This window comes from Streptomyces sp. NBC_00104, from assembly GCF_045160825.1.
Taxonomy (GTDB): domain Bacteria; phylum Actinomycetota; class Actinomycetes; order Streptomycetales; family Streptomycetaceae; genus Streptomyces.
Window position 1 is genome coordinate 8,215,518 of the sequence record NZ_CP108215.1, and the last position, 57,671, is coordinate 8,273,188.

Annotated in this window: 44 protein-coding genes, 1 pseudogene and 1 riboswitch (2 of these 46 cut by a window edge); of the genes and pseudogenes, 30 read left to right on the forward strand and 15 right to left on the reverse strand. The window is 70.9% G+C overall.

Annotated elements, in window-relative coordinates:
• On the reverse strand, positions 1-346 hold the 5' portion of the coding sequence (lexA, locus tag OG272_RS36025) for a transcriptional repressor LexA (protein ID WP_020114122.1). It extends 431 nt beyond the left edge of the window; only the first 346 of its 777 coding nucleotides appear in the window; its start codon is at positions 344-346; the stop codon falls past the left edge of the window.
• A 561-nt stretch (positions 347-907) separates the two neighbouring features.
• Between lexA and nrdR the strand changes: the two genes are divergently transcribed.
• Together nrdR and OG272_RS36035 are read left to right on the forward strand one after the other, a co-directional pair.
• A complete protein-coding gene (gene nrdR / locus OG272_RS36030) occupies positions 908-1,471 on the forward strand; it encodes a transcriptional regulator NrdR (RefSeq protein ID WP_327727532.1) in 564 nt (187 codons plus the stop codon).
• 159 nt (positions 1,472-1,630) lie between these two features.
• Positions 1,631-4,525, forward strand: a complete 2,895-nt coding sequence (locus OG272_RS36035) for a vitamin B12-dependent ribonucleotide reductase (RefSeq protein WP_326576324.1) — start codon at positions 1,631-1,633, stop codon at positions 4,523-4,525.
• A 114-nt stretch (positions 4,526-4,639) separates the two neighbouring features.
• On the opposite strand, the gene OG272_RS36040 is transcribed toward OG272_RS36035, so the two are convergent.
• Entirely contained in the window at positions 4,640-5,242 is a 603-nt protein-coding gene (locus OG272_RS36040) for a TerD family protein (RefSeq protein WP_405895506.1), read from the reverse strand.
• Positions 5,243-5,327: 85 nt separating this feature from the next.
• Between OG272_RS36040 and OG272_RS36045 the strand changes: the two genes are divergently transcribed.
• The 4 genes from OG272_RS36045 (at position 5,328) to OG272_RS36060 (ending at position 9,518) form a co-directional block, all read left to right on the forward strand.
• Positions 5,328-5,933 carry a YdbC family protein gene (locus tag OG272_RS36045; RefSeq protein WP_326576320.1) on the forward strand — a complete coding sequence of 202 codons (606 nt, stop codon included), beginning with the start codon at positions 5,328-5,330 and terminating at the stop codon, positions 5,931-5,933.
• Between the two features lie 123 nt (positions 5,934-6,056).
• A complete protein-coding gene (locus OG272_RS36050) occupies positions 6,057-6,716 on the forward strand; it encodes a histidine phosphatase family protein (RefSeq protein ID WP_326576318.1) in 660 nt (219 codons plus the stop codon).
• Between the two features lie 12 nt (positions 6,717-6,728).
• On the forward strand, positions 6,729-7,631 hold the full coding sequence (locus OG272_RS36055; protein WP_328224165.1) for an ADP-ribosylglycohydrolase family protein: 903 nt from the start codon (positions 6,729-6,731) through the stop codon (positions 7,629-7,631).
• 402 nt (positions 7,632-8,033) lie between these two features.
• Positions 8,034-9,518: a DUF4173 domain-containing protein gene (locus OG272_RS36060; RefSeq protein WP_328224166.1), complete on the forward strand. Its 1,485-nt coding sequence runs from the start codon at positions 8,034-8,036 to the stop codon at positions 9,516-9,518.
• A gap of 74 nt (positions 9,519-9,592) precedes the next feature.
• Here OG272_RS36060 and OG272_RS36065 read toward each other — a convergent pair whose 3' ends face one another.
• Complete coding sequence (locus OG272_RS36065; RefSeq protein WP_328224167.1) at positions 9,593-11,143, reverse strand: MFS transporter; 1,551 nt, start codon at positions 11,141-11,143, stop codon at positions 9,593-9,595.
• Positions 11,144-11,314: 171 nt separating this feature from the next.
• Between OG272_RS36065 and OG272_RS36070 the strand changes: the two genes are divergently transcribed.
• The 3 genes from OG272_RS36070 to OG272_RS36080 all read left to right on the forward strand — a co-directional run bounded on the left by OG272_RS36070 (position 11,315) and on the right by OG272_RS36080 (position 13,396).
• Positions 11,315-11,938: a TetR/AcrR family transcriptional regulator gene (locus OG272_RS36070; RefSeq protein ID WP_326576312.1), complete on the forward strand. Its 624-nt coding sequence runs from the start codon at positions 11,315-11,317 to the stop codon at positions 11,936-11,938.
• A gap of 82 nt (positions 11,939-12,020) precedes the next feature.
• Positions 12,021-12,722, forward strand: coding sequence for a ribonuclease HII (locus OG272_RS36075; protein WP_326576310.1), 702 nt, complete (start codon positions 12,021-12,023; stop codon positions 12,720-12,722).
• A gap of 68 nt (positions 12,723-12,790) precedes the next feature.
• On the forward strand, positions 12,791-13,396 hold the full coding sequence (locus tag OG272_RS36080) for a hypothetical protein (protein WP_326576308.1): 606 nt from the start codon (positions 12,791-12,793) through the stop codon (positions 13,394-13,396).
• 406 nt (positions 13,397-13,802) lie between these two features.
• Here the strand turns inward: OG272_RS36080 and OG272_RS36085 are convergent, their stop codons facing one another.
• Entirely contained in the window at positions 13,803-14,429 is a 627-nt protein-coding gene (locus OG272_RS36085) for a hypothetical protein (RefSeq protein WP_326576306.1), read from the reverse strand.
• Positions 14,430-14,685: 256 nt separating this feature from the next.
• The gene (locus OG272_RS36090; protein WP_327727528.1) at positions 14,686-16,866 is read right to left on the reverse strand and encodes a RecQ family ATP-dependent DNA helicase; all 2,181 of its coding nucleotides are present in this window, start codon (positions 16,864-16,866) and stop codon (positions 14,686-14,688) included.
• Positions 16,867-16,998: 132 nt separating this feature from the next.
• On the opposite strand from OG272_RS36090, the gene OG272_RS36095 reads away from it, so the two are divergent.
• The 7 genes from OG272_RS36095 (at position 16,999) to OG272_RS36125 (ending at position 28,600) form a co-directional block, all read left to right on the forward strand.
• The gene (locus OG272_RS36095) at positions 16,999-18,540 is read left to right on the forward strand and encodes a DUF4192 domain-containing protein (protein WP_327727527.1); all 1,542 of its coding nucleotides are present in this window, start codon (positions 16,999-17,001) and stop codon (positions 18,538-18,540) included.
• Positions 18,541-18,893: 353 nt separating this feature from the next.
• Entirely contained in the window at positions 18,894-21,104 is a 2,211-nt protein-coding gene (locus tag OG272_RS36100; RefSeq protein WP_327727526.1) for a glycogen debranching N-terminal domain-containing protein, read from the forward strand.
• A gap of 153 nt (positions 21,105-21,257) precedes the next feature.
• A complete protein-coding gene (locus OG272_RS36105; RefSeq protein ID WP_326576298.1) occupies positions 21,258-22,016 on the forward strand; it encodes an NUDIX hydrolase in 759 nt (252 codons plus the stop codon).
• A 297-nt stretch (positions 22,017-22,313) separates the two neighbouring features.
• Positions 22,314-24,395 carry an ATP-binding cassette domain-containing protein gene (locus OG272_RS36110; protein ID WP_405895507.1) on the forward strand — a complete coding sequence of 694 codons (2,082 nt, stop codon included), beginning with the start codon at positions 22,314-22,316 and terminating at the stop codon, positions 24,393-24,395.
• Positions 24,396-24,580: 185 nt separating this feature from the next.
• The gene (locus OG272_RS36115) at positions 24,581-25,468 is read left to right on the forward strand and encodes an FCD domain-containing protein (protein WP_326576294.1); all 888 of its coding nucleotides are present in this window, start codon (positions 24,581-24,583) and stop codon (positions 25,466-25,468) included.
• Positions 25,469-26,097: 629 nt separating this feature from the next.
• Positions 26,098-27,639, forward strand: a complete 1,542-nt coding sequence (locus OG272_RS36120; RefSeq protein WP_327727524.1) for an RNA polymerase sigma factor — start codon at positions 26,098-26,100, stop codon at positions 27,637-27,639.
• A 145-nt stretch (positions 27,640-27,784) separates the two neighbouring features.
• Positions 27,785-28,600, forward strand: coding sequence for a serine protease (locus OG272_RS36125; protein WP_327727523.1), 816 nt, complete (start codon positions 27,785-27,787; stop codon positions 28,598-28,600).
• A 138-nt stretch (positions 28,601-28,738) separates the two neighbouring features.
• Here the strand turns inward: OG272_RS36125 and OG272_RS36130 are convergent, their stop codons facing one another.
• The gene (locus OG272_RS36130) at positions 28,739-28,969 is read right to left on the reverse strand and encodes a hypothetical protein (protein WP_013000244.1); all 231 of its coding nucleotides are present in this window, start codon (positions 28,967-28,969) and stop codon (positions 28,739-28,741) included.
• 467 nt (positions 28,970-29,436) lie between these two features.
• Here OG272_RS36130 and OG272_RS36135 point away from each other — a divergent pair, with 467 nt between their 5' ends.
• The 3 genes from OG272_RS36135 to OG272_RS36145 all read left to right on the forward strand — a co-directional run bounded on the left by OG272_RS36135 (position 29,437) and on the right by OG272_RS36145 (position 33,871).
• Complete coding sequence (locus OG272_RS36135) at positions 29,437-31,560, forward strand: DNA topoisomerase IV subunit B (protein ID WP_326576287.1); 2,124 nt, start codon at positions 29,437-29,439, stop codon at positions 31,558-31,560.
• A 182-nt stretch (positions 31,561-31,742) separates the two neighbouring features.
• A complete protein-coding gene (locus tag OG272_RS36140) occupies positions 31,743-32,282 on the forward strand; it encodes a DUF485 domain-containing protein (RefSeq protein WP_326576285.1) in 540 nt (179 codons plus the stop codon).
• Positions 32,279-33,871: a cation acetate symporter gene (locus OG272_RS36145; RefSeq protein WP_405895508.1), complete on the forward strand. Its 1,593-nt coding sequence runs from the start codon at positions 32,279-32,281 to the stop codon at positions 33,869-33,871. Before OG272_RS36140 ends, OG272_RS36145 begins: the two co-directional genes overlap by 4 nt.
• An 87-nt stretch (positions 33,872-33,958) precedes the next feature.
• Here OG272_RS36145 and OG272_RS36150 read toward each other — a convergent pair whose 3' ends face one another.
• The 4 genes and pseudogenes from OG272_RS36150 to OG272_RS36165 all read right to left on the reverse strand — a co-directional run.
• A complete protein-coding gene (locus tag OG272_RS36150; protein ID WP_326576281.1) occupies positions 33,959-34,639 on the reverse strand; it encodes a response regulator in 681 nt (226 codons plus the stop codon).
• The gene (locus tag OG272_RS36155; RefSeq protein ID WP_327727522.1) at positions 34,636-36,405 is read right to left on the reverse strand and encodes a sensor histidine kinase; all 1,770 of its coding nucleotides are present in this window, start codon (positions 36,403-36,405) and stop codon (positions 34,636-34,638) included. Before OG272_RS36155 ends, OG272_RS36150 begins: the two co-directional genes overlap by 4 nt.
• A gap of 227 nt (positions 36,406-36,632) precedes the next feature.
• Entirely contained in the window at positions 36,633-37,571 is a 939-nt protein-coding gene (locus OG272_RS36160) for a sucrase ferredoxin (protein ID WP_327727521.1), read from the reverse strand.
• Between the two features lie 143 nt (positions 37,572-37,714).
• Positions 37,715-38,175, reverse strand: a pseudogene (locus tag OG272_RS36165) (citrate/2-methylcitrate synthase); the annotation flags it as partial.
• Positions 38,176-38,530: 355 nt separating this feature from the next.
• On the opposite strand from OG272_RS36165, the gene OG272_RS36170 reads away from it, so the two are divergent.
• Positions 38,531-38,770 carry a hypothetical protein gene (locus tag OG272_RS36170; protein ID WP_326576276.1) on the forward strand — a complete coding sequence of 80 codons (240 nt, stop codon included), beginning with the start codon at positions 38,531-38,533 and terminating at the stop codon, positions 38,768-38,770.
• A 57-nt stretch (positions 38,771-38,827) separates the two neighbouring features.
• On the opposite strand, the gene OG272_RS36175 is transcribed toward OG272_RS36170, so the two are convergent.
• Positions 38,828-39,379, reverse strand: a complete 552-nt coding sequence (locus OG272_RS36175) for a DUF6082 family protein (protein WP_326576274.1) — start codon at positions 39,377-39,379, stop codon at positions 38,828-38,830.
• 468 nt (positions 39,380-39,847) lie between these two features.
• Here OG272_RS36175 and OG272_RS36180 point away from each other — a divergent pair, with 468 nt between their 5' ends.
• Positions 39,848-40,924 (forward strand): GTP-binding protein, encoded by a 1,077-nt coding sequence (locus OG272_RS36180; protein ID WP_327732104.1) that lies wholly within the window; start codon positions 39,848-39,850, stop codon positions 40,922-40,924.
• A gap of 25 nt (positions 40,925-40,949) precedes the next feature.
• On the opposite strand, the gene OG272_RS36185 is transcribed toward OG272_RS36180, so the two are convergent.
• A complete protein-coding gene (locus tag OG272_RS36185) occupies positions 40,950-43,406 on the reverse strand; it encodes a DNA topoisomerase IV subunit A (RefSeq protein WP_327727520.1) in 2,457 nt (818 codons plus the stop codon).
• Positions 43,407-43,727: 321 nt separating this feature from the next.
• Here OG272_RS36185 and OG272_RS36190 point away from each other — a divergent pair, with 321 nt between their 5' ends.
• From OG272_RS36190 to OG272_RS36205, 4 genes are all read left to right on the forward strand, one after another.
• Positions 43,728-45,122 (forward strand): pitrilysin family protein, encoded by a 1,395-nt coding sequence (locus OG272_RS36190; RefSeq protein ID WP_326576270.1) that lies wholly within the window; start codon positions 43,728-43,730, stop codon positions 45,120-45,122.
• Complete coding sequence (locus OG272_RS36195; RefSeq protein ID WP_327727519.1) at positions 45,119-46,507, forward strand: pitrilysin family protein; 1,389 nt, start codon at positions 45,119-45,121, stop codon at positions 46,505-46,507. Before OG272_RS36190 ends, OG272_RS36195 begins: the two co-directional genes overlap by 4 nt.
• A gap of 203 nt (positions 46,508-46,710) precedes the next feature.
• Positions 46,711-46,882, forward strand: a riboswitch (cyclic di-AMP (ydaO/yuaA leader).
• 13 nt (positions 46,883-46,895) lie between these two features.
• A complete protein-coding gene (locus OG272_RS36200; RefSeq protein WP_326576266.1) occupies positions 46,896-47,684 on the forward strand; it encodes a M23 family metallopeptidase in 789 nt (262 codons plus the stop codon).
• 190 nt (positions 47,685-47,874) lie between these two features.
• Positions 47,875-48,579, forward strand: a complete 705-nt coding sequence (locus tag OG272_RS36205; RefSeq protein WP_327727518.1) for a GntR family transcriptional regulator — start codon at positions 47,875-47,877, stop codon at positions 48,577-48,579.
• A gap of 169 nt (positions 48,580-48,748) precedes the next feature.
• Here OG272_RS36205 and OG272_RS36210 read toward each other — a convergent pair whose 3' ends face one another.
• Positions 48,749-49,030: an HPr family phosphocarrier protein gene (locus OG272_RS36210; RefSeq protein ID WP_257539733.1), complete on the reverse strand. Its 282-nt coding sequence runs from the start codon at positions 49,028-49,030 to the stop codon at positions 48,749-48,751.
• Between the two features lie 190 nt (positions 49,031-49,220).
• Between OG272_RS36210 and OG272_RS36215 the strand changes: the two genes are divergently transcribed.
• The 4 genes from OG272_RS36215 (at position 49,221) to OG272_RS36230 (ending at position 54,742) form a co-directional block, all read left to right on the forward strand.
• Entirely contained in the window at positions 49,221-52,049 is a 2,829-nt protein-coding gene (locus OG272_RS36215; RefSeq protein WP_327727517.1) for a GNAT family N-acetyltransferase, read from the forward strand.
• Between the two features lie 164 nt (positions 52,050-52,213).
• Complete coding sequence (locus OG272_RS36220) at positions 52,214-52,801, forward strand: DUF5998 family protein (RefSeq protein WP_326576259.1); 588 nt, start codon at positions 52,214-52,216, stop codon at positions 52,799-52,801.
• Positions 52,801-53,988, forward strand: coding sequence for an alkaline phosphatase family protein (locus OG272_RS36225; RefSeq protein WP_327727516.1), 1,188 nt, complete (start codon positions 52,801-52,803; stop codon positions 53,986-53,988). Before OG272_RS36220 ends, OG272_RS36225 begins: the two co-directional genes overlap by 1 nt.
• A 106-nt stretch (positions 53,989-54,094) precedes the next feature.
• A complete protein-coding gene (locus OG272_RS36230) occupies positions 54,095-54,742 on the forward strand; it encodes a thymidine kinase (protein ID WP_326576255.1) in 648 nt (215 codons plus the stop codon).
• A gap of 68 nt (positions 54,743-54,810) precedes the next feature.
• On the opposite strand, the gene OG272_RS36235 is transcribed toward OG272_RS36230, so the two are convergent.
• A complete protein-coding gene (locus OG272_RS36235; RefSeq protein ID WP_327727515.1) occupies positions 54,811-55,605 on the reverse strand; it encodes a VOC family protein in 795 nt (264 codons plus the stop codon).
• A gap of 322 nt (positions 55,606-55,927) precedes the next feature.
• On the opposite strand from OG272_RS36235, the gene OG272_RS36240 reads away from it, so the two are divergent.
• Positions 55,928-56,755, forward strand: a complete 828-nt coding sequence (locus OG272_RS36240) for a sulfurtransferase (protein ID WP_405895509.1) — start codon at positions 55,928-55,930, stop codon at positions 56,753-56,755.
• A gap of 191 nt (positions 56,756-56,946) precedes the next feature.
• Here the strand turns inward: OG272_RS36240 and sepH are convergent, their stop codons facing one another.
• Positions 56,947-57,671 carry the 3' portion of a septation protein SepH gene (gene sepH, locus OG272_RS36245; protein ID WP_326576249.1) on the reverse strand. The gene runs 301 nt beyond the window's last position, so only the last 725 of its 1,026 coding nucleotides appear in the window; the start codon falls outside the window, past its right edge — the gene reads right to left on this strand; its stop codon occupies positions 56,947-56,949.

The window sequence follows — 57,671 nt, forward strand, 5'->3', positions numbered from 1 at the left end:
CGTACGCACGCGGGCGGTGCGGGTCGCGCCGCAAGAAGCCCTTGCGCTCCAGTGCCATCAGCTGGTGTGCCACGGAGGACGTGCTGGACAGGCCGACCGCCTGGCCGATCTCCCGCATCGACGGCGGGTATCCGCGCCGCTGCACCGAGTCCCTGATCACCTCGATGACCCGGCGCTGCCGGTCGGTGAGCCCGGAGCTGTCAGCCCTGATGCCTGGAGGTCGGCCGGGCAAGGCTCGCTTGGGCCCTTCATGGTTCGTGGCTTCGTTCATCGCATGCACCGGCTCGAGTCGGCTCTGGGAGCGGTCCTGGGCAGTGATGGTGGCACTGTCAGCGGTGGTGGTCACGTCGGCCCCTCTCGATGGTCTCCCGTGCAGCACAACGGTAGTTGCTTTCGAAAGGTTGCGCCAAACACACGTTCGAGTGAAAAAGTCTGGATTACCGGACGTGACCATGTGTCTGGGTGTAGGGCTTGCGGCTCCCACGGACAAAAGCATTGATTGCCGTACTCTTCACCGCCGGGACGAAGGGCCTTGTGGGCCGCCGTCGCCGCGGTGCCCCAGTCTGCCACCCGGTACTCCGTCGATCGGATACCGACCCCTTTTCTGTGGCGCCCCGCCGTATTTCTGTGGTGTCCCACCGTGCGATTCCGTCCGCTCCGCGACGGTACGGCTGCGCTCCGCGACAGTGTCCACGGTCGACACGTGCCCATACGCGGGCGACACGCGAGCCGTGGGTGGATTTACGTGCCAAGCCCTACATCTAGTGCTTGGATTGCAGCAACAGCCCAGAAGTTGTGGTCCCCCGGGTCCTGGCGTCCTTGGTCATCCCCTATGCTTGGGGCTGCTTCCGCGGGGCCCAAGAGCCCGTGGGGGCTATTGAGTCGTGCTGTGAGGAGGGTTGGAGTTATGCACTGTCCCTTCTGCAGGCACCCCGACAGCCGCGTCGTCGACAGTCGTACGACGGACGACGGCACGTCGATCCGCAGGCGCCGCCAGTGTCCCGACTGCTCCCGTCGTTTCACGACGGTGGAGACGTGCTCACTGATGGTGGTCAAGAGGTCCGGCGTGACCGAGCCCTTCAGTCGTACCAAGGTCATCAACGGCGTCCGCAAGGCATGCCAGGGAAGGCCTGTCACCGAGGACGCGCTCGCCCAGCTCGGCCAACGGGTCGAGGAGGCGGTGCGCGCGACCGGTAGCGCCGAACTGACCACCCACGACGTGGGTCTGGCCATACTCGGCCCGCTGCAGGAACTCGACCTCGTCGCCTACTTGCGGTTCGCCTCGGTCTACCGGGCGTTCGACTCGCTGGAGGACTTCGAGGCCGCCATCGCGCAACTGAGGGAAGAGCAGGACAAGCGCCCCGACGCGAACGACGAGGACGTCGAGATCGCGGTCGAGGGGCGCCCGGAGAGCGACCGCGGGTCCGGAGGGACTGCCCAAGTCCCCGTGCCCGCCGGCACCGCCGACTGACGGCGGGCCGCACCGCCGGACCCGTGGGTCCGGACGATCGGCGGCGATCCAGACCTGCCGCGAACGGCTGTGTCAGCCGGGTCGCGGCACCAGACAGAACACCGTGTCACAGGAACAACGTGGCACTTCAGGGCGTTTTCGCCCGTACAGGGAGGCGGCATGACAGAGACGGCGAGCGGCCCGGCACGGAGTTCCCGCGCCAAGGGCACCAAGGCGAGCAAGGGCCTGCGTATCGAGCGCATCCACACGACCCCCGGCGTGCATCCGTACGACGAGGTGGAGTGGGCGCGCCGTGACGTCGTCATGACCAACTGGCGCGACGGCTCGGTCAACTTCGAGCAGCGTGGCGTCGAGTTCCCCGAGTTCTGGTCGGTGAACGCGGTCAACATCGTCACCAGCAAGTACTTCCGTGGTGCCGTCGGCACCCCGCAGCGCGAGGTGAGCCTGAGGCAGCTCATCGACCGCATCGTGAAGACATATAGGAAGGCCGGCGAGGACTACAAGTACTTCGCCTCGCCCGCCGACGCCGAGATCTTCGAGCACGAACTGGCGTATGCCCTCCTGCACCAGATCTTCAGCTTCAACAGCCCTGTCTGGTTCAACGTCGGCACCCCGCAGCCCCAGCAGGTGTCCGCCTGCTTCATCCTGGCCGTCGACGACTCCATGGAGTCGATCCTCGACTGGTACAAGGAAGAGGGCATGATCTTCAAGGGCGGCTCCGGCGCCGGCCTGAACCTCTCCCGTATCCGCTCCTCCAAGGAGCTGCTCTCCTCCGGCGGCAACGCCTCCGGTCCCGTCTCCTTCATGCGCGGCGCCGACGCCTCCGCAGGAACGATCAAGTCGGGCGGTGCCACCCGTCGCGCCGCCAAGATGGTCGTTCTCGACGTGGACCACCCGGACGTCGAGGACTTCATCGCCACCAAGGTGAAGGAAGAGGAGAAGATCCGTGCCCTGCGCGACGCGGGCTTCGACATGGACCTGGGCGGCGACGACATCACGTCCGTCCAGTACCAGAACGCCAACAACTCGGTCCGCGTGAACGACGAGTTCATGACCGCCGTGGAGAACGGCACCGAGTTCGGCCTCCGTGCCCGCATGACCGGCGAGATCATCGAGAAGGTCGACGCCAAGGCGCTGTTCCGCAAGCTCGCCGAGGCCGCGTGGGCTTGTGCCGACCCGGGCATCCAGTACGACGGTGTGATCAACAACTGGCACACCTGCCCCGAGTCCGGCCGGATCACCGCGTCCAACCCGTGCAGCGAGTACATGCACCTGGACAACACGTCCTGCAACCTCGCCTCGCTGAACCTGATGAAGTTCCTCAAGGACGACAGCAAGGGCAACCAGTCCTTCGACGTCGAGCGCTTCGCCAAGGTCGTCGAGCTCGTCATCACCGCGATGGACATCTCCATCTGCTTCGCCGACTTCCCGACCCAGAAGATCGGTGAGAACACCCGCGCCTTCCGTCAGCTCGGCATCGGTTACGCCAACCTCGGCGCCCTGCTGATGGCGACCGGTCACGCGTACGACTCGGACGGCGGCCGCTCCCTCGCCGGCTCCATCACCTCCCTGATGACCGGCACGGCGTACAAGCGCTCCGCGGAACTGGCCGCGGTCGTCGGCCCCTACGACGGCTACGCCCGCAACGCCGACGCCCACAACCGCGTCATGAAGCAGCACTCCGACGCCAACGGCACGGCCGTCCGCATGGACGACCTGGACACGCCGGTGTGGGCCGCCGCCACCGAGGCCTGGCAGGACGTGCTCCGCCTCGGCGAGAAGAACGGCTTCCGCAACTCGCAGGCGTCCGTGCTCGCCCCGACCGGCACCATCGGCCTGGCCATGTCCTGCGACACCACCGGTGTCGAGCCGGACCTGGCGCTGGTCAAGTTCAAGAAGCTGGTCGGCGGCGGCTCGATGCAGATCGTCAACGGCACGGTCCCGCAGGCCCTTCGCCGCCTGGGCTACCAGGAGGAGCAGATCGAGGCGATCGTCGCCCACATCGCCGACAACGGCAACGTGATCGACGCCCCGAGCCTCAAGCCGGAGCACTACGAGGTCTTCGACTGCGCCATGGGCGAGCGCGCCATCTCCCCGATGGGCCACGTCCGCATGATGGCCGCGATCCAGCCCTGGATCTCCGGCGCCATCTCCAAGACGGTCAACATGCCGGAGACGGCGACCGTCGAGGAGGTCGAGGAGATCTACTTCGAGGCCTGGAAGCTCGGCGTCAAGGCGCTCGCGATCTACCGCGACAACTGCAAGGTCGGCCAGCCGCTCTCCGCGAAGACCAAGGACTCGGAGAAGGCCGAGATCACCGAGAAGGCCGAGGACACAATCCGTACCGCGGTCGAGAAGGTCGTCGAGTACCGCCCGGTCCGCAAGCGCCTCCCGAAGGGCCGTCCCGGCATCACGACCTCCTTCACGGTCGGCGGCGCCGAGGGCTACATGACCGCCAACTCCTACCCTGACGACGGTCTCGGCGAGGTCTTCCTGAAGATGTCGAAGCAGGGGTCGACCCTCGCGGGCATGATGGACGCCTTCTCCATCGCGGTCTCCGTCGGCCTCCAGTACGGCGTTCCGCTGGAGACGTACGTCTCGAAGTTCACCAACATGCGCTTCGAGCCGGCCGGCATGACGGACGACCCGGACGTGCGGATGGCGCAGTCGATCGTCGACTACATCTTCCGCCGCCTGGCGCTCGACTTCCTGCCCTTCGAGACGCGTTCCGCGCTCGGCATCCACTCCGCCGAGGAGCGTCAGCGCCACCTGGAGACCGGCTCGTACGAGCCCTCCGAGGAGGACGTCGACGTCGAGGGTCTGGCGCAGTCGGCCCCGCGGCAGACGGACCTGAAGGCCGTCGCCACCCCGAAGGCCGGAGCGGAGGTGGCCGTTCCCGCCCCGAAGCAGGCCCACACCAGCGCCGAACTGGTGGAGATGCAGCTGGGCATCCATGCCGACGCCCCGCTGTGCTTCTCCTGCGGTACGAAGATGCAGCGGGCCGGCTCCTGCTACATCTGCGAGGGCTGCGGCTCGACGAGCGGCTGCAGCTGAGCCCGGGCGCCTTTCGGGCGTGACATGAACGACCGGTGCGGGGAGTCGCGAAACGCGGCTCCCCGCACCGGTCGTGATCGTTCGGGTGAGGCCGTCGGCGAGGAGCCCCGTGGCTCAGGACGCCCGGGGGCCGCCCATCACGCGGGCGAACGCGGCCGGGTCCTCGTCGTAGCCGGTGATACCGGGGTGGAAGGTCCACTCGCCGGTGTCGTCGCGCACGAATTCGGCGACGGTCGCGGCGGAGGAGCCGAGGACGGTGCCGAAGCCGTCCTCCGCCAGGACGGTGTAGTCCTCACGGATGCGCAGGCCGGGATTGAGGACGCTGCCGAAGGTCTTCGCGCCGGAACCCTGCTGTATGGCGACACCGATGACGACCCGCCCGTACCGGCTGTCGAGGCGGTTCAGCTCCACGGTCATGATCTCGTCCCAGCCGAAACCCTGGCCGGTCTTGCTGTCGCGGTTGAGGGTGATGGTGCCGTCGGGCGAGCGGCTGTCGAAATGCACCACGTAGGCGGGACTGCCGCTGGGATCGGCCGCCGGGTAGGTCGCCGCGACGATGTCGAGATCCGTCGGCGGCTGTCCGGCCGGGCTCGGGTCCCACTTCACCGACACCTCGACCTTGCGGATGCCCTTGTTGAGGCCGTTCAACAGAACTCTCCTCCCCGTTCTCCTGTGCGTGCGAGCTGAACTGCCTGGTGATCCAGGCCAGTTGTCCATCCTTGCACGCGCACCCGGGCGCTCGCCCGGGTGCAACCGGCCGGAGAGTGACCGCCGCCACGTTCCGTGGCCTTACCATGGCGCGGTGCTGGTCAAGTGGATTCGCTGCACCGTGGTGGACCGCCGCGGTTTCGAGCGGGGGCAGCGAAAGTGGGCGGGGCTTCTGGGGGAGCCGGGTTTCCGTGGACAGGGTGGGGGTTGGAGCCGGGCGCGGCCCGGAGTGACGCACATCTTCTCCTTCTGGGAGAGCCGTGCCTTCTACGACTCCTTCATGGCCCGCTCCCACGACCGGCTCGCCGCTTCCCAGTCGGGAACGTTCAAGGACATGCAGGTCAAGCTCTTCGACCACCGCTTCGACGTGAAGACCGGCTTCGAGCCTCGCTTCACGGACGCCGATCTGGTGCGGGTGGCGCACTGCCGAGTCCACGAGGAGCGCGCCGAGCACTTCGCTCTGATGCAGGAGAAGGTCTGGAACCCCGCGATGGCCGGTTCTCCCGGCATGGTGCGGGGGCTGTTCGGAGAGGCGCCGGGCCACGAGTTCATGATCCTCTCCATGTGGCAGTCGGCCGCCGAGCACGGCAAATACCGTGTCGAACGCATCGAACGTCTCGCTCTGCGTGCCCAGACCGAGGCCGACGTCGCCGCCATGGCGGGCGACATCGTGGAACTGGAACCGAGCTGGACGGTGTGAGATCCGAACTCGGTCGGTTTGGATTTCCAACCCAAGGGCTCGGTGTGCGGGACTTGTGTGACCTACGCCGTATGACCCCCGGACGAGGCCTCGATCCGCCGTCGCCCCCTTTAGGGTCTTGGCATGGCACGACCACGGCGCATCATCCTTGTCCGACACGGCGAGTCAACGGGCAATGTTGATGACACCGTGTACGAGCGCGAGCCCGACCACGCCCTCGCGCTCACCGACCTCGGCTGGCAGCAGGCGGAGGAGACCGGCAAACGCATCCGCGACGTCCTCGGCCGCGAGCGCGTCAGCGTCTACGTCTCCCCGTACCGCCGCACGCACGAGACGTTCCAGGCGTTTCACCTGGACCCCGAACAGGTGCGGGTGCGCGAGGAGCCGCGGCTGCGCGAGCAGGACTGGGGCAACTGGCAGGACCCCGACGAGGTACGACTTCAGAAGGCCTACCGGGACGCTTACGGGCACTTCTTCTACCGCTTCGCGCAAGGGGAGTCCGGCGCCGACGTGTACGACCGGGTCGGCGGTTTCCTGGAGAGCCTGTTCCGCAGCTTCGAGGACCCCGACCACCCGCCGAACGTCCTGCTGGTCACCCATGGGCTCGCCATGCGGCTGTTCTGCATGCGCTGGTTCCACTGGACGGTGGCGGAGTTCGAGTCGCTGTCGAACCCCGGGAACGCGGAGATGCGGATGCTCGTTCTCGGAGAGGACGACAAGTACATGCTCGACCGGCCGTTCGATCGCTGGCGGGACCCGGAATCGTACGGGGCCACCAGTTAGAGTGGCAGGGCGATGACCGCTGACTCCTCTCTCGACGGCCGCCTCGAGCGTGCCCTTTCCAGCCTGCGCGGCCTGGCGGTGGGGGACGCGCTGGGCTCGCAGTACTTCGTGCCCGTGAACTACCCGCTGCTCAAGCGCCGCGAGATCCCGCCCGGCCCCTGGCAGTGGACCGACGACACCGAGATGGCCTGTTCCGTCGTGGCCGTCCTCGCGGCCCACCACCGGATCGACCAGGACGAGCTCGCCCGTTCCTTCGCCGTGCACCATGACTTCGACCGGGGGTACGGCCCCGCGGTCAACCGCCTGCTGCGCCTGGTCCGGGAAGGCGGCGACTGGCGTGAGCTGGCCTCCGCGCTCTTCAACGGCCAGGGATCCTGGGGCAACGGAGCCGCCATGCGGATCGCGCCGCTGGGCGCCTGGTACGCGGACGACCCCGAGCAGGCGACCCACCAGGCGGAGATCTCGGCCTACCCCACGCACCAGCACCGCGAGGCAGTCGTCGGTGCCATGGCCGTCGCCGCTGCCGCCGCCCTGGCGGCCAACCCGGCCGGACCGCCGAGCGCCGGGGCGTTGCTCGACGGCGTCATCGCGCTCGTCCCGAAGAGCGCCGTCGGCGCGGGGCTGCGGCGCGCCAGGGACATGCTCGACTACGCCGACGCGGACACCGTCGCCGCCGTACTGGGCTGCGGTCGGCGGACGACGGCGCACGACACCGTGCCGTTCGCACTCTGGTCGGCGGCGCGCGCCCTTGGTGACTACGAACGGGGCTTCTGGACGACGGCACAGGTGGGCGGCGACGTCGACACGACCTGCGCCATCGTCGGCGGCGTGGTCGCCGCGGGGAAGGCCGGGGCGCCTCCCGAGGCGTGGACGGAGCAGACCGAGGCCTTTCCGGCCTGGCTGTGGGTGGAATAGCCGGCCGAAGGGGACATGGTTCCCGGCCCCCACCGACCCCAATCGCCTCAACTGTCACAGCAGTGCCACAGTGCGCCCCTCGGTCCGCCGCGGGTGCTCTCCTGCGGCATACCCTGTCCGCCACGCTGCCTGTTGATCATGACGAGACGCGGCGACGAGGTACCGGCCAGGAGCCTCCTGCCGCAGCCGCGCGCTGCGTACGGTGGGCGGGGAGGGCCGGTCGGGGGAGGGGGTCCCATGTCCGAGACACCATCAGCACCAGCCACACCGGAGCCCGAAGGCGCGATGCCCAGGGCACGCGCTGTGACCGAGAAGGGCGCTTCCGGGCCGAAAGCGCCCACGGACGCCGCACCGGAGCGCAGGGCGGGTGGACCCGCACCGATACCGGGCGGGCCGCCCGTGATGACCGGGCTGCTCGACTTCGGCCCTGGCGATCCCGCGCCGATCCGCACCGCGACCCTGTGGGCCGCCCTGGCCGCCGGCGTCCTCAGCATGGTGCTGCTGGGCGAGGGGCTGGCGTTCAACGCCCTCGTCGTCGCCGTGCCCGCGACGCTCGCCGTGTACGTCGCCGGACGGCGGGCGGGCCGGCGTCCCCGCCCGTGGGCCCTCGTCTGGGGCGTCGGCGGACTCGCCCTGCTGAGCGTTCCCGCGCTCCGCGCCGCCGAATGGCCTTCGTTCCTCGCCGTCGTCACCGCGCTCGCGGCGGGCTCGCTCGCTCTGCACGGCGGACGCACCTGGCCCGCCGTCCTGCTCGGCCCCATCGGTGTGTTCACCTCACTGGTCACCGGCCCGGCCTGGGCCTGGCAGGGGCTGCGCGAGCGGATGGGCGGTGACCGGGGCCGCTTGGCGCCGGTACTGAGGGCGCTGGGCGTGGCCGCCCTCCTGCTCTTCGTCTTCGGCGCGCTGTTCGCCGGGGCCGACGCGGCCTTCGCGGATCTGCTCGGCGCTCTGGTGCCCGACATCTCCGTGTCCGACGGGCCCTGGCGGGTCCTGCTCCTCGCGCTGGGTCTGTTCGGGACCCTCGCGGCGGCCCGTACGGCGGCCGCGCCCGCCCACTGGGACCGCGTCCAGGTGCCCGCGGGGCGCGCCCGTGGCCGCGTCGAGTGGGCGCTGCCGCTGGTCGGGCTCGTCGCCCTCTTCGCCGTCTTCAACGCGGTCCAGCTCGCCGTGCTCTTCGGCGGCTACGACGCCGTCCTGAAGGAGACCGGCCAGACGTACGCCGAGTACGCGCGCCAGGGCTTCTGGCAACTGCTCATGGCCACGCTGCTCACCCTGCTGGTCATCGTGGTCGCGCTGCGCTGGGCCCCGCGCACTCGATCGAGTGACCGGACGCTTGTGCGCGGTGTGCTGGGAACCCTGTGCGCGCTGGCGCTCGTTGTCGTGGCATCCGCTGTGCGGCGTATGGACATGTACGTGGAGGCCTATGGGCTGACGCGACTGAGGATCTCGGTGCTGACCATGGAGCTCTGGCTCGGCCTGGTCATCGTGCTCATCATGGCGGCCGGGGTGTGGGGCGCCCGCTGGCTGCCGCGTGCCGTCGCGGCCGGTGCGGTCGCCGTGGTGCTGGCGTTCGGGCTGGCGTCGCCGGACGCGCTGATCGCCGAGCGCAACGTCGAGCGGTACGAGACCACGGGCCGTTTCGACCTCGAGTACGCGAAGGGGCTGTCCGCCGACGCGGTGCCCGCCCTGGACCGGCTGGAGGAGCCCATGCGGTCGTGCGCGTTGTGGGACATCGACGCGGACCTGGAGGACCGGGCCGGCATCCCCTGGTACGCCACGAGCCGGGGCGAGGCCGAGGCCCGGCGCATCCTGGAGGAGCGACCGGTGTCGTCGAGGGCCGACGGGGCGGAGTGCAGTGCGTTGGGGACGGAGACGCTGTACCGCTGACGAGGCGCAGGACGGCCGGACCACGCCCTCCCCGTCGGTCCGGTGGGCGTGGTCCAGCCGTCCGCCGTGTTCTGTCAGCCTCCGGCGGCTGGGCCGGCCGTGCCGGAGAGGGCGTCCAGGTCGCTCTTGCGCACCCTGATCACGAAGATGGCGGTGACCAGGGCGAGTACGGCCATCGCGACGGCCGGGAAGAACGCCGTCGAGATGCCCTGGGCGAGCACTTCGTGACTCCAGGGGGCCGGCAGCTTCTGGGTCTTGGCGAACTCGGCCTTCTGTTCGTCCGTCGCCTGCGCCATGAAGAGCTCCACCTGCTTCCCCGCCTCGTCACGACTGGCCGTGCCGAAGACCGTGGTGAGGATGGACAGGCCGAGCGAACCACCCACCTGCTGCGTGACGTTGAGCAGACCGGAGGCCGCGCCCGCCTCGTGCGGGGCGACCCCCGAGACCGCGGTCAGGGTGAGGGTCACGAAGTTCAGACCCATGCCGAAGCCGAACATCACCATGGGGCCGAGCACCCCGCCGACGTAGGAGCTGTCGGGGTTGATGAAGGTCTGCCAGGTCAGGCCGAGCACGACGAGCGTCGAGCCGACCACCATGAACGGCTTGGGCCCGAGCACCGGCAGGAACCGCTGGGACAGTCCGGCACCCGTGACGATCGCGACGGTCACCGGGAGGAAGGCCAGCCCGGCCTCGATCGGGGTGTACCGCAGCACGTTCTGCACGAAGATCACGATGAAGAAGAACATCCCGAACATCGCCGCGGCGAGGCTCAGCATGATCACGTACGTGCCGGAGCGATTGCGGTCGGTGAACATCCGCAGCGGGGTGATGGGCTCCTTGGCCCGCCTCTCGATGAAGCCGAACAGCAGCAGCAGGACCGCCGCCGCCGCGAAGGAACCGATGGTCAGGCTGTCACGCCAGCCCTCCTCCGCCGCGCGGATGAATCCGTAGACCAGCGAGGCCATACCGGCGGTCGAGGTGAGCGCGCCCGCGATGTCGAACCGCCCCGGATGCCGCTCGGACTCGCTGATGTACATCGGGGTGAGGACGGCGATCAGTACGCCGATGGGCACGTTGACGAACAGCACCCACCGCCAGTCGAGCCACTCGGTGAGCATGCCGCCGGCGAGCAGGCCGATGGCGCCGCCACCGGCGGAGACCGCGGCGAAGACTCCGAAGGCCCGGTTCCGCTCGGGTCCTTCGGGGAACGTCGTGGTGATGAGTGCCAGTGAGGTCGGCGACGCGATCGCCCCGCCGACGCCCTGGAGGGCGCGTGCCGCCAGCAGTTGCCAGGGCTCCTGGGCGAGTCCGCCGAGCAGCGAGGCAAGCGTGAAGACGAGAATGCCGGTCATGAACACACGACGGCGGCCCAGGATGTCACCGGCCCGGCCACCCAGAAGCAGCAGACCGCCGAAGGTCAGCGTGTAGGCGCTGACCACCCATGTCAGGTCGGTGGTGCTGAACTTGAGCGCGTCTTGAATGTGCGGGAGCGCGATGTTCACAATCGTCGCATCGAGTACCACCATGAGTTGGCAGGCCGCGATGACGGTGAGAGCGATGCCGGGGCGCCCCTCCCGGCGGGCGGCTCCCGGCTTCTGATCCTGAATCAACGGAGAGGTTGTCACTATGGGTCCCCCACAAGTGCCTTAGTGAACGCTCGCGTTCACTGACGCGTCCACGGTAGTGAGTCCCCCTTAGTGAACGCAAGCGTTCACCGAAGTCGCCGCCGTGGTGTGCGTCGTCCGTCCGCTTCCGCTTCTCGCATCCCCACCCCTCGGCTCAACGGAGAAACACAGATGGTCACTTCGCGCTGGACGGCCGTTCCTGCCCGGTCGGCCCCCCCGCGCCGGCGTGGCGCCGTGCTCGAGCGTGCGATCCTCGACGCCGCGCTCGAACAGCTCAGCACGGTCGGCTGGAGCGGACTCACCATGGAGGGAGTCGCCGCGGGCGCCCAGACGGGCAAGGCGGCGGTCTATCGCCGCTGGCCCTCCAAGGAGGACCTCGTGGCCGACGCGCTCCAGGCCGGACTGCCGCGCTTCGAGCAGGTGCCCGACCTCGGAAGCGTGCGCGAGGATCTGCTGGAGCTGTGCCGCCAGGCGCGCGAGGCGATGTTCTCGCGCCCCGGGTTCGCTCTGCGCTCGGTGATTCACGAATGCGACACCATCCAGGCCGAGCGCTTCCATGGCGTGATCATCGGGGGTGTGGTGGAGCCGACGGTCAAGCTCCTGCGGGAGATCGTCGAGCGGGGAATTCGGCGGGGTGAGGTGCGACCCGACGCGGCCAACGGCTATGTCTTCGACGCGATTCCGGCCATGATGATGTACCGCTCGAAGATGTGCGGGAGCGAATGGGGCGAGCGCGATATCGAGGAGATGGTCGACCAGTTGATGGTGCCGCTGCTGTGCCGGCGGGGCGCCTGAGCCGTACCGGCGAGGGGGCTGAGGTCGCCCAGGGAAACCTGGGTGTCGCGCGGGGGCGCGGGCGGCGTACGCTAAGGGCGCCATGCCGTACGAACCACCTACTCACACCGTCGAGCGCTCCCTGCGTGCCACGACCGGAGCGAAGGTCATTGCCGGTGTCGACGAGGTGGGCCGCGGAGCGTGGGCCGGCCCCGTCACCGTCTGCGCGGCGGTCACCGGACTGCGTCGACCGCCCGAGGGCCTCACCGACTCCAAACTCCTGACGATCAAGCGACGCGAGTCGCTCTCCGAGGAACTGCTGACGTGGGTGACCTCGTACGCCCTCGGTCACGCCTCTCCGGAGGAGATCGACGACCTGGGCATGACGGCCGCGCTGCGGCTGGCCGCCGTGCGGGCTCTGGAAGCGCTTCCGGTGCGACCCGACGCGGTCATCCTCGACGGCAAGCACGACTACCTGGGGTCGCCCTGGCGGGTCCGTACGGTGATCAAGGGCGATCAGTCCTGTGTCGCCGTGGCGGCCGCCTCGGTGATCGCCAAGGTCCAGCGCGACAAAATGATGGCCGAACTGGGTGTCGACCATGCAGACTTCGGTTTCGCGGCCAACGCCGGGTATCCGTCGCCTGTCCACAAGGCCGCGCTGGCGGAGCGGGGCCCCACCCCGTACCACCGGTTGTCGTGGGCGTATCTTGATGCGCTGCCCCAGTGGCGGCATCTCAAGAAGGCCCGCAACTGGGCGAACGGAAACGTTCCGGAGATCGAGGGTCAGCTCGGCTTCGATTTCTGACGGATCCGTTCCCCCTCATGCGCCACCCGCCGAGGCGAGTCGCACCGGCGTTTGATAAACATCAGCTCATGCCTCTCATTCCCGAGGAGCCTCAGATTCACGAGAGTGCCCAGGGCCCGCGTGCCACTCCGGCCAGCGGCCGGGTCGCGCCGACCCCCCGTCCCGTACCCGGTCCCCGACCCGCGGCTCCGCCGCGGCCCGGTCGTCCGGGTCCCGCCCGGCCGGTGCCGGCCCAGCGCGCGGCGCACGCCGCGGCCAAGCCCGCGCCGTCCGCTCCTGCCGCCACCCCGCAGATCCAGCTGATCCCGGCCTCGGTCGAGGGTGCGCTGGACGCCGCCGAGGAAGCCGTCGACCTGCTGCTGGAGTCGGGCCGTGCCCCCGGCGACGTGCTGGTGATCACCACCGGCGAGTCGCATCCGTGGGCCGACCACGAGCTCTCCTTCGGCGAGGCCGCCTACTGGGCGCAGCACGACGCGGGCGACGACGTCTTCTACGCCGATGCCTCGGCCACCGACCGGGCCGCGCCGCGTCCCGTGGTCGTGGTCGCCGTCAACGGCGGAACCGACTCCGTCACCGCTCAGGCGCTGCCCAAGGCCCTCGGCCGGGCCACAGCCCTGTTGATCGTGTGCGGTGACCCGCAGACGATCAACTCGGTGCTGGGCGCCGGAGTCTGAGCCACTGCGGCCCTGGTCCCGGTCGGCCCGTCAGGGCTCACCGGGGAGCCGTGCGTGCCCGGAGAACGATCAGGGCATCACTGCGGCCACACCCCGCGACGGGGCGCTTCGGCGTGCCTGCGGGGTGTTTCGGCATGTCCGGTGGCGCGTCGCGGGATGTTTCGCCGACGGGTGCCGCATGACTCTTGGTGCGGTGCGGTGCGGTGCGGTGCGGTGCGGTGCGGTGCGGTGCGGTGCGGTGCGGTGCGGTGCGGTGCGGTGCGGTGCGGTGCGGTGCGGTGCGGGCCGGATGCTGCGTGGGCTGGCTGAGGGGTGGCGCTCGGGGTCGGGCTCCTTGCCGCACCCCCGCAGGCTTGGGTGTGCGCGGGTGCGGGCGTTCGTCGTCGCCGCGCCGGGAGCCGAGAGCTCAGCGCGCCGCGGCTCGGCGCAGTACCTCCGAAGCGACGCCACCGGTCCGTGGCATGGGCGGCGGGGCCACGGCCGTGGCAAAGGGCTCGGCCGGTGAGTCCGCGTGGGGACGGCGGCCGCCGCGGCCCTCGCCGAGGACCTGCCAGCCGTCACGTGTCAGCGTGATGTACGCCCCGCAGCGCAGCCCGTGCAGCGTGCAGGCGTCCCGCAGCCCCCACATCCACGCTCCGTCCTCCTCCGTCCAACGCGCGTCGCCGTCACGGCAGTAGAGCAGCACAGCCGTACGCACCGGAGTGCGCCGACGCAGGTCGTGCGGAATGACCCGGCGCAGCTGGGCGAGGAGTGCGTTGCGGAACATCCAGCCGTCGGCCGGGGCCGAACGGCGGATGAACGAGGCGCTCGCCCTCAACCGTTCGTCCGGATCCAGGACGGCGATGACCGCCGTCGCGGGCCGGGGCTGATGCCGCGCGTGCAGCCCGCTGACGACCTCTCGGGGATTGCGCAGCAGCGGAATCCCGGCGGCGGCCCATTCCGCGGGCTCGAGCATCCGGTTGGCGGAAGCGGCGGACAGGTCGGCAGAGGTCGACACGGAGGCCGCCGAGGACGGAGCGAATCCGAAGGTCACGATCCTCCCTTCGGCTACGCGCCCACACTGCGGGCGGGGGTCGGACTTGGGGGAGCGCACGCCGCAGCAGAAGCCCTACCGATTCACGATGGGCCGTGCGGGGAGCGGACTCCAATTCTTCCTGGCGAACTTGGTTGCGGCAACGAGCAATTGGGGCCACTGACAGTTTTGTGGTGATCCACCGCTTATATCCCTGCGCAGAGGACTCGACCGCAACGCCCAGGCGGCACCCGGCCGCCGTCCGGTTGACGGCAGGTCACGCCCGGACGGCGAGAACGAGCGGCAACACCCCTTGTGCGCCCGCGCGCCGGAGCACGCGCGCGGCGACCGCGAGTGTCCAGCCGGTCTCGGTGGCGTCGTCGACGAGGAGCACGGGCCCGTCGGCATCGTTGAGGGCGGCGGCCAGTTCGGGGGCCACGGTCAGCGCTCCGTCGAGCGCCTTGAGTCGCTGTGCGCTGTTGCTCCGGGTGACCTGGGAGACCGCGCCGGTGTACGCCACCGATCCCAGCAGGGGCAGACGGCCGATCTCGGCGATCCGGGCGCCCAGGGAACCGATCAACTGCGGCCGGGAACGGGACGCCATGGTGACGACACCCACCGGGCGGGGCTGGGCGTCGGCCTGCCCGGAGGCCCAGCCACCGGGACCCTTCGCCCAGTCCGTCAGCACGGCGACCACGGCCTTCGCCACATCGTCCGGTACCGGCCCGTCCGGGGCCTGGGGTGCCAGCATCGGCCGCAGCCGATTGCCCCAGCCGATGTCCGACAGCCGTCCCAACGCCCGCCCCGGAGAAGCCTGTTCACCGGCCGGAATGCGCCCCTTCAGATTGACCCCGACCGCCGGCAGCCCCGTCGGCCACATCTTGCGCGGCTCGACCTCGACACCCGCGCGCCCCAACTCGCCGCGCGCCGCGTCCAGCGCCGCCGGGGAGACGGACTCCGGGAACCTGGGCTTCGTGCAGGTGTCGCAACGCCCGCACGGGACGGCTTCCTCGTCGTCCAACTGCCGCCGCAGGAACTCCATGCGGCAACCCGACGTCGCGACGTAGTCGCGCATGGCCTGTTGCTCGGCCGCGCGCTGCTTGGCGACCCAGGCGTAGCGCTCGGTGTCGTACGTCCAGGGGGCGCCGGTGGAGACCCAGCCGCCCTGGACGCGTCGGACCGCACCGTCCACGTCGAGGACCTTCAGCATCGTCTCCAGCCGGGACCGGCGCAGCTCCACCAGCGGTTCGAGGGCGGGGAGGGACAGCGGCCGCTCCGCGCGCGAGAGGACGTCCAGGGTGCGGCGCACCTGCTCCTCGGGAGGGAAGGCGACCGAGGCGAAGTACTCCCAGATCGCCTGGTCCTCCTTGCCGGGCAGGAGCAGCACCTCGGCGTGCTCGACACCACGGCCCGCGCGGCCCACCTGCTGGTAGTAGGCGATGGGAGAGGACGGCGAGCCCAGGTGCACCACGAAACCCAGGTCGGGCTTGTCGAAGCCCATCCCCAGCGCGGAGGTGGCGACCAGGGCCTTGACCCGGTTGGCGAGCAGGTCCTCCTCGGCCTGCTGCCGGTCCGCGTTCTCCGTCTTTCCGGTGTACGACGTCACGGTGTGCCCGCACTGGCGGAGGAAGGCGGTGACCTCCTCGGCGGCGGCCACTGTGAGCGTGTAGATGATCCCGGAGCCCGGCAGCTCGTCCAGGTGGTCGGCGAGCCAGGCCATCCGGTGGGCGGCGTCCGGAAGTTCGAGCACACCGAGGCTCAGGCTCTCCCGGTCCAGGGGCCCACGCAGGACCAGCGCGTCCGTGCCGCCGCCGGTGCCCAGCTGCTCGGCCACATCGGCCGTCACGCGCGCGTTGGCCGTCGCGGTCGTGGCGAGCACCGGGACACCGGGCGGCAGGTCGGCCAGCATGGTGCGCAGCCGGCGGTAGTCGGGGCGGAAGTCGTGACCCCAGTCCGAGATGCAGTGCGCCTCGTCGACCACGAGCAGACCGGTCGCCGCCGCCAGCTCGGGCAGGACCTGGTCGCGGAAGTCCGGGTTGTTGAGCCGCTCGGGGCTGACCAGGAGCACGTCGACCGCACCCGCGGTGACCTCCTGGCGGATCGTGTCCCACTCCTCCGTGTTCGAGGAGTTGATGGTCCGCGCGCGGATTCCGGCGCGGGCGGCGGCTTCCACCTGATTGCGCATGAGGGCCAGGAGCGGGGAGACGATGACGGTGGGGCCCGCGCCCCGCCGGCGCAGCAGCGCGGTCGCGACGAAGTACACCGCGGACTTGCCCCAGCCCGTGCGCTGCACCACCAGGGCTCTGCGCTTCTCAGCGACCAGCGCCTCGATGGCGTACCACTGGTCCTCGCGCAGCCGCGCGTCGCCCGCCGGGGCGCCGACGAGGCGGGAGAGCACGGCATCGGCGGCCGTACGCAGATCTTGGCGGTCCATGGTGGGCAGGTCTTCGTCGCTCATGGCCCCATGCAACCCGATGCCTCGGACATCGCGCGAACGAGCGGGCGAACTGTGGACAGCTTCTGACGTGGTCATGGTCGGACTTATCCACAGGGCAAAGCGGAATTTCAAGATCCGCGAGATGGTCGCCGCATGACGAATCACAGCGAAGCGTCCGGGACCTCCGGCAACAGTGACATCAGCGGGCAGAACGGATGCGGGCGAAGCCGCGAGCCTTCCGCCTACCTGGGGCACGGCGCGACCGCCGGCCCCCGCGACGAACAGCAGGTCACTCTCCGCACACCGGCCGAACTCGCCGATGCCTTGCCCTACCTGCTCGGATACCGCCCCGAGGACAGCATCGTCCTCGTCGCACTGCATGACCGGGACGCCCGCGGACGTTTCGGCGGGCGGGCACGGCTCGGCATCCCGGCCCAGACGGACGACTGGCCGTCCGTCGCCCAACAACTGGCCCATGGACTGGTGACCGGAAGTGAGCGTCGGGGTGTCAAACCGGAGAGCATGGTCGCCTTCCTCTGCCAGGACCCGGCGAGCGGTGAGTCACCACGCGAGGTCATGGAACGCCTGCGGCCACTCGCACAGCTGCTGCGCAGGGCCTGCGGCAGTCTGGACGTGCCGGTGGTGGAGGCCCTGTGCATCTCCGACGGCCGCTTCTGGTCCTACTGCTGTCCCGGCAACGGATGCTGTTCGGCCGAGGGAGAGCAGATGGGGCTGCCGGGCACCTCCGTGCTGGCCGCCGCCGCGACCTACGCCGGCCTTCAGGTGCGCGGCACGCTGAAGGAGATGCGGGCCAGGCTCCTGCCGTGGGAGACCGCTGCCGCGTTGCGACAGGAGGCCGCGCTCGACGCCGCGCAGTCCGCCCTCGTTCCGCGGATCCTGGACGCGGAGAACCGCGCGGACGTGGCGGAGGAGACGCTCGCCGTGGCCCAGCGCCTCATGGGCCGCCTGGCGGACACCCCGACCGTGTCCGGCACGCTGGACGCGGACCTCCGTGACGACGAACTCGTCGGGCACGACGACGCGGCCACCCTGATTCTCGGGCTCCAGGACCGCGCCACCCGCGACCGCGCCGCCGAGTGGATGGAAGGCGACGAAGCCGACGCGGCCCTCCGCCTCTGGCGCGCCCTCGCCCGCCGCTGCGTCGGCCCCTACGGTGAGCATGCCGCCGCCCCGCTCACACTCGTCGGCTGGGTCGCCTGGTCCTCCGGTGACGAACTGGAGGCCCGCGAAGCCCTGGCCATGGCCCTGGCCGCGGACCCCGACTACCTCTTCGCCCGCCTCCTCCACCAGGCCTGCAATGAGGGCCTCGACCCCGAGTCCATTCGCCGCTGTCTGCGTGCGGAGCGCAGGGGACGCGACTTGGCGGCGGCCACGGCGGGTGCAGACGCCGGCAGCGAAAAGAGCCCCTCCGGCAAGTCTCCCGATGCCACGTCGACCACGGACCGGCCCTGCGTCGCCGCCGGCACCCGGCGCCGGCGCAGGCCACGCTCGGAAGGAAGCCCCGAGGCTCGCCCCGCCCGGCGATCTCCGGGAGCTGCTCATGCCCGCCGCGCACGCTCCACCGACGGCAACCCGCCCGCCGGTCGGCGGCCGGGACGTACGGCCGACGGTGCGAGCGGTCGGGCACGGGTCCGCCGCGGTGGCGGAGGGCAGCCCACAGAGGGGGAGTCGTGAGCGCGCAGGTCCAGCTCGGGTCCCGCATGCTTGTGCCGCCCCGGATCGGAGCGTTCCTGAGCGCACTGCCCGCCTTCTGGGGTCGGCTGAGCGCGTCCCCCTGGCTCCGGGCGCACATGACCGCGCTGCCCCGCCCGGCCGCCCGCAGCTTCGCGGCCACTCCACCAGCACCACCAAGCCGCCATTCGGTCGGCTTCCCGGGACGGGGGCGTGACCCGGAGCGGAGCAGCTCCGTTCACCTGTGTGGCGGTACCCGTGGCCTGACCTCGCCGCCGTGTCACCCCGTCCCTCTCCGGCTCCCCACCTGGTGCCGAGCGCACCCCACACGCGCCGAAGACAGAAGAAGCCGCCCCATGCCCCTGCCCTTCATGCCCGACGCCCACGACGACGTCCCGCCCCTCCGCAGGTCCGCCCAGCCCACCCGGGCTCGCGGGGACGGCACCCATGCTCCACGCACGGACATCCGCAGTCCGGCGGTCCGCCCCACGGGCTCACGCCCAGGGAGCCCGGGCGGACCGGTGGCCCTCACACCCGCCACGGGTGGCTCTCCGGGGCCGCCGCCCACAGGTACGAGAGCTTCGACCTCGCAGGCGCCGCCCGCCGCCCCGCGCCGCCCCGCGGAGTTGCCACCGGCCCACACCACGCTCATCTGCGTCGCCCTGCCGGGCCTCGCGATCTCGACGGACCAGGGCCAGCTGAACGGCAGTGGACTGGAGGGCTTCTACCGCGCCGGACGGCGCATGCTGTCCCGCTGCCAGGTGCGGGTGGCCGGACGGGAGCCGCTCGCCGTGCAGGCGCGGATGCTCTCCGCCGACCGAGCCCGGTTCGTGGCGACACTGCGTATGTCCGCCGATACCGGGCCAGACCCGGACGTCATGGTCGAACGCACGCGGTACGCGGACGGCACCGAGCGGATCACCCTGCACAGCACGGCCCGCCGCCCACTTCGCCTGCCCGTCGAGGTGTCCCTGGGGACGGATCTCGCGGCACTGGGCGCCGTCGCCTCCGGCAGCGCCGGCCCGGAACTGCCCGCGAGCGTCCACGACTCCGGCCTCCGCTGGTCCTGTGCCGATGGACACTCCACGGTGACCGCCCATCCTCCGCCCGCCGACGCCCTGGCCTCCGCGGGACTGCTGCGCTGGGAGCTGGAACTGCCGCCCGGCGGGACCCGGAGCGTGGAGCTGCGGGTACGCCCGGACGGCGCGGGACCCATCAGACCGGTCGGACGGGGCGCCACGAGCCCCCTCGCCCAGGCCCGGTCCGCAGGCGACGACCCGGCGGCGCAGGCCCTGCTGCACACCTGTCTGGAGGACCTTGAGGCCCTGCTGCTGCGCGACCCGAAGAACCCGTCCGACACCCACCTCGCGGCGGGCGCGCCCTGGCGCTGCGGCATGGCTCCGGCCGACGCGCTGGCAGCGGCCCGGATGACCCTGCCGCTCGGCACGCGCCTCGCCGCAGGCACCCTGCGCACCCTCGCCCGGACCCAACTCGCGGGCCGGGAAGCACAATCCGGCATGATCCCTGGCCCTCGACGGGACGCGGGCCCACATCTGCCGCCGGGCTGCACCGGCACCGAGGCGACCCTCCTGTTCCCCGTGCTCCTCGCGGAGGCCCGGCGATGGGGACTCCCCGAGCAGGAGACCGAGGAGCTGCTGCCCGCCGCCGAGCGCTGCCTGTGGTGGCTTCGGGCCGCCGCCGGAAGCGGTGCCTATCTGCCCGACCCGCGCCCCGGCGGACCGCTGCGTTGCGAGACCCAGGCACATGCCCACCGGGCCGCGCTGCTGGGTGCCGATCTCCTCGACGCCTATGGCCGGCCCGGCGGCGCCGAGCTGCGGGACTGGGCGAGAGACCTGCGGACCCGGTTCGGGACCGACTTCTGGGTAGAGGACCGGGGCGGCGGCAGACCGGCGGCCGCCCGCACTCCGGACGGGCGTCTCGTGCCGCACCTGGGCGCCGGCGCCGCCCACCTCCTGGACACCGGGCTGCTCGGCTCGGGAGAGCAGGCTCAGGGGCTGCTCGACAAGGTGCGGACCGAGCAGCTCGCGCGGCTGCTCGGAGGGCCCGCCATGGACTCGGGGTGGGGGCTGCGGAGCCTGGGTGCGAAGGAGGCCGCGTACAACCCCTTCGGCCATCGCAGCGGTGCCGTGCGCGTGCAGGAGACGGCGATCGCGGTCGCGGGGCTGGCGGCCGCGGGTTACGAGAAGGAGGCGAGTTCGCTCCTGCGGGGAGTGCTGGCGGCGGCGGAGAGCTTCGGTCATCGGCTGCCCGAGATGTACGCGGGGGAGCAGCGGAAGGCAGGGGGTGCCCCGCTGCCTCACCCCGCCTCCTGCAGACCGGCCGCGACGGCGGCGGCCGCCGGGGTGCTGCTGCTCACCACCCTCGTCGGCATCCGTCCCGACGCCCCCGCAGGGACGGTGACCCTGCGTCCGGTGCGCAGTGTGCCCCTGGGGGAGATCGGCATGACGGGACTGCGCGTCGCGGGCGCCCCGTTCGCCGTACGCGTCAGCCGGCTGGGGCTCGCCTTGGTCGAGGAGGCGGCCGACGGACTGCAGTTGGGAGTGTGACCTCCCGTGATGCCTCAGGGGAGGACAGATCGCGAGCCGAGTCCATGAGGCCGGCCGCCGGCCCCGAGATCGGTGACCGACAGACGTGGATCAAGTGGGGTAGTCACCGGCGAAGGGAGTGTTTATCGTCAGGCAGACGACTATGATCGCGGCATGCCCTACGACCCGTCGGACTACCCGCCCTTCGCTGTCACCGTGGACCTGGTCGTGCTGACCGTCCGTCGCCACGCGCTCTGCGCGCTGACGGTACGGCGTGGCGAACAGCCGTTCCAGGGGCGGTGGGCGTTGCCCGGTGGGTTCGTGCGGCCGGACGAGGACCTGTCGCAGGCTGCGGCGCGGGAGCTGGCCGAGGAAACCGGGCTGACCGCCCACGAACCGTCCGAGCCCGCGCAGGACAACGGTGCGCACCTGGAGCAGTTGGCGACCTACGGCGACCCGAAACGCGACCCGAGGATGCGGGTAGTCAGCGTCGCCCATCTCGCCCTCGCCCCGGACCTGCCCGCGCCCCGCCCGGGAGGGGACGCCAACAGCGCACGCTGGGCGCCCGTCGAGGAGTTGCTGGAGCATGGCGGTTACGGGCGTGACGGCGAACCGGTGGCTCCGTTGGCCTTCGACCACGCGCAGATTCTCGCGGACGGGGTGGAGCGCGCCCGTTCCAAGATCGAGTACTCCTCGCTGGCCACGGCCTTCTGTCCGCCCGAGTTCACGGTCGGTGAGCTGCGGCGCGTCTACGAGGCGGTGTGGGGCGTGGCGCTGGATCCGCGCAACTTCCATCGCAAGGTGACGGGTACGCCGGGCTTCCTGGTGCCCACCGGCGGTACCACCACGCGGCAGGGCGGCCGCCCGGCCCAGCTCTTCCGCGCCGGCGGCGCCACCCTCCTCAACCCGCCGATGCTGCGTCCCGAGGTCTGAAAGCGGCGAAGCCGGAGCCCTCGCCGCCGCGTACGGCGGCCCAGGGGGCTTCTGATGGATTTCCGCGGCGTCGCGACGCCCGGCACGCCGAGAGCGCGCACCGACCGCCACTCCTTCCTCCACGGAGATCCATCAGAAGCCCCCTGGTCGCGCAGCTCCGGCAAGGCTCGCGGGGAGGGCGAGCCCGAGGCGTGGGCCCACCATCGGTGAACGGTTCGCCCAGCAGCTGTGACGCTGCCCAGGAAGTGAGCCTCAAGGTGCCCGAAAAAACGGACATACCGCGCTATCTTGCTTCAGGTGATTCAGGCCATCGGATTGACCAGCAATCCCCGCAAGGAGTTTCCGCCCGCCGTCGACGATGTGTCCTTCGAGGCGCTCTCCGGCCGCGTCACCGCACTCCTCGGGGCCCCCGGAGCGGGCAAGTCGACAGCGCTGAAACTCATGCTCGAACTCCAACAGGGCCGTGGGGTCGCCTACTTCAGAGGCCGCCCCCTGCACCGCATCGCCCACCCCATGCGCGAGGTGGGCGTCCTCCTCGGCGATGTGCCCGGACACCCGGCCCGCACGGTCCGAGGGCATCTGCGCATGCTGTGCGCGGCTGCGGGGCTGCCCACACGGCGCGCCGACGAAGTCCTGGAGGTCGTGGGCCTGGTCAGCCTGTGCGAGGCGAGACTGAACACGCTCTCGCGGGGAATGGACCGCCGCCTCGGCCTGGCCTGTGCCCTGCTGTCCGACCCGCACACGCTCGTGCTGGACGACCCCGCCGCCGGGCTGGCCGTCCGTGAAGGTCGGTGGCTGCACGGGATCATGCGGGCGCACGCCGACCAGGGCGGTACGGTCCTGTTCACCACCCGAGAGCCCAAGGAGGCCGCCCGGACCGCAGACCGGGTCCTCACCCTCGAAGGGGGCCAGCTCGTCGCCGACCAGGAGGTCGCCGATTTCTCCCGGACCCGGCTCCGGCCCAGGATCGCCGTGCGCACCCCGCACGCCGCCCGGCTCGGGGCGCTGCTCACCAAGGAGGCCCGGACCGCACGGCGTTCCGTGGAGATCGTGCGGGAGGGGGGCAACCGGCTGTCGGTGTACGGCAGTACCTGCGCCGAGATCGGCGAGACCGCCTTCCGACACGGCATCCTCGTCCACCAACTCGCGGACGAGATCGGGGACATGGGTCCTACGTCGGCGATGCCGCCATCGGCGGTCGAAGGTGACCCGGAGTCGGCCGAGAACGCTCAGACATCGGTCCAGGAGGCCGAGGGGCTGGACCAGGGGCAGGACCAGGGGCCGGACCAGGCTCTGGTCGAGGGGTACCAAGCGTTCGCCGAAGAGCCTCGGGAGGCCGTGGCCGTGGCGGAGCCGCGGACGCCGGCTGACGGGGTACCGGAGAGCAACCCGGCGCCGCTCGTCGGCCCCGGACTTCACGCGGGTTCCGCGCCGCACACGGACCCCGGGCCCCGTGCTCACCTCGGACCGCATCCCGACTCCGCACCCGGTGCCCACTCCGAACCCGACACCGCCCCCTCGCCCGACGCTCACCCTGAGCCGCGTCCCGCCCGGGCGTCCGAGGCGGGCCCGCTGCCGATGCTCCCGCCGCCCATTGCCGTGCGCTCGGCGCCGAGCCCGCTGCGTCCCTTGCGCTACGAGCTGCGCCGGGCGGGCGGCGTAGGTACCGCGTATGTCACCGCCGCGGCCGTGCTCGTCACCTCCGCCCTCATGGCGGTGCTCCTGGCCAGGATCGGGCACACCCCGCAGCCGCGGCTGCTCGCCGCGTGGCCGCGAGAGCTGCCGCTGCCTCCCGCCGCCATCGGTGCGGGGCTGCTCGGGGCCATCGCCTTCGGTGACGAGTTCCGCCACCCCGCTCTGGCCGCGGACCGTGGCACCGTCCCCCGCCGGCTGGGGCTCCTCGTCGCGAAGCTCTTCGTGGCGGCGGCCACCGCGCTGCTGCTGGCCGTTCTCGCTGTGGGCTGCGACCTCGAAGTGCTCTATCTCGTCTATGGACCGGAGCTCATTTCGGTTCCTGCCGACTGGCTCCCCCTCGGCGCCAGTTGGGTCGGCCTCGTGGTCGGGTGCTCCTGGGCGGGGGTGCTCGCGGCCGGCGTCTTCCGGTCGACGTCAGCCGGGCTCGCGGCCGTGGTCGCCGTGCCCCTCCTCGTCGTACCCCTGGTGCAGAAGGTGCTGGAGGGGTCATCTGTGCGGAGTGCGGTCGGGTTTCCGATGCGGCTGCGTGAGCTCGTACTGGTGCAGTGGCCGTTCGGGGGAGAGCGCCATCTGGAGGCAGTGGCGCGGGCGATCACCCAACCCGTGGGCGGGGCGCTGCTGTTGTCGCTGGTCGCGTTGCTGGGGGCCTACGTGCTCACCAACCTGCGCGGCCGGGTCCGGTGATGATCGTCGTCATCCTTTCGTGCTCACCGTCCGTGCTCTTCCGTTGGCGCAATGCGCACAACTCCTCGTAGAACGCCCATTTCTTTCCGATAAGGCGTCAATTGCGACGGGGTGAGCGATCACCCTTTCGTGTGCTTTTCACCAAAGACCTCAAGGGAGTTGGGAACGCAGCCGACAAAGGATGCGTGAGTACCCTTGCGCACACCATGATGACCGCCGCCCGCTCCGCCGACTCAGGCCTCGCAGGACCGGGCGAACTCGACCGATACCCGTACGCCGAGCCCTCTGGCGTCGACCGCGTGGGCCTCCCCGCCTGGGACGGCGCGGACCCCGAGCTGGGGCGCGTGGGCCGCCGCGCCGCCGGGAGCCGCGGACGCGGGCTGCACGGCCAACTCGTCCAGCAGCTCGGCCAGATGATCGTCTCCGGCGACCTGGGCGCTGACCGCCCCCTCGTGCCCGAGGAGATCGGCCAGCGGTTCGAGGTCTCCCGCACCGTCGTCCGTGAATCCCTGCGTGTCCTGGAGGCGAAGGGCCTGGTCAGCGCCCGCCCGAACGTCGGCACGCGCGTCCGGCCGGTCAGCGACTGGAACCTGCTCGACCCGGACATCATCGAGTGGCGGGCCTTCGGTCCGCAGCGGGACGACCAGCGGCGCGAGCTCAGCGAGCTGCGGTGGACGATCGAGCCGCTCGCCGCCCGCCTCGCCGCCGGGCACGGCCGTGACGACGTTCAGCAGCGCCTCGGCGACATGGTCGAGCTCATGGGTCACGCCCTGGCCCAGGGCGACCTGCTGACCTTCTCGCGCGCGGACGCCGAGTTCCACTCGCTGCTCATCCAGCTCGCGGGCAACCGCATGCTGGAGCACCTCTCCGGGATCGTCTCCTCGGCTCTGCAGGTCTCCGGCGGTCCGGTCATCGGCTGTGACCGGGCGACCGAGTCGGCACTGGTGCACCACGCCCGGATCGTCGACGCCCTCGCGGCGGGCGACGGAGGGGCTGCCGAGGCGGCCACGCGTCAACTGCTCACCTCCCATCCCGAGGTGGAGCGTGTGGTGCCCGCGCCGCGCGAGCACTGACGGCGCCGAGAGCGGGTCAAGGGCGGCACGGCCGGGGCGGAAGTCCTTCCGTGGCGTCGCTCGACCGGCGGACCCGTGCCGCCGGGCCCCATCGGATCCTCCCGGGATTCGGCGGGGCCCGGCGGCACGACGGACGGCGGGCGTGCTGGCCGGAGCGCGCGGGGGCGCCGTGTCTCGTGGGTGCCCCGTCCTGCCGGAGCGACTCGTGTGTACGGGGCCGGTGGGCCCCGGCGGGAGCGGTGCGTGCCGACGTGGTGGTGGACCCCGGCGTGGGTGCCGGATCTCACTGGGGACGGTGATCCTCATTGAGGAGTTCGTTCGGGAATCGATCGGGTACTCATCCAAACAGAACCGGTTGTGGCCTTGATCAATTACATCTGGCAGTATCTGACCGTTTTTGCGCGCTTACGGGGTGTGACTCGGGCCACGCAGATTGGGCGTAACGCTCGCGGGAGCAGCGCGATGACCTAAGAGGCGACAGCCGCGGAGGGAATACGGACGCCGTTCACGGCGCTGTGCATCTTCCCGGCCCCCGCCCGCACCGTCGGCCCACTCCCAAGCCGGTGGTCGGCTCCGGTCCACAGTGGACTGGGCCGGAAGCCGTTTTCCAACGTTCCGAGAGGTTGTTCGTGTCGGCCAGCACATCCCGTACGCTCCCGCCGGAGATCGCCGAGTCCGTCTCTGTCATGGCGCTCATTGAGCGGGGAAAGGCTGAGGGGCAGATCGCCGGCGACGATGTGCGTCGGGCCTTCGAAGCTGACCAGATTCCGGCCACTCAGTGGAAGAACGTACTGCGCAGCCTCAACCAGATCCTCGAGGAAGAGGGTGTGACGCTGATGGTCAGTGCCGCGGAACCCAAGCGCACCCGAAAGAGCGTCGCAGCGAAGAGTCCGGCCAAGCGCACCGCCACCAAGACGGTCGCGGCGAAGACGGTGACCACCAAGAAGGCCACCGCCACAGCCGCTCCCGCGGTGCCCGCGACCGACGCCGCCGAGGACGCCACCCCCGCCAAGAAGGCTGCCGCCAAGAAGGCGGTCGCCAAGAAGGCGGCCCCCGCCAAGAAGACCGTCGCCGCCAAGAAGACGGCGGCCAAGAAGACCACCTCCAAGAAGGACGACGTCGAGCTGGTCGACGAAGAGGTCGTCGAGGAGACCCCGGGCGGCAAGCCCGGCGAGGAGCCCGAGGGCACCGAGAACGCCGGTTTCGTACTGTCCGACGAGGACGAGGACGACGCGCCCGCCCAGCAGGTCGCCGCCGCCGGTGCCACCGCCGACCCGGTCAAGGACTACCTCAAGCAGATCGGCAAGGTCCCGCTGCTCAACGCCGAGCAGGAGGTCGAGCTCGCCAAGCGCATCGAGGCCGGTCTGTTCGCCGAGGACAAGCTGGCCAACGCCGACAAGCTCGCCCCCAAGCTCAAGCGCGAGCTGGAGATCATCGCCGAGGACGGCCGCCGGGCCAAGAACCACCTCCTGGAGGCCAACCTCCGTCTGGTGGTCTCCCTGGCCAAGCGCTACACCGGCCGCGGCATGCTCTTCCTGGACCTCATCCAGGAGGGCAACCTCGGCCTGATCCGCGCGGTCGAGAAGTTCGACTACACCAAGGGCTACAAGTTCTCCACGTACGCCACCTGGTGGATCCGTCAGGCGATCACCCGCGCGATGGCCGACCAGGCCCGCACCATCCGTATCCCGGTGCACATGGTCGAGGTCATCAACAAGCTCGCGCGCGTCCAGCGCCAGATGCTCCAGGACCTGGGCCGCGAGCCCACCCCGGAGGAGCTGGCCAAGGAGCTCGACATGACCCCCGAGAAGGTCATCGAGGTCCAGAAGTACGGCCGCGAGCCCATCTCGCTGCACACCCCCCTGGGCGAGGACGGCGACAGCGAGTTCGGTGACCTCATCGAGGACTCCGAGGCCGTCGTCCCGGCCGACGCGGTCAGCTTCACGCTCCTGCAGGAGCAGCTGCACTCCGTACTCGACACGCTCTCCGAGCGCGAGGCGGGCGTCGTCTCCATGCGTTTCGGTCTCACCGACGGTCAGCCGAAGACCCTCGACGAGATCGGCAAGGTGTACGGCGTCACGCGTGAGCGCATCCGCCAGATCGAGTCCAAGACGATGTCGAAGCTGCGTCACCCGTCCCGCTCGCAGGTCCTGCGCGACTACCTCGACTAGGTCGCGCACGGCACTGCACGCGGTCGGTCCCCGAAGGCCCGGTTCCCTCGAAGGAACCGGGCCTTCGGGGTGTGTGTGGCATGCGGAAGCCGAGCTGGTGGATCACTCTGGGTGTGCCATCCAAGTCCCAGAGTGAGGAGCGCGCATGCGTCGATCGTTCGCCCGGCTGCTGGCCGTCGCGGCCACCACGGCCGTCATACCACTGGCGGCACCGCCGCCGGCGACGGCCGAGATCGTCATCGGCGGCCATCCGATCGAGATCTCGGAGGCGCCCTGGACGGTGGCGCTGGCCAGTCGTGACCGGTTCGGGGGTATGCGGGCAGGACAGTTCTGCGGCGGTGTCGTGGTCGGCCGCTCGACCGTCCTGACGGCCGCCCACTGCCTCAGCGAGGGCGTGCTGGGAGGTCCTCCGGAGCGTGTCCCCGATCTGAGGATCATCGCCGGTCGCGCCGCACTGGAGTCGGCCGAAGGTCAGGAGATCCCGGTGAGCGGCGCCTGGGTCAACCCGGAGTACGACCCCTACACGAATGCCGGGGACTTCGCGGTGGTCACCCTCGCCTCACCGCTGCCCGAGAGCTCCGTCATCGGGTTGGCGGAGGCCGGTGACACGGCATACGTGCCGGGCACGTCGGCCGCGGTCTACGGCTGGGGGGACACCACCGGCGCCGGCGACTACGCGCAGAGCCTGCGGGCGGCGCCGGTGAAGGTGCTGGAGGACGCCGTCTGTGAGAGGGCCTATCCGGGCAGTGCGGACGGCAGGTATCTGTCCGGCTCCATGGTGTGCGCCGGGGAGCGGGACGGCGGCCGGGACGCCTGCCAGGGGGACAGCGGAGGGCCGCTGGTGGCCCAGGGCAAGCTGGTCGGGCTCGTGTCGTGGGGCAGCGGCTGCGGGCTCGCCGAGAGTCCGGGCGTCTACACCAGGGGCTCGTACGTGGCCCGGGTGCTGGCGGGGAGCCGCTGAGACGGTGCTGCGGCGCGGTGCGCGGCTCGCACGTCATGGAGGGTGCGGGACGAGAGCGGGCGGCCACCCCGTGTGTACGGGAGTGGCCGCCCGGTCACCGGCCTCGAGCCGGTGGCGGCTCGTCGTAGGTGCGAAGCGTCAGCGCTCGTCCTCTTCTGCGGTCGCGGGAGCGGCCGTGAGTCGCTCCGTCTCGTCCTGTATCTCCGCGGCGATCTTCTTGAGCTCCGGCTCGAACTTGCGGCCGTGGTGGGCGCAGAACAGCAGTTCTCCACCGCTCAGCAGGACGACGCGCAGATAGGCCTGGGCGCCGCAGCGGTCGCATCGGTCAGCGGCCGTCAGCGGGGTCGCGGGGGTCAGAACAGTAGTCACGTCGCCTCTTCTCTAGCTCGACGAGCTGTCGTACCAGGGTCAACATCCAACCAGGCCGAAAACGTTCCCGCTCGCGGCTTTAACTCGAAAAAATCTTTCCGGGCCGGCTGTCTGCTGCCGGTTGGCGGCGAATGAGCCGTAGTGCGTGTCTTCGTGTCGTACGGGTTCGCGCTGTCTGTCGGTGGTTCTGGGGGTTGTCGTTTCGGTTGTACGGTCCTCCCGGCTGGGTTGCCGGTTGTTCATGAGGACGTGCCCGGAGCCTAAATGGTTCATGCCTGGAAGGGAACGTGATATGTACTTCACCCCATCGAGGGATCGAACGCGTATGCGACTCTGGACTACTCTGAGTTTCGGACGAGGGTGGCGTTACAACGGCTCTACCAGGCCTCGGTACCCTCGGACCGGCAACAGAGCCCGGCCTCTTACCCAAAAGGGCCTCACCTGAAATTCAGCGAGGAGCGAACCGCGTGACCGCCGATACGTCCGTGCCGTCCACAGCGCTGCTGACCGGATCAGACCGGGACGGTTCCAACTACACCGCGCGGCACCTGCTCGTCCTCGAGGGGCTCGAGGCCGTGCGGAAGCGCCCCGGTATGTACATCGGCTCGACGGACAGTCGAGGCCTGATGCACTGCCTATGGGAGATCATCGACAACTCCGTGGACGAGGCCCTCGGGGGCTACTGCGACCACATCGAGGTGATCCTCCACGACGACGCCTCCGTCGAGGTGCGGGACAACGGCCGCGGCATCCCGGTCGACGTCGAGCCCAAGACCGGCCTGTCCGGTGTCGAGGTCGTCATGACCAAGCTGCACGCCGGCGGCAAGTTCGGCGGCGGTTCGTACGCGGCCTCGGGCGGTCTGCACGGCGTGGGCGCCTCGGTGGTGAACGCGCTCTCCGCCCGCCTGGACGTCGAGGTCGACCGCAATGGCGGCACGCACGCGATCAGCTTCCGGCGCGGCGTGCCCGGTGCCTTCGCGGGCATCGGCGCGGACGCCAAGTTCGAGGCGACCGGTGGTCTGCGCAAGGGCAAGCGGATCCCCAAGACGCGCACCGGCACCCGTGTGCGCTACTGGGCCGACCGCCAGATCTTCCTCAAGGACGCCAAGCTCTCGCTGGATCACCTGCACCAGCGCGCCCGGCAGACCGCCTTCCTCGTGCCCGGCCTGACGATCGTCGTCCGTGACGAGTTCGGCCTCGGCGACGGCGGCAGCAAGGGCGAGGAGTCGTTCCGCTTCGACGGCGGCATCAGCGAGTTCTGCGAGTACCTGGCCTCCGACAAGCCGGTCTGCGACGTCCTCCGCTTCTCCGGACAGGGCATCTTCAAGGAGACCGTGCCCGTCCTGGACGAGCACGGCCAGATGACGCCCACCCAGGTCACCCGCGAACTCGGCGTCGACGTCGCCATGCGCTGGGGCACCGGCTACGACACGACCCTCAAGTCGTTCGTGAACATCATCGCCACCCCCAAGGGCGGCACCCACGTCGCGGGCTTCGAGCAGGCCGTGGCCTCCACGATGAACGAGGTGCTGCGGGCCAAGAAGATGCTGCGCGTCGCCGAGGACGACGTCGTCAAGGACGACGCGCTCGAAGGCCTCACCGCCGTCGTCACCGTGCGCCTCGCCGAGCCGCAGTTCGAGGGCCAGACCAAGGAGGTCCTCGGCACCTCGGCGGCCCGGCGCATCGTGACGCAGGTGGTCGCCAAAGAACTCAAGGCGTTCCTGACCTCCACGAAGCGGGACGCCGCCGCTCAGGCGCGGGTCGTCATGGAGAAGGCCGTCGCTGCCGCCCGCACGCGCATCGCCGCACGTCAGCACAAGGACGCGCAGCGTCGCAAGACGGCCCTGGAGTCCTCGTCCCTGCCCGCCAAGCTCGCCGACTGCCGTAGCGACGACGTCGAGCGCAGCGAGCTGTTCATCGTCGAGGGCGACTCGGCTCTCGGCACGGCGAAGCTCGCGCGGAACTCCGAGTTCCAGGCGCTCCTGCCGATTCGGGGCAAGATCCTCAACGTCCAGAAGTCGTCCGTGACCGACATGCTCAAGAACGTCGAGTGCGGCGCGATCATCCAGGTCATAGGGGCGGGGTCGGGGCGGACCTTCGACATCGACGCGGCTCGCTACGGCAAGATCATCATGATGACCGACGCCGATGTGGACGGGTCGCACATCCGGTGCCTGCTGTTGACGCTCTTCCAGCGCTACATGCGGCCCATGGTCGAGGCCGGGCGGGTCTTCGCCGCCGTGCCGCCGTTGCACCGGATCGAGCTGGTTCAGCCCAAGAAGGGGCAGGACAAGTACGTCTACACGTACTCGGACCGTGAGCTGCGCGACAAGCTGCTGGAGTTCCAGAGCAAGGGAGTCCGGTACAAGGACTCCATCCAGCGCTACAAGGGCCTCGGCGAGATGGACGCGGACCAGCTGGCGGAGACGACGATGGATCCGCGGCACCGTACGCTGCGGCGGATCAACCTGTCGGACCTGGAGGCTGCCGAGCAGGTGTTCGATTTGCTGATGGGGAACGACGTCGCGCCGCGCAAGGAGTTCATCTCCAGCTCGGCGGCGACGCTGGACCGGTCGCGCATCGACGCCTAGCCGCTGGCTGGGCTGGGCTTGGGCCGGGGCGCCTTCGGTTCGTTGTGGGTCGGGGGTGTGCCGGGGGTGCCCGTCCTCGGAACGGCGCGGGGGTGGGGGAGGCTGGCCGGTGCTTCACCTGATGGGGTGAAGAATTGTGAAGAAGTACGTCGGGGATCTTTCCGTTCTGTCCATGCTTGGGCATGCAGTCAAGCACCGGCCGTCCCCGCCGACGCGGGGGTGGTTCTGAGAGCCCGGTTGAGCAGCACGAGGGGCACGGCCTCGCCGACGAGGCCGTGCGGTTCGACGATCCCTGGTACGACGCGCTGGCCTCCGGCTGGGGGGAGTTGGACGGCACGGGCGGGCCGGCCCCGGTCGTGGCCGAGGCGCGGGAGAGCCGGGGCGGGGGCGCGGCGGACGTCTATCTGGAGGTCCAGCGGAGCGCCGCCTTCCAGGAGGTGCGCAGCCGCTACCGCAGGTTCGTGATTCCGGGCGTCGCCGTCTTCTTCGGCTGGTACGTGGCCTACGTCGTGACGGCGACCACCGCCCCGGGGCTGATGGCACGGCCGGTGGCGGGCGCGGTGAACGTGGCGATGCTGGCGGGGCTCGGACAGTTCCTCACGACGTTCCTGTTCACCTGGGCGTACGCGCGGCACGCCAGGCTGCGCCGGGATCGGCCGGCCCTCGATCTGCGCTGGGACACCCAGGAGTTGACGCGCGGCGTCAGAGGGGGCGAGCGGTGACCGCCGACCATCAGACGCTGGTGCTGCTGCTGTTCAGCGCGTTCGTGGCGGTCACGTTGGGCATCACGACGTGGGTGAGCCGCAACCGGCACGGCTCGGCGGAGGAGTTCTACGCCGGCGGGCGGCTGTTCTCGCCGATGGAGAATGGTTTTGCCATCGCGGGCGACTACATGTCCGCCGCTTCCTTCCTCGGCATCTCCGGGCTCATCGCGCTCTTCGGGTACGACGGACTGCTGTACTCCGTGGGTTTCCTGGTCGCCTGGCTCGTGGTGCTGTTCCTGGTGGCCGAACTGGTGCGCAACTGCGGGCGGTTCACGCTGGCCGACGTGGTCGCGGCGCGGATGAGCGAGCGGCCGGTGCGGATCGCGGCGGGAACTTCCTCGGTGACCGTGTCCGTTCTGTATCTGGTGGCGCAGATGGTGGGAGCGGGCACCCTCGTCGCGCTGCTGCTGGGGGGAGAGAGCGAGGCGGCGCAGGCCTGGACGGTCATCGGGGTCGGCGCGCTCATGGTCGTCTATGTGTCGTTGGGAGGGATGCGGGCCACCACCTGGATCCAGATCGTCAAGGCGGTCCTGCTGATGGGCGGGGCGATCGCGCTGACCGTGCTCGTCCTGGTGCGATTCCACGGCGACTTCGACCAGTTGCTGCGGACGGCGGCCGAGCGCAGCGGACATGGTGCCGCGTTCCTCGCGCCGGGGCTGAAGTACGGCGGCGACTGGGTCGCGCGTTTCGACTTCATCAGCCTCGGACTCGCCCTGGTGCTGGGCACGGCCGGGCTGCCGCACATCCTGTCGCGCTTCTACACGGTGCCCACCGCGCGGGCCGCGCGCCGCTCGGTGGTCTGGTCGATCGGCCTCATCGGCGGCTTCTATCTGATGACGATCGTGCTGGGCTTCGGCGCGGCCGCCATCGTCGGCCCGGAAGCCGTACGGGGTTCGAACGCGGCGGGGAACACGGCGGTGCCGTTGCTGGCCCTCGATCTGGGCGGGGGCGCGGGCTCCACTGGCGGAACGGCTCTGTTCGCGATCGTCGCCGCCATCGCCTTCGCCACGATCCTCGCGGTCGTCGCCGGCATCACCCTCGCCTCGTCGGCGTCCGTCGCCCATGACCTGTACGCGTCGCTGCGCCGTCGTCGGTCCAGGCCGCGCAGCGAGGTCGCTGTGGCGCGCACGGCCGCCGTCGGTATCGGCGCGGTCGCGATCGGGCTCGGGCTGCTCGCCAAGGACCTCAACGTGGCCTTTCTCGTCGGCCTCGCCTTCGCGGTCGCGGCTTCCGCCAACCTGCCCGTGCTGCTGTACTCGCTGTTCTGGGGCGGCTTCACCACACGGGGCGCGGTGTGGTCCGTGTACGGCGGGCTGGTCCCTTCCATGGTTCTCGTACTGCTGTCGCCGGTGGTCTCGGGGAGCCCCGACTCGCTGTTCCCCGGTGTCGACTTCCAGTACTTCCCCCTGCAGAACCCGGGCCTCGTCTCCATCCCGCTGGGCTTCCTCGCGGGCTGGCTCGGCACGGTCACCTCGGCCGAGCCGCCGGACGAGGCGAAGCACGCGGAGACCGAGGTCCGGTCGCTGACGGGCGCGGGGGCGGTGTGAGGGCCGGAGGGGCAGCCGGGGCGCGTTCGGCGGCGTACGGGCTTCAGGGGAGCGCTCAGGGCGTGTGGGAAGCGCTCCGGCGGTTCCTCAGGGACGGGTCGCCCACTCGTAGCGGTGCTCCGGGCGGCCGGCGTCGCCGTACTTGAGAGTGAGTCGGGCCCGTCCCGTGCGTTCCAGGAGCTTCAGATAGCGCTGGGCGGTCTGGCGGCTCAGACCGGTCCGTTCGGCGATCTCCTGGGCGGACAACGCGCCCTCGGCGGTCATCAGGGCACGGCGCACGAGTTCGGTGGTGGTCGGGGAGTGGCCCTTGGGCAGGTCCGGCTCGCCGCCTGCCGAGAGGGCGCCGAAGATCCGGTCCACCTCGGCCTGTTCGGCCTCGCCGCCGCCGTCCAGGGTGCGCCGCAGCTCCGCGTACGCCTCCAGCTTCGCCCGCAGCCCGGCGAACGCGAACGGCTTGACCAGGTACTGGAGCGCTCCCTGGCGCATCGCGGCCTGGACGGTCGAGACGTCGCGGGCCGCCGTCACCATGATGACGTCGGACTGATGGCCCCGGCGTCGCATCTCCTGGACGACCACGAGGCCCGTGTCATCGGGCAGATAGTGATCCAGGAGGACCAGGTCCACATGCGGCAGCGTGTCCAACCGGTGGAGTGCCTCGGCCGCGTTGTGGGCCACACCGGCGACGTGGAAACCGGCGACCTTCTCCACGTAGGCGGCGTTGACGCGGGCGACTCTGGTGTCGTCGTCCACGATGAGGACCTCGATCATCGCGACTCCTTGTCGGCGGCTGTGATGGCGGCCTCGGGCCCCTGCCCGGGGCCCGGTCGCCCGTCGCGGTCGGCCGTCGGCTCGTCCTGCCGGGCCGGCCCGTCGTCGGGTGCCGTAGAGCTGAGCGTCGGTACGGACGTCTGTGTCACCAGGCCGGGCTCCGCGAGGGCGTCGGGCAGTACGACGGTGAACTCCGCGCCGCCGCCCTCCGCCTCCGTGACCCGGGCGCTGCCTCCCTGCCGCTCGGCGAGCCGGCGGACCAGGGAGAGCCCGATGCCGCGCTCGCGGTGGGCCGGCGGGGTCTTGGTGGACCAGCCGTCCGTAAAGATCAACTCCCGCTTGTCGGGCGGGACCCCGGGGCCGGTGTCGCGTACCCGGAGGATCGCCGTACGCCCCTCGGAACGCAGATCGACCTCCACGCGTGCGTGGGGCGTGCCCGCGACGGCGTCCAGGGCGTTGTCGAGGAGGTTGCCGACGATGGTGACCAGCCCCCGGGGGTCGATGAGCCGGTCCGGCAGCATCGTGCCGCCCGCGACCGACAGGGCCACTCCGCGCTCGGCCGCGACGGTCGCCTTGCCGACCAGGACCGCGGCGAGCAGCGGATCGTGGATCTTCTCGGTGACCTGCTCGGCGGTGGCCCGGTGGTCGCCGACCACCTCGCCGACGAACTCCACGGCCTCGTCGTACATCTCCAGTTCGAGCAGGCCGAGGAGCGTGTGCATGCGGTTGGCGTGCTCGTGGTCCTGGGCGCGCAGGGCGTCTATCAGGCCGCGCGTGGAGTCGAGTTCGCGGCCGAGCTGCTCCACCTCGGTGCGGTCGCGCAGGGTGGCGACGGCACCCCCGTCGTCCGTGGGCATGCGGTTGGTGACCAGCACGCGCTGACCGCGCACGGTCAGCAGATCGGTGCCCGTGACCCGGCCGGCCAGCACATCGGTCGTACGGCCGGAGCCGAGCGCGTCGTCGAGTGACCTGCCGACCGCCTCGTCACCTATCCCGAGCAGTCGCCGCGCCTCGTCGTTCAGGAGGCGCACGCGCCCGGCGCGGTCCAGTGCGACCACACCCTCCCGGATGCCGTGCAGCATCGCCTCACGTTCCGCCAGCAGCCCCGCGATGTCGGAGAAGGCCAGGTCACGGGTCTGTCGATGGACCCGTCGGGAAATCAGGTACGCGGCCAGCGCCCCGACCGCCATGGCTCCGCCGGCGTAGGCCAGGAGCCCGGGGATCGCGTGGATGAGCCGGGCACGGACACTGTCGTACTCGATGCCCACCGAGACGGCGCCGACGATCTTCCCGTCGGCGTCCCGCAACGGCACCTTGCCCCGGGCGGAGCGCCCCAGCGTCCCCGAGTCGATCTCCATGACCTCGTCGCCGGCCAGGGCACGACGCGGGTCGGTCGAGACGAGCCCGCCGATCTCCGCCGGGTCGGGATGCGACCAGCGCACCCCGACCCGGTCCATCACGACGACGTACTCGGCTCCGCTGGCCTCCCGGATCCGCTCGGCCTCGACCTGCACGGGACCGCTCACGGACGGCTTGGTCGACACCAGGTCCTTTGCGATCTGCGGTTGGGCCGCGGTGGTCTGGGCGATGGCGAGGGCCCTGCGCATCGCCTGGTCGTCCAGCTGGTCGCTGAGCGGCGCGAGGAACAGCCCGGTCGCGAGGACGGCGACACCGGCGGCGATCGCCACCTGCATCAGCAGGACCTGCGAAAACACCCGCCGCGGCATCCCGAGACGCAGGCGGCGTGCGGGGGGAGTGGGGCTCATACCCATGACGGTACGTGGACGGGGTGGGCCGGTCGTAGTGGGGTGTGGCGCGGATCTCAGGCGACCGGTGTTTGCGGCGGCGGGACCGGAACGGCTCCTGGGAGCTGGGAGCTGGGAGCTGGGAGCTGGGAGCTGGGAGCTGGGAGCTGGGAGCTGGGAGCTGGGATGTGGTGTGGCTGTCCGACCGCGTGGGCGCAGGGCCTGGCCATGACAGGCTCGCCGGTCGGCTAGCGGGCGAGGGTGGCCGGGGAGAGCTCTCGTACGGTCAGTACGTCCATCCTCGCCGGGGAGCCCAGCGGGGAGCCGCAGCTCTCCGGGCGGGGCGGCTGGGCGGCGCCCTGGGAGACGGCGACGGTCCAGCGGCGGCCGTCGGTGTGGGCGACGGTCACGTCCCAGCGGGGTGCCGCCCCGTCCGTGCGCAGGACGGTGAGGGCGTCGGCCGCCGCTTCGCCCGTCTCGGTACGCACCGCCAGTTCGGCCGCCTGTCCGGGGCGCTCCCATGCGGAGCTCCCGCGGCATCCGTCGGTGACGACACGGCCCTCCCGTATGCCCTGGAGGACCTCCTTGACGTGATGGGCCCCCGCGCGGCCGTACACGTATCCGAAGGGCAGCACGAGCAGGGTGGGGGAGAAACGGTGACCACCCAGATGGGTGACCTCCCAGGTGCCCTCGACTCCGGAGGCGGCCAGCTCGGCGGCGAGCGGTCGGCCGAGGAGGGCGCAGCAGCGGTCACGCTTGCCGTTGGTGCAGACGAGCGCGAGAGGGTCGCCGGTGTGGGGACGTCCCCGCAGAACCGTCCCGAAGGTGTGGTGGTCGCCCCGGCCGAGGGCCGTGAAATCGAGGTCGAGCAGGTGCCCTGGGTCGGACGTCGTGGCGCTGTGCAACCAGACGTTCCCGGGATCGGAGTGGGCCACGTACACCTGGCGCTCGTGGACCCCGCGGCAGTCCGCGTGGCGGCCGGGCCGCCGGATCAGGGCCACGCGTACGCCGGTGTCCTTCGCCGCGGCTTCGAGGGCGCGGCCGAGCACGGGGTCCAGATGGCTCGACGTGAGCGCCTGGACACCCCAGGGGCCCGGCTGTTCCAGCAGCAGCCATGTCCTCGCCGTGGCGGCGGTCCCGGCGAGAGGCTCGTCGAGGTGTCGGGACGCGGATGTGCACGTACTCACAGAGGTGAGCCTAACCTGAGTTCCCCGCGAGCGAATTCCGGCCGGGCCGAAGGGGTGCGAACGCGGCCCACAAGGGGCGCATACGGGCCCGAAGTGGGGTTCGGGGGTGTGGTGGCGCGAGGCGCGGGTGCGGCGGCGCTGCCCGGGAGTGCTCGCGGTGGCCCTTTTCCCACGTACTGGCCGCTCGGCCGCATGCGCAGCGGGCGCTCACCGTACTCCTCCAGGGGCGTGGGCGACCCAGCCCGCCGTGCGGGCCACGGCGAAGACGGTCTCGCTCACGGCAGGGGCCTGCCGAAAGAGACCGTGAGGACCGCGAGGGCGGGTGCCGCCTGGAAGACGTCCTCCGGGAGCGCGAACAGGGCACACGCGTGTGGATCCTCGCCCGCGTAGAGGTAGCGGCGGGTGTTCACCCCGGGATGCCGCGGCCGACGCGCAGTTCGTCCGCGATCACGGGAGCCGCGTTGCCGTGGTCCAGCACGTCGAGCAGCAGTCGGTGGGCGAGGGCGCCGGCCGTGCCGTGCGGCGGGCCTTCGAGGGCGCCGAGGCCGGCCGAGACGGCAGCGTACGTGTGGGCGCGTGCCGACGCGGTGACACGGACCGCGAGCTCGAACAGGCGGAGGAGTCGAAGATCATCCGCCCGGTGGCGCGCTCTGTGGGACCGGATGTGCCGGTTCCGGTGCCGACCATGTGAAAGGAGTTGCTGTCTCTCGGAGGATCCGGAATATAAACTTCTCCGATTTCCGTCGCTCTTGACGATTTTTCTTCCGATCGGGAGTGGAGCCGCTGTGTGGGGGTGGCGGTGAAGCGAAATGCGGCGCGTTCGACGGCGGGTGAGCGGCAATCACGCCGCGTGCTTCTCCCGGGTGCGCGCCGCCCGGTGTCCCCGGCCAGGGCTCTGCGAGGATGCCTTCGCGCACTGCGTGGCAGCGTGCGCCTTGAGAGCAGAGGGAAAAACGACAGTGAGTCAGATCATTCGCCGGCTTGGTGTTCCTCCACGTCATCGCGGGAGCACAGACGGTGCGACTTGCCCTGATATCTTTGAATTGTCCGACGGGAATTTCGCAATTATCGGCACAGATGTCACCGACTCCATGGACGTGCAACTCCCCGCCGACGCGGCGCGTGCCGACTACGAACGCATTGTCGTGATCACTCGCGAGACCCTGGTCAAGGCCAAGGCCGATATCCCGGACGTGTAGGGGTTCTCCGGTGCGGGGTGGCCCGGAGGGAAGAGGTACTCGGGGTCACCCCTTCGTTCAGTCCTCGCCCGGCGGCTCGCCGACCACCCACCATTCCTCGGTCTCCGCTTCCTCGAGTTGTCGCAGGAGATCGTCGACCAGGAGCCCGAGTTCGGCCTCCTCGGTGTCCGCGATGCTCGCCCGGTTCTGCTGGGTGGCGTACCAGTACTCCCTGACGATGGGGTTCTGGAACATGCCCCTGACGCGTTTGAAGAACTCGTCCTTGGTCATGTTGCCGATGCGGTAGTAGAAGAGCAGGTTCGTGTAGAGGGCGTTGGCGAAGAGGAATTGGCGGCGTTTCTTGGGAGAGGCATCGTAGAGGTCCAGGACTTCGGCGAGGTCGGAGTCGTCCATCGCCTTGCTCAACAGCGCCCAGTGCAACTGCTGCTGGCTGGTCAGATTGGCCTGCTGCTGGACTTGGGCCCGCTGCTCCAGGCGCTCGACCCGTGCGCGGAGCGCTTCGACCACGGGGCGCTGGGCGGCCCATGCGGCGAGCGTGCCGACCGCCATGCCGAGGCCGACTGCTGCGGCGGCCCTCAGTCCGCCCGACTTCGTGTTCTGTGTGGCCATGTCAACCCCCGGTTCAGGCGGCCGTTCCGCCGGTCGTCGGGTGTGGGTCGACAGGAGGGGGACCGGCGAGCGGTGGGCGGCGCTTGCCGTCTCCCAATGTTGCCGAGCGGCGCTGGTCGGCTGGGAGGCGGAGAGGAGGCGCACGGAGGGATGTGCGGGTCGCGCGAACCGGCGCCATGCCCAACGTGTGCCCCGCGGGCGCCGCTAACAATCGTTCACTCCACGGGGCGTTCGCCCCCACTCGTATCCTGGGGCGGCCTGCAGGGGACGTACGAGAGCTGCGGCGTTCCGGTGAGAGCCGGTCCATGAGCCGACCTCGTGCGGTGGCCGGCCGTGAGCCGGCGCACGCAACGGTGTGAGAGAGGGCGCGTGTTGAGCCAGTCGTCGAGTCAGGGTCCGGAGCGGGGCCAGGGGCCGAGCCCGAGCCCGAGCCCGAGTCAGAGTCCGAGTCCGCAAGGCTCGCCGCAGATTCCCGTCGTCGTCCTCGCCGGGTTCCTCGGGTCCGGTAAGACCACCCTGCTCAACCATCTCCTCCACCGCAGTGGCGGCAGCCGGATCGGTGCTGTCGTCAATGACTTCGGGGCGATCGAGATCGACGCGATGGCCGTGGCCGGGGCGCTCGGGGATTCCACCGTGTCGCTGGGCAACGGGTGCTTGTGCTGTGCCGTCGACGTCAGTGAGCTGGATGTGTATCTGGAGCGGCTCGCCGAGCCCTCCGCCGGGATCGACGTCATCGTCATCGAGGCCAGTGGGCTCGCCGAGCCGCAGGAGCTCGTGCGGATGGTGCTCGCCAGTGAGAACCCCCGGGTGGTGTACGGCGGGCTCGTCGAGGTCGTCGACGCGGCCGAGTTCCTGGAGACCCGGCAGCGGCATCCCGAGATCGACCGGCATCTCGCCATCGCCGACCTCGTCGTCGTCAACAAGCTCGACCGGGCCGAGGACGGGGAACGGGTCCTGGCGCTCGTCCGCTCGATCAGTGACGGTGCGGCCGTCGTGCCCGCCACCTACGGGCGTATCGACCCCGAGTTCCTCTTCGACTGCCGGCCCTCCGAGGAGCGCATCGGCCAGCTCTCCTTCGACGACCTCCACCGGCACGACCACGACACGCAGGACGGGCACGAGCACACCGGGCATCTGCACACCGGCTACGACAGCGTCGCCTTCGTCTCCGATGCTCCGCTCGACCCCCGGCGGCTCATGGACTTCCTGGACGGGCGGGCCGACGGGCTCTACCGCATCAAGGGATACGTCGACTTCGGGCCGTACGACCCCCGGAACCGCTACGCCGTGCATGCCGTCGGGCGGTTCCTGCGGTTCTACCCCGAGCCCTGGGCGGACCACGACGGGACCGGGGACGAGAGGCGTCTCAGTCAGCTCGTGCTCATCGGGGCCGGTATCGACGCCCCCGCCCTGAGCAAGGAGTTGGAGGCGTGCAGGGACGAGAACGACACCCCACAAGCCGACGAACACGGCATGTGGGGCGTCCTTCGCTACGTCCAGGAGGCAGCGGCCGAGGAACCCGAGGCCTCCTACGACAACCTGTGAAGCGACAACCTGTGAAGGCCTTCGCTCACACCGGCCCCGCCACCGCGGACACCGTCTTGCCCAGGGACACGCCCGAGCCGTCGCGGCGCGGGTCCATCTCCGGGAGGTCGGCCGGGGTGCCGTTCTTCTGGGCGGCGCGGGCCGGGACGGGGCCCGCCCAGGCGATGGAGAGGCAGTCCTCGCCCTTGAGGAACCGCTGACAGCGGACGCCGCCCGTGGCGCGGCCCTTGCGGGGGTACTGGTCGAACGGGGTGAGCTTGGCCGTGGTCTGGACCGAGTCGTCCAAGGTGCCGCGGGAGCCGGCCACCGTGAAGACGACCGCCTCCGCGGCCGGGTCGATGGCGGTGAAGGAGATGACCTTCGCGCCCTCGGTGAGCTTGATGCCGGTCATACCGCCGGCCGGACGGCCCTGCGGGCGGACCTGGGAGGCCTGGTAACGCAGCAACTGGGCGTCGTCCGTGATGAAGACCAGGTCCTCCTCGCCGGTGCGCAGCTCCACGGCACCGACGATCCGGTCGCCGTCCTTGAGCGTGATGACCTCCAGCTCCCCCTTGTTGGACGGGTAGTCGGGGACCACACGCTTGACGACACCCTGCTCGGTGCCGATGGCCAGCCCCGGCGACGACTCGTCCAGCGTCATCAGACAGATGACCGTCTCGCCGTCCTGGAGGGTGAGGAACTCCGCGAGCGGGGCGCCGCCCGAGAGGTTGGGGGCCGCCGACGTGTCCGGCAGCTGCGGCAGGTCGACCACGTTCAGGCGCAGCAGGCGGCCGGTGGAGGTCACCGCGCCCACCTCGCCCCGGGCCGTCGCCGGGACCGCGGAGACGATGACGTCGTGCTTGGCGCGCTTGCCGTCCTCGTCCGCCGCGAAGGGCTCGCCGTTGGCCGTACGCGCCAGCAGCCCCGTCGACGACAGCAGCACCCGGCACGGATCGTCCGCGACCTGGAGCGGAACGGCGGCCACCTGGGTGCCCGAGGACTCCAGCAGCACCGTACGGCGCCCGGTGCCGAACTTCTTCGCCACGGCGGCCAGTTCGCCGGAGACCAGCTTGCGCAGCTCCGCGTCCGAATCCAGGATCCGGGTCAGCTCGGCGATCTCGGCGTTGAGCCTGTCCTTCTCGGACTCCAGCTCGATGCGGTCGAACCGGGTGAGACGGCGCAGCGGGGTGTCGAGGATGTACTGCGTCTGGATGTCCGACAGGGAGAAGCGCTCGATCAGGCGCTCCTTGGCCTGCGCGGAGTTGTCGCTGGAGCGGATCAGGCGGATGACCTCGTCGATGTCCACCAGCGCGGTGAGCAGACCCTCGACCAGGTGAAGACGGTCGCGCTTCTTGCCGCGGCGGAACTCCGAGCGGCGCCGTACGACCTCGAAGCGGTGGTCGAGGTAGACCTCGAGAAGCTCCTTGAGGCCCAGGGTGAGGGGCTGGCCGTCGACCAGGGCCACGTTGTTGATGCCGAAGGACTCCTCCATCGGCGTCAGCTTGTAGAGCTGCTCCAGGACCGCCTCCGGCACGAAGCCGTTCTTGATCTCGATGACCAGACGCAGGCCGTGCGCACGGTCGGTGAGGTCCTTGACGTCGGCGATGCCCTGAAGTTTCTTCGAGCCGACCAGGTCCTTGATCTTGGCGATCACCTTCTCCGGGCCCACGGTGAACGGCAGTTCGGTGACGACCAGGCCCTTGCGGCGGGCCGTCACGGTCTCCACCGCCACCGTGGCACGGATCTTGAAGGTGCCGCGCCCCGTCGCGTACGCGTCCCTGATGCCGGTGAGACCGACGATCCGGCCGCCGGTGGGCAGGTCGGGGCCCGGGACGTGCTTCATCAGCGTGTCCAGGTCGGCGTTCGGATACCTGATGAGGTGGCGGGCGGCCGCGATGACCTCGCCCAGGTTGTGCGGCGGCATGTTGGTGGCCATGCCGACGGCGATGCCGGACGCGCCGTTGACCAGCAGGTTCGGGAAGGCGGCGGGCAGCGCCACCGGCTCCTGCTCCTGGCCGTCGTAGTTCGGGGAGAAGTCGACCGTGTTCTCTTCGATCGACTCCGTCATCAGGCTCGTCGCGTCGGCCATCCGGCACTCGGTGTACCGCATGGCGGCCGGCGGGTCGTCGTTGCCCAGCGAGCCGAAGTTGCCGTGGCCGTCGACCAGGGGGAGCCGCATGGAGAAGGGCTGGGCGAGGCGCACCAGGGCGTCGTAGATCGACGAGTCGCCGTGCGGGTGCAACTTACCCATGACCTCGCCGACGACGCGGGCGCACTTCACATAGCCGCGGTCGGGGCGCAGGCCCATCTCGTTCATCTGGTAGACGATCCGGCGGTGCACCGGCTTCAGGCCGTCACGGGCGTCGGGCAGGGCTCGGGAGTAGATGACCGAGTACGCGTACTCCAGGAAGGAGCCCTGCATCTCGTCCACGACGTCGATGTCGAGGATCTTCTCCTCGAACGCGTCGTCGGGCGGCGGGGTCTTCGTGCTGCGGCGGGCCATCGCTGCCGGCTCCTTGCTGAGACGTGAACGGACTCTGACGCGGACCATTGTGGACTGCCGCACCGACAACGCGGACACGACCCGGCTCCGACCACTGGATACGGGGTTCCGAGCCACCGCGTCAACAGCGTGCGCCGACCTTAACCGTGACCGCCGACCGCAAGCCCCCGTCTCGCTCTCGGCGTACGACCCCCGGGAACTTCTCCAGGGGTCCGCACGCTTGCATACAGTGGCAGGACCGGCAGGAGAACAGCGGTTTCCGCGACGATTCCACGACGGATCCCGCGACCACAGCACAGCGATCGAAGGGACGTACCGCCCATGGGTCACACGGCCACAGCCGAGGCCGGCTCCGAAGGCCTGACAGTGAAGGAGCACCGCCTGGACAACGGCCTGCGCGTGGTGCTCTCCGAGGACCACCTGACCCCGGTCGCCGCGGTGTGCCTCTGGTACGACGTCGGTTCGCGCCACGAGGTCGAGGGCCGTACGGGCCTCGCCCACCTCTTCGAGCACCTGATGTTCCAGGGCTCGGGCCAGGTCAAGGACAACGGCCACTTCGAGCTGGTCCAGGGCGCGGGCGGTTCGCTGAACGGCACCACCAGCTGGGAGCGCACCAACTACTTCGAGACCATGCCCACCCATCAGCTGGAGCTCGCGCTGTGGCTGGAGGCCGACCGCATGGGCAGCCTGCTGCTCGCGCTCGACCAGAAGAACCTGGACAACCAGCGGGCCGTCGTCCAGAACGAGCGCCGGCAGCGGTACGACAACGTGCCCTACGGCACCGCCTTCGAGAAGATCTTCCGTCTGGCCCACCCCGAGGGCCATCCCTACCGGCACACGCCGATCGGCTCGATGGACGACCTGGAGGCGGCCAGCCTGGAGGACGCCCAGCAGTTCTTCAGGACGTACTACGCGCCCAACAACGCCGTCCTGTCGATCGTCGGCGACATCGACCCGGACCGGACACTCGCGTGGGTGGAGAAGTACTTCGGCTCCATCCCCTCCTACGACGGCAAGCCCGAGCCCCGCGACGGCGCGCTGCCCGACATCATGGGCGAGCAGCTGCGCGAGGTGATCGAGGAGAACGTGCCCGCGCGCGCGTTGATGGCCGCCTACCGGCTGCCGGAGGACGGCACGCGCGCGTGCGACGCGGCCGACCTGGCGCTCACGATCCTCGGCGGTGGCGAGTCCTCCCGCCTGTACAACCGGCTCGTACGCCGTGACCGCACAGCCGTGACGGCCGGGTTCGGCCTGCTGCGGCTGGCCGGCGCGCCCTCCATGGCCTGGCTGGACGTGAAGACCTCCGGCGACGTCGAGGTGCCCGTCATCGAGGCCGCCGTCGACGAGGAGCTCGCCCGGTTCGCCGCGGAGGGCCCCACGGCCGAGGAGATGGAGCGGGCCCAGGCCCAGTTGGAGCGTGAGTGGCTGGACCGGCTCGGCACGGTCTCGGGCCGCGCCGACGAACTGTGCCGCTTCGCGGTCCTGTTCGGCGACCCGAAGCTCGCCCTCACCGCCGTCGACCGCGTTCTCGAGGTGACGGCCGACGAGGTCCAGGAGATCGCCAAGGCGCGGCTGAGGCCCGACAACCGCGCGGTGCTCGTCTACGAGCCCGTGGCCGGCGAAGAGGGCGACGAAGGGGAAGCCGCCGAGGCGGAGGCCGCCGAACCCACCGACCAGACCGACGAGACCGACAAGAACGAGGAGTCGGCGAAGTGACCGAGCTCGCGACCATGGACTTCCACCCGCAGCCCCAGGCCGGCGAGGCCAGGCCCTGGGCGTTCCCGGCGCCCGAGCGCGGCACCCTGGACAACGGCCTGACCGTGCTGCGCTGTCACCGCCCCGGCCAGCAGGTCGTCGCCGTAGAGGTCCTGCTCGACGCGCCGCTGGACGCCGAGCCGGCCGGTCTCGACGGCGTCGCCACCATCATGACCAGGGCCTTCTCGGAGGGCACCGACAAGCACACGGCCGAGGAGTTCGCCGCCGAGCTGGAGCGCTGCGGCGCCACCCTCGACTCGCACGCCGACCACCCCGGCGTCCGCCTGTCCCTCGAAGTGCCCGTGTCGCGGCTGGAGAAGGCGCTCGGCCTGCTGGCCGACGCCCTGCGGGCACCCGCGTTCGAGGACAGCGAGATCGAGCGGCTGGTGGCCAACCGGCTCGACGAGATCCCGCACGAGACCGCCAACCCGGGCCGCCGGGCCGCCAAGGAGCTCTCCAGGCAGCTGTTCCCCGCCACGTCCCGTATGTCGCGGCCCCGCCAGGGCACCGAGGAGACCGTCGAGGGCATCGACTCCGCGGCCGTACGCGCCTTCTACGAGCGGCACGTGCGCCCCGCGACGGCCACCGCCGTGGTCGTCGGCGACCTCACCGGAGTCGACCTCGACGCGCTGCTCGGCGACACCCTGGGCGCCTGGACCGGTTCCCCGGCCAAGCCGCGCCCCGTGCCGTCGGTGAGCGCCGACGACACCGGGCGGGTGATCATCGTGGACCGCCCCGGCTCCGTGCAGACCCAGTTGCTCATCGGCCGGGTCGGCGCCGACCGGCACGACCGTGTGTGGCCGGCCCAGGTGCTCGGCACCTACTGCCTCGGCGGCACCCTCACCTCCCGCCTGGACCGCGTCCTGCGCGAGGAGAAGGGCTACACCTACGGGGTGCGCGCGTTCGGCCAGGTGCTGCGCTCCGCGCCGGACGGCTCGGGCACGGCGATGCTCGCCATCAGCGGCTCCGTCGACACACCGAACACCGGACCGGCGCTCGACGACCTGTGGACGGTGCTGCGCACGCTCGCCGCCGAGGGCCTGACCGACGCCGAGCGCGATGTCGCCGTGCAGAACCTCGTCGGGGTCGCCCCGCTCAAGTTCGAGACGGCCGCGGCCGTGGCGAGCACGCTGGCCGACCAGGTCGAGCAGTACCTGCCGGACGACTACCAGTCGACGCTGTACCGCCAACTCGCCGCCACGGGCACCGTGGAGGCCACCGCGGCCGCCGTGAGCGCCTTCCCGGTGGACCGTCTGGTGACCGTCCTCGTCGGTGACGCCGCGCAGATCGAGGCGCCGGTCAGGGCCCTCGACATCGGCGAAGTCACCGTCGTACCGGCCGAGTAGAACCGGGACAGAAGGACACACGTCCGTGGGGCCCTGGTGACTGAAGAGTCACCAGGGCCCGCGTTTGTCCGTATTGATGGCGGAGGTTGTGTGTCTGACCTGTGGCGTACTTAACAAATCCTGTGATCCGTTTGTTATTTCGAAGACGGCCCGCTTAGCGTCGGTCCGGCTGTTCGTCAGAAGTTCGCCGCAGCCGCGGCACCGGACAGTCATCGCCGAGTCCCCATGGCGCGAGCCAGGGGAGCCGGGGACCCACCGAAGTCCCTGGGGTGAATCGGGTGCCCTTCGCGGAGCGTCGCGAAACGAGGGGCAGCCGTAGGAGACCTTCCTGCTCCGAACCCGTCAGCTAACCCGGTAGGCGAGAAGGAAGGAAAGGACCAGCCACTTCATGGCGTTCACCCGCGCCCCCGGGAAGCACCGGCGTCCCGGCCGTGTGAAGCGCACGACCACGAGGAACGTGGGCGTCGCCGCTCTCACCACCACCGGTGTCATCGGCACCCTGGCCGCTCCCGCGCTCGCCGCGGAGGAGCCCGCCGTCGAGCAGACCGGCCTGAACCAGATCATCGTCCTCGGCGACACGGTCGCCGAGCAGGTCGACGCCCAGGCCTTGGCCCAGCAGCAGGCCGCCGAGGTCGCCGCCGTCAAGAAGAAGGCGCAGGAGGAGGCCCGGAAGGCCGCCGCCGAGAAGGCCGAGCAGGAACGTGCCGCCGCCAAGGAGCGCGAAGAGATCAAGGCCCGTGCCGCCCGCGCGGCCGAGCGCGAGCGCCTCAACACCTATGTCGCCCCGATCAGCGGCTCGTACATCTCCACCGGCTACAAGGCCGGCGGCGCCGTCTGGTCCTCCGGCAGCCACACCGGCGTCGACTTCCACGCCGCGTCCGGCACCGCCGTCCACGCGGTGGGTTCCGGCACCGTCGTCGAGGCGGGCTGGGGTGGCGCGTACGGCAACAACATCGTCATCAAGATGACCGACGGCACGTACACGCAGTACGGCCACCTGTCGTCCATCGGCGTCTCCGTCGGCCAGACGGTCACCCCCGGCCAGCAGATAGGCCTCTCCGGGGCGACCGGCAACGTCACCGGCGCGCATCTGCACTTCGAGGCCCGGACGACGGCCGAGTACGGCTCGGACATCGACCCCGCCGCGTACCTGCGTTCGCACGGCGTGAACGTCTGACGCACCACTCGACGCTTCCCAGGAGGCCCCGGCTCACCGAGCCGGGGCTTTCCGCGTTGTGACGTACCTCCTGTCCAAAAAATATCCCTGGATTCCGGTCCGCCATCGGAAATTCCGGCTCGCTGCAATAGAGTCGCTGGAACACACGTCAATCATCGACGTTTCACGGGGATTAAGGCGGAGGTCGGTCATGCGTATTCCGGCGCACTCGGTATGCACGGCGATCCGTGATGACATCGTCGCGGGTGTCTACGAGCGCGGCAGCCGTCTCACCGAGGAACTGCTCGCCCGCCGGTACGGCGTCAGCCGGGTCCCCGTGCGCGAGGCGCTGCGCACGCTGGAGGCCGAGGGCTTCGTGGTGACCCGTCGGCACGCGGGCGCGTGCGTCGCCGAGCCGACGGAGCAGGAGGCCGCCGACCTGCTGGAGATGCGCATGCTGCTGGAGCCACTGGGCGCCGCCCGCGCCGCGCAGCGCCGCACGGAAGCACACCTGAAGGTGCTGCGCGGCCTGGTCAGACTGGGCCAGGAGCGGGCCAGGAGGGGGAACAGCGAGGATCTGCGCTCCCTGGGCGGCTGGTTCCACGAGACGCTCGCACAGGCGTCCGGCAGCCCCGCGCTGACCTCGACGCTCGCCCAGCTGCGGCACAAGATCGCCTGGATGTACGCCATCGAGGCGCCGGCCAACCCCGTGGAGTCCTGGGCGGAGCACGGCGGCATCGTGGACGCGGTCGCGCGCGGCGACAGCGACCGGGCCCGGACGATCACGTCCCTGCACACCGAGCGCGCCACCGCCGCACACCGGCTCCGATTTCCGTCCGGGGCCGGCGGGACGGAACGCCCCGACCGTGTGAGGACTTCGCAACACCCCGTAAACACGCCGAGTCTGCGGCATTAACACAGGAGCCGTATACAAAGAGGGAAGAATTCCGAAGGGCATTTTTCCTGCTGCCCGCAGAACGGAAAAGGACGAAAAGGCGAAGGGCCCGCCCGATAAATCGGACGAGCCCTTCGGTGTGTCTGCGGGTGGCCTTTCAGGCCTTTTCCGCTTTATTCGGCCGGGTCGCTCAGACCGTCTCGGGGAGTTCTTCGAGTCCCTCGGCCACGAGCTTCGCCAGACGGTCGAGCGCGATGTCCGCGCCCTCGGCCTCGGAAGCGAGCACGATCTCCTCGCCGCCCTGGGCGCCGAGGCCCAGCACCGCCAGCATGGAGGCCGCGTTGACGGGGTTGCCGTCGGCCTTGGCGATCGTCACGGGGATACCGGAGGCCGTGGTGGCCCGGACGAAGATGGATGCGGGTCGGGCGTGGAGGCCCTCGGCCCAGCCGACGTTGACGCGGCGCTCAGCCATGTGATGCTGCCCTTCAGGTGTCTCGGGTACTTCAGAGAGGTCTAGACCAGGTTGTCTAGACCAGTTTCCCATATGGCGCGGCGTACCGGAACGAGCCCACGGCCTGACCACGAACCGGCTTCCGCGCGTCTGTTGCGCTTCCCCAGACTGCCCCGCGCCGTTGTCGTACGCGAGCCGTACTCTGGGGCCCATGCAGACCTCGTCGGACCGGCACGAGTACCCCGCCCACTGGGAGGCCGACGTGGTGCTGCGCGACGGCGGCACCGCACGCATCAGGCCCATCACCGTTGATGACGCCGAGCGTCTCGTCAGCTTCTACGAGCAGGTCTCGGACGAGTCGAAGTACTACCGCTTCTTCGCGCCCTACCCTCGCCTGTCCGCCAAGGACGTCCACCGCTTCACGCACCACGACTTCGTGGACCGGGTGGGGCTCGCCGCCACCGTCGGCGGCGAGTTCATCGCCACGGTACGCTACGACCGCATCGGCGCCGACGGAACGCCCGCGTCCGCCCCCGCCGACGAGGCCGAGGTCGCCTTCCTCGTCCAGGACGCCCACCAGGGTCGCGGCGTCGCCTCCGCCCTCCTCGAACACATCGCCGCCGTCGCCCGCGAGCGCGACATCAGACGCTTCGCCGCCGAGGTGCTCCCCGCCAACTCCAAGATGATCAAAGTGTTCACCGACGCCGGGTACCAGCAGAAGCGCAGCTTCGAGGACGGCGTCGTCCGCCTGGAGTTCGACCTGGAGCCCACCGACCGCTCCCTCGCCGTCCAGCGCGCCCGCGAGCAGCGAGCCGAGGCCAGGTCCGTACAGCGGCTGCTGGCCCCCGGCTCGGTCGCCGTCATCGGCGCCGGGCGCACGCCGGGCGGAGTGGGCCGCAGCGTGCTCGCCAATCTGCGGGACGCGGGCTTCACCGGGCGGCTGTACGCGGTGAACAAGGCCCTCGGGGAGGACGAGAAGGACATCGCCGGGGTGCCCGCGCACCGGTCCGTCACCGACATCGAGGGGCCTGTCGACCTCGCGGTCGTCGCCGTCCCGGCCGCGTACGTGCCCGAGGTCGTCGCCCAGTGCGGTGAACACGGCGTGCAGGGGCTCGTGGTCGTCTCCGCCGGGTACGCCGAGAGCGGCCCCGACGGGCGCGAGCGCCAGCGCGAACTGGTGCGCCAGGCGCGTACGTACGGCATGCGCATCATCGGGCCGAACGCCTTCGGGATCATCAACACCGCCCCCGGTGTACGGCTCAACGCCTCGCTCGCCCCCGAGGCCCCGCGCTCCGGGCGCATCGGGCTCTTCGCCCAGTCCGGCGCCATCGGCATCGCACTGCTGTCCCGGCTGCACCGGCGCGGGGGAGGGGTCACCGGCGTCACCGGCGTCTCCACCTTCGTGTCGTCCGGCAACCGCGCGGACGTGTCGGGGAACGACGTCCTCCAGTACTGGTACGAGGACCCGGACACCGATGTCGTCCTCATGTACCTGGAGTCCATCGGCAACCCGCGCAAGTTCACCCGCCTCGCCCGGCGCACGGCGGCGGTCAAGCCGCTCGTGGTGGTACAGGGGGCGCGACATGGTTCCGCACCCCTGGGGCATGCCGTGCGCGCCACCCGGCTGCCCCACACCACCGTCTCCGCACTGCTGCGGCAGGCCGGGGTGATCCGGGTCGACACGATCACGGAACTCGTCGACGCGGGGTTGCTGCTGGCCCGGCAGCCCCTGCCAGCGGGGCCGCGGGTGGCGATTCTGGGGAACTCCGAGTCGTTGGGGCTGCTCACCTACGACGCGTGTCTCTCAGAGGGGTTGCGGCCGCTGCCCCCGCTGGATCTGACGACCGGGGCCTCGGCGCGGGACTTCTCCGGGGCCCTGTCGCGGGCGCTGGCCGACGACTCGTGCGACGCGGTCGTGGTCACGGCGATACCCGCGCTGGGGGAGACGTCACCCGGGGACGCGGCCCTGGCCGACGCACTGCGGTCCGCTGCCGCCGCGAATCCCTCAAAGCCGGTGCTGGTCGTGCACGTCGAGCTGGGTGGGCTCGCGGAGGCGTTGTCGGCCGCGGCGAGCACGGCACCACAGGCCGGTGACAGGGCGCCCGGCGCCGCGGGGGGTGCCCACCTTCCCCCACCCTCGGCCGCGCTTGAGCGGGGGGAAGCCGCCGCGGCCGAGGCGCACCTCATCCCCGCCTACCCCGCCGCCGAGCGGGCCGTTCGCGCACTCTCCGAAGCCGTGAACTACGCGCAGTGGCGGCGGGAGGCGGCCGACCCCGGGCGGGTGCCCGCGTACGAGGACATCGACGAGAAGGGGGCCGCCGAGCAGATCGACGCACTGCTGGCGCGGGGCGAGGGACTCACGCTCGACGCGGAGGAGACGGGCGCACTGCTCGCGCGGTACGGCATCCACCCGCGGCAGGCGCGACCCGCGCCCACGCCCGACGAGGCGGTGCGGGCGGCGGAGGCCATCGGCTACCCCGTCGCGCTCAAGACGACCGCCCCGCACCTGCGGCACCGGGCCGACCTGGGCGGCGTACGGCTCGACCTGGCGGACGAGGAGCAACTGCGGCGGGCGTACGCGGAGTTGACGGAGCTGTTCGGAGGGCCCGATGAGCTCCGTCCGGTCGTGCAGGGCATGGCCCCGCGCGGGGTCGACACGATCGTGCGGACGGTGGTGGACCCGGCGGCCGGGGCGGTGCTGTCGTTCGGGCTCGCCGGGCCCGCGTCGCAGCTGCTCGGGGACATGGCGCACCGCCTGATCCCGGCCACCGAGCGGGACGCGACCTCGCTGGTCCGGTCGATCCGGACCGCACCGCTCCTCTTCGGCTGGCGGGGTTCCGCCCCCGTCGACACGGAGGCGCTGGAGGAGCTGCTGCTGCGGGTCTCCCGACTGGTCGACGACCACCCCGAGGTCGTGGCGGTCTCCCTGGAGCCCGTCGTCGTCGCCCCGCACGGCCTGAGCGTCCTCGGCGCCACCGTCCGGCTCGCGCGCCCGCCCGCCCGCGACGACCTCGGCCCGAGGACGCTTCCGGTGTACTGAGGGCGACGCTGGCTGTGTACTGAGGTCGACGCTCGCGGTGTACCGGCGACGGCGCGCGGACCGCGTACGGACGGCGCACGGCCCCACGCATTGATCCGTCCACGACAGAACAGAGACGGCAGAGCGGTCCCTCGCAGTCAGTGCGCCACCGTAGGATGGACGTCATGGCCAAGACCAGTACGACGACCCAGGGGCTGCGTGCGGCGATCGAGCGCAGCGGCTACTACCCGGCCCTCGTGGCCGAGGCGGTGGAGGCCGCTGTCGGCGGCGAGGCCATCAAGTCGTACCTGGTCCACCAGGAGACGACGTTCGACGCGAACGAGGTGCGGCGGCACGTCACCGTCCTCGTCCTCACGGGCAACCGCTTCATCGTGAGCCACACCGACGAACAGGCCGCGGACACCACCTCGCCGACCCCGTACGCCACGACGTCGACCGAGTCGGTGAAGATCGGCCGGATCTCGTCGGTCGTGCTCAGCCGGGTCGTCGCCAACCCGGAGTCGTACGCACCGGGCACCCTGCCCCGCGAGATCGTCCTGACCATCGGCTGGGGCGCCGTCTCCCGCATCGACCTGGAGCCCGCCGCCTGCGGAGACCCCAACTGCGAGGCGGACCACGGGTACACGGGCAGCTCGACGGCGGACGACCTCAGCCTGCGCGTCAGCGAGGCCGGGGACGGCCCGGAGACCGTGCGCCAGGCCCTCGCCTTCGCGCAGTCCCTCTCCGAGGCGACCGCGGACCCCGCCCGCTGATGGCGCTGCCCACCTGGGACCACCCGGAACCGCTCGCCGTCGGCTCCGCCCCCGTCCCCGAGTACGGCTCCGGCTCGCTCGCCGACCTCCTGCCCACCCTCGCGGCGGGCATGGGCGTCCCCGGTACGACCGCGTCGATACCGGAGCTGACCGCGGCCGACCGGGCCTGCGTGTTCCTGATCGACGGCCTGGGCTGGGAGCAGCTGAAGGCGCACCCGGACGAGGCGCCCTACATGACGGCGCTGCTGGCGTCCTCACGCGGCGGCACCGGCCGCCCCCTCACCGCGGGCTACCCCGCCACCACCGCGACCTCGCTCGCCTCCGTGGGCACGGGCCTGCCCCCGGGCGCGCACGGGCTGCCCGGTTACACGGTCCGCAACCCGGAGACCGAGGAGCTGATGAACCAGCTCCGCTGGCAGCCGTGGACGTCACCGAAGGTGTGGCAGCCGTACCCCACGATCTTCCAGCTTGCCGACGCGGCGGGTGTGCGCACCGCCCAGGTCACCTCCCCGGCCTTCCAGAACACCCCTCTCACCCAGGTCGCCCTGAGCGGCGGCACCTTCCACGGCCGCCTCTCCGGCGAGGACCGCATGGACCTGGCCGCCGAGCAACTGGCGGCCGGGGACCGTGCGTTGATCTACACGTACTACTCCGAGCTGGACGGCGCCGGGCACCGCTTCGGCGTGGACTCCGACGCCTGGCGCGGCCAGCTCATGCACGTCGACCGACTGGTCCAGCGCCTGGCGGAGCAACTCCCGCCGCGCACCGCGCTGTACGTCACCGCCGACCACGGCATGATCGACATCCCGTTCGACGAGCAGCACCGCATCGACTTCGACGAGGACTGGGAGTTGCGCGCCGGGGTCGCCCTGCTGGGCGGTGAGGGCCGCGCCCGCCATGTGTACGCGGTGCGGGGCGCCGAGTCGGATGTCCTGACCTGCTGGCGCGAGGTGCTCGGCGAGCAGTTCTGGATCGCCTCGCGCGACGAGGCGATCGCGGCGGGCTGGTTCGGACCGCACGTCGACGAACGCGTGTACGCCCGCCTCGGCGACGTGGTCGCGGCCGCGCGCGACGACGTCCTGATCATCGCCTCCGAGCGGGAGCCCAAGGAGTCGGCGATGGTTGGCAACCACGGCTCGATGACCCCCGTGGAACAGCTGGTCCCGCTCCTCGAAGTACGCTCCTGAAGCCCTGCCCGCCTGCCCGCCTGCCCGCCTGCCCGCCTGCCCACCCGGTCGTCCCTCCGGCCCCGCCGCCCCCTCGCCCTCCTCACCGAAAGGTGCTCAACTCACCATGCCCGAGCTGGTGTTCTTCTCCGGAACCATGGACTGCGGGAAGTCGACGCTGGCCCTCCAGATAGAGCACAACCGCTCGGCACGCGGGCTCCAGGGCATGATCTTCACGCGTGACGACCGCGCGGGCGAGGGCAAGTTGTCGTCGCGGCTGGGCCTGGTCACCGACGCCGTGGAGGTCGAGGACGGCCAGGACCTCTACGCGTACCTCGTCGACCACCTCTCCCAGGGCCGCCGCGCGGACTACGTGATCGCCGACGAGGCCCAGTTCCTCGCCCCCGGGCAGATCGACCAACTCGCCCGCGTCGTGGACGACCTGGGCCTCGACGTCTACGCCTTCGGCATCACCACCGACTTCCGTTCCAAGCTCTTCCCCGGCTCCCAGCGCCTGGTCGAGCTGGCCGACCGCGTCGAGGTCCTGCAGGTGGAGGCCCTCTGCTGGTGCGGCGCCCGCGCCACCCACAACGCCCGCACGATAGGCGGCCAGATGGTCGTCGAGGGCGCCCAGGTCGTCGTCGGCGACGTCAACCAGCCCGACGACATCGGTTACGAGGTCCTCTGCCGCCGTCACCACAGCCGCCGTATGACGGCCGCGACGGCCCACGCGAGCGCCCTCTCCCCGGACGTCCTGCCGGTCGAGACGGTCTGACGGTCGAGACGGTCTGACGGGACGCCCGGCCCCGGCTCCCGGTTCACCCGACCGTGCGACCGGCGGGTTCAGCGTTCCGAGTGCACCACGGCGAACTTCGCGCCCTCCGGGTCGGCGAGGGTGGCCACCGGACCGTGCGGGGTGTCGTGGGTGGGGGTGAGGACGTGGCCGCCGAGTTCGATGACGCGGTTGGCGGCCTCGTCGGGGTCGGTCACCTCGAAGTAGGTCAGCCAGTGGGGCCCTCGGTCGCGGGGGAGGGCGCCGCCGACGCCGTGGATGCCGGCGACGGGGCGGCCCCCGACGCGGAGGGTGACGTAGTCGAGGTCGGGGGAGACGACCGGCTCCTCCTCGTAGCCGAAGGTCGTCTCGTAGAACTTGGCGACCAGCGAGCTGTCGACGGTGAGGAGTTCGTCCCAGGCGGGGGTGCCGGGGACGCCGGTGATGTCCGCGCCGAGGTGCTCCGCCGCCTGCCAGATGCCGAAGACGGCGCCCGCGGGATCGGAGGCGATAGCCAGGCGGCCCGCCTCGCCGGCGTCCAGCGGGCCGACACCGACGGTGCCTCCGCAGTGCCGCACGGTCTCCGCCGTCAGGTCCGCGTCGGCCGAGGCGAAGTACGGCGTCCAGGCGATGGGGAGATGGCGGTCGGGCGGCAGCTGGCCGATGCCCGCGACCTGGCGCCCGTCGAGCAGTGCCCGTACGTACGGGCCGAGTTGCTGGGGCCCGGGCTGGAACTCCCAGCCGAACAGCGCCCCGTAGAAGTCCTGGGTCGTCGCCATCCCGTGCACCATCAGGCTCACCCAGCAGGGTGTGCCCGGTGGATACGCCGCACCGTTCAGGCCGGTCGACCCCCGTGCCTCGGTCATCGTCACTCTCTCCTCGGCCCCTCGCTGCGGCCGTGTCCGTCCGCCCTCCGAAGGCGTGTACCGCGTCCACGCGCGATCACGCCCCGTGCCGATGCTCGCACCACCCGTAACGCCACGGGCCCGCGCCGCACCGCCGCGCGCCGCGTACGTGTGCGCGGGTGCCCGGCTCGCCGGTACCGGTCGCTTTCCGCGGCGCCGCCGTGCGGTGTCCATCGGTTGTACGGCTTGTGCCCGATCCCGTACGCCTCGTGATCGGCACCGCCCGGCGGGCAGAGTAGCCGGACCAGGACGACGCGGCCACCTCGTGCGCAAGGATGGGGCCATGAACGCCATCATCTCCGCCTCCGACCTCGCGAACGAGCTGGCGGGAGCCCAACCGCCGGTCCTGCTGGACGTCCGCTGGCAGTTGGGCGGCCCGAACCTGCGCCCCGAGTACGAACAGGCGCACATCCCGGGGGCCGTCTTCGTCGACCTGGACGCCGAACTCGCCGGCCCGGCGGGCTCCGGCGGCCGCCACCCGCTGCCCGACCCGGAGGCCTTCGGTGCGGCGATGCGGGCGGCCGGGGTCTGCGCCGACCGTGCCGTCGTCGTGTACGACGGCGGACTCAACTGGGCCGCCGCGCGGGCGTGGTGGCTGCTCGGCTGGGCGGGCCACCCTTCGGTGCGGGTCCTGGACGGCGGTCTGGCGGCCTGGGAGGGCCCGTTGACGGCCGAGATCCCGGAGCCCGTGCCCGGCACCTTCGCACCCGTCCCCGGCGCGCTGCCGCTGCTCGACGCGGACGGTGCCGCCGCGCTGGCCCGCACCGGGCTGCTCCTGGACGCACGGGCCGCCGAGCGCTACCGCGGCGACGTGGAGCCCATCGACCCGGTCGGCGGTCACATCCCGGGCGCCGTGTCGGCCCCGACCACGGAGAACGTGGCCGAATCCGGCCGCTTCCGGTCCGCCGCCGAACTCGCCGACCGCTTCAAGGGACTCGGCGCGACCGCCGACTCCGAGGTCGGCGTCTACTGCGGCTCCGGTGTCTCCGGCGCCCACCAGGTGCTGGCGCTGGCCGTCGCGGGCGTCCCGGCGGCGCTGTACGTGGGCTCGTGGTCGGAGTGGTCCCGGGACGAGGACCGTCCGGTGGCCACCGGACCCGACCCCCAGTGACCCACCGCTGACGGCGTGCCGTGGGGCCCGTGCCTGAACGACGCGGGCCCCCCACACGTATGAATGACCGATCTTGCACCGACCAGCCGGCACCGACGAGCCCGATTCTCCGACGAGGAAGACGACGAGGACACAGACGAAGAAACGGATCTGCGTGAACGACCGGTCCAACTCCCCACCGCTGTGGGCCGCTACTCCTGCTTCTTGCGTCGCGTACCGAACACGATCTCGTCCCAGCTGGGCACCGCCGCGCGACGACCCGGCCGGACGCCGTCGGCCTCGGCCTGGCGGTCGGTGGCGCCGACGAGCCGGTCGCGGTGGCCGTTGACCGACCGAGGCATGAGGACGTCCGCGTACGCGGAACCGGCCGAGGCCGCAGGGGTCGCGGACTCCTCCTCCGCCACTTCCTCGACGGACTCCTCCTGCGGTTCGGCCGAGGGCAGGTCGGGCACGACCAGGTCGCCCCGGTAGCTGGGGACGGCCTCCAGGATGCTGGTGAGCGAGTCGCGCTCGCTCACCAACTCCTCGTCGCTCTCGGGCGGCGCGGGCAGGGCGGGACGTTCCGCCTGGCGGTCCAGGGGGCGGTCACGGGGCAGCCGCGCGATCCTCGGCACGAACGGGAAGCTCGGCTCGGGTGTCCCGAGGTCGTCGGACTCGCCGATCAGCGAACGCGCCTCGTCGTCGACGGCCTGGACGAGCCGCCGGGGCGGGTCGTACGTCCAGCTCGCCGAGTGCGGTTCGCCCGCGACGCAGTACACCAACAGGACTTCCCAGGTGCCGTCGTCGCGGCGCCACGAGTCCCACTGGACGGTGTCCTTCTCGGCGCCGCGCAGCAGCAGTCGCTCCTGTACGGCCTCGCCGAGCTGGGGTCCGGCGTTCTCGCCGGGGCGGCGCACCGGGGTCTTGCGGGCCCGCT

Excerpts from the sequence above, each read along its gene's own strand:
- OG272_RS36210 (WP_257539733.1), bottom strand. The coding sequence starts at position 49,030 with ATGGCTGAGCGCCGCGTCAACGTCGGCTGGGCCGAGGGCCTCCACGCC.
- OG272_RS36040 (WP_405895506.1), bottom strand. The coding sequence starts at position 5,242 with ATGGACAACTGGCCTGGATCACCAGGCAGTTCAGCTCGCACGCACAGG.
- OG272_RS36205 (WP_327727518.1), top strand. The coding sequence starts at position 47,875 with ATGCGTATTCCGGCGCACTCGGTATGCACGGCGATCCGTGATGACATC.
- OG272_RS36050 (WP_326576318.1), top strand. The coding sequence starts at position 6,057 with ATGGCACGACCACGGCGCATCATCCTTGTCCGACACGGCGAGTCAACG.
- OG272_RS36220 (WP_326576259.1), top strand. The coding sequence starts at position 52,214 with ATGGCCAAGACCAGTACGACGACCCAGGGGCTGCGTGCGGCGATCGAG.
- OG272_RS36105 (WP_326576298.1), top strand. The coding sequence starts at position 21,258 with ATGCCCTACGACCCGTCGGACTACCCGCCCTTCGCTGTCACCGTGGAC.
- OG272_RS36150 (WP_326576281.1), bottom strand. The coding sequence starts at position 34,639 with ATGATCGAGGTCCTCATCGTGGACGACGACACCAGAGTCGCCCGCGTC.
- OG272_RS36240 (WP_405895509.1), top strand. The coding sequence starts at position 55,928 with ATGAACGCCATCATCTCCGCCTCCGACCTCGCGAACGAGCTGGCGGGA.
- OG272_RS36215 (WP_327727517.1), top strand. The coding sequence starts at position 49,221 with ATGCAGACCTCGTCGGACCGGCACGAGTACCCCGCCCACTGGGAGGCC.
- OG272_RS36235 (WP_327727515.1), bottom strand. The coding sequence starts at position 55,605 with ATGACCGAGGCACGGGGGTCGACCGGCCTGAACGGTGCGGCGTATCCA.
- OG272_RS36200 (WP_326576266.1), top strand. The coding sequence starts at position 46,896 with ATGGCGTTCACCCGCGCCCCCGGGAAGCACCGGCGTCCCGGCCGTGTG.
- OG272_RS36100 (WP_327727526.1), top strand. The coding sequence starts at position 18,894 with ATGCCCCTGCCCTTCATGCCCGACGCCCACGACGACGTCCCGCCCCTC.
- OG272_RS36175 (WP_326576274.1), bottom strand. The coding sequence starts at position 39,379 with ATGGCCACACAGAACACGAAGTCGGGCGGACTGAGGGCCGCCGCAGCA.
- OG272_RS36035 (WP_326576324.1), top strand. The coding sequence starts at position 1,631 with ATGACAGAGACGGCGAGCGGCCCGGCACGGAGTTCCCGCGCCAAGGGC.
- OG272_RS36090 (WP_327727528.1), bottom strand. The coding sequence starts at position 16,866 with ATGAGCGACGAAGACCTGCCCACCATGGACCGCCAAGATCTGCGTACG.
- OG272_RS36125 (WP_327727523.1), top strand. The coding sequence starts at position 27,785 with ATGCGTCGATCGTTCGCCCGGCTGCTGGCCGTCGCGGCCACCACGGCC.
- OG272_RS36190 (WP_326576270.1), top strand. The coding sequence starts at position 43,728 with ATGGGTCACACGGCCACAGCCGAGGCCGGCTCCGAAGGCCTGACAGTG.
- OG272_RS36055 (WP_328224165.1), top strand. The coding sequence starts at position 6,729 with ATGACCGCTGACTCCTCTCTCGACGGCCGCCTCGAGCGTGCCCTTTCC.
- OG272_RS36225 (WP_327727516.1), top strand. The coding sequence starts at position 52,801 with ATGGCGCTGCCCACCTGGGACCACCCGGAACCGCTCGCCGTCGGCTCC.
- nrdR (WP_327727532.1), top strand. The coding sequence starts at position 908 with ATGCACTGTCCCTTCTGCAGGCACCCCGACAGCCGCGTCGTCGACAGT.
- OG272_RS36075 (WP_326576310.1), top strand. The coding sequence starts at position 12,021 with ATGCCGTACGAACCACCTACTCACACCGTCGAGCGCTCCCTGCGTGCC.
- OG272_RS36080 (WP_326576308.1), top strand. The coding sequence starts at position 12,791 with ATGCCTCTCATTCCCGAGGAGCCTCAGATTCACGAGAGTGCCCAGGGC.
- OG272_RS36140 (WP_326576285.1), top strand. The coding sequence starts at position 31,743 with ATGCAGTCAAGCACCGGCCGTCCCCGCCGACGCGGGGGTGGTTCTGAG.
- OG272_RS36185 (WP_327727520.1), bottom strand. The coding sequence starts at position 43,406 with ATGGCCCGCCGCAGCACGAAGACCCCGCCGCCCGACGACGCGTTCGAG.
- OG272_RS36230 (WP_326576255.1), top strand. The coding sequence starts at position 54,095 with ATGCCCGAGCTGGTGTTCTTCTCCGGAACCATGGACTGCGGGAAGTCG.
- OG272_RS36095 (WP_327727527.1), top strand. The coding sequence starts at position 16,999 with ATGACGAATCACAGCGAAGCGTCCGGGACCTCCGGCAACAGTGACATC.
- OG272_RS36155 (WP_327727522.1), bottom strand. The coding sequence starts at position 36,405 with ATGAGCCCCACTCCCCCCGCACGCCGCCTGCGTCTCGGGATGCCGCGG.
- OG272_RS36060 (WP_328224166.1), top strand. The coding sequence starts at position 8,034 with ATGACCGGGCTGCTCGACTTCGGCCCTGGCGATCCCGCGCCGATCCGC.
- OG272_RS36070 (WP_326576312.1), top strand. The coding sequence starts at position 11,315 with ATGGTCACTTCGCGCTGGACGGCCGTTCCTGCCCGGTCGGCCCCCCCG.